General features: G+C 57.6%; 53 protein-coding genes and 1 other annotated feature (1 of these 54 running past the window's edge). Of the genes, 10 read left to right on the forward strand and 43 right to left on the reverse strand.

The window, feature by feature from the left end; genetic code table 11:
• Positions 1–180: 180 nt before the first annotated feature.
• Positions 181–1,266 (reverse strand): aspartate-semialdehyde dehydrogenase, encoded by a 1,086-nt coding sequence (asd, locus tag H4Q31_RS10925; protein ID WP_185179115.1) that lies wholly within the window; start codon positions 1,264–1,266, stop codon positions 181–183.
• 94 nt (positions 1,267–1,360) lie between these two features.
• Positions 1,361–1,639: a binding site (T-box leader), on the reverse strand.
• Positions 1,640–1,755: 116 nt separating this feature from the next.
• Between asd and H4Q31_RS10930 the strand changes: the two genes are divergently transcribed.
• Positions 1,756–3,429 carry a ribonuclease J gene (locus tag H4Q31_RS10930; protein ID WP_185179116.1) on the forward strand — a complete coding sequence of 558 codons (1,674 nt, stop codon included), beginning with the start codon at positions 1,756–1,758 and terminating at the stop codon, positions 3,427–3,429.
• Positions 3,430–3,466: 37 nt separating this feature from the next.
• On the opposite strand, the gene H4Q31_RS10935 is transcribed toward H4Q31_RS10930, so the two are convergent.
• The 5 genes from H4Q31_RS10935 to H4Q31_RS10955 all read right to left on the reverse strand — a co-directional run bounded on the left by H4Q31_RS10935 (position 3,467) and on the right by H4Q31_RS10955 (position 9,218).
• Positions 3,467–5,533 (reverse strand): MMPL family transporter, encoded by a 2,067-nt coding sequence (locus H4Q31_RS10935; protein WP_245347391.1) that lies wholly within the window; start codon positions 5,531–5,533, stop codon positions 3,467–3,469.
• A gap of 44 nt (positions 5,534–5,577) precedes the next feature.
• Positions 5,578–6,726, reverse strand: a complete 1,149-nt coding sequence (locus H4Q31_RS10940; protein ID WP_185179118.1) for an NAD(P)/FAD-dependent oxidoreductase — start codon at positions 6,724–6,726, stop codon at positions 5,578–5,580.
• A gap of 2 nt (positions 6,727–6,728) precedes the next feature.
• Positions 6,729–7,445 (reverse strand): methyltransferase domain-containing protein, encoded by a 717-nt coding sequence (locus tag H4Q31_RS10945; RefSeq protein ID WP_185179119.1) that lies wholly within the window; start codon positions 7,443–7,445, stop codon positions 6,729–6,731.
• On the reverse strand, positions 7,442–8,551 hold the full coding sequence (locus H4Q31_RS10950; RefSeq protein ID WP_245347384.1) for a type III polyketide synthase: 1,110 nt from the start codon (positions 8,549–8,551) through the stop codon (positions 7,442–7,444). Before H4Q31_RS10950 ends, H4Q31_RS10945 begins: the two co-directional genes overlap by 4 nt.
• 148 nt (positions 8,552–8,699) lie before the next feature.
• Positions 8,700–9,218, reverse strand: a complete 519-nt coding sequence (locus H4Q31_RS10955) for a DUF3231 family protein (RefSeq protein WP_185179121.1) — start codon at positions 9,216–9,218, stop codon at positions 8,700–8,702.
• 216 nt (positions 9,219–9,434) lie between these two features.
• Here H4Q31_RS10955 and H4Q31_RS10960 point away from each other — a divergent pair, with 216 nt between their 5' ends.
• Positions 9,435–10,718, forward strand: a complete 1,284-nt coding sequence (locus H4Q31_RS10960; protein ID WP_185179122.1) for an MFS transporter — start codon at positions 9,435–9,437, stop codon at positions 10,716–10,718.
• Here H4Q31_RS10960 and cyoE read toward each other — a convergent pair.
• From cyoE to modA, 5 genes are all read right to left on the reverse strand, one after another.
• Positions 10,702–11,622 carry a heme o synthase gene (gene cyoE / locus H4Q31_RS10965; RefSeq protein WP_311771719.1) on the reverse strand — a complete coding sequence of 307 codons (921 nt, stop codon included), beginning with the start codon at positions 11,620–11,622 and terminating at the stop codon, positions 10,702–10,704. The genes H4Q31_RS10960 and cyoE overlap by 17 nt on opposite strands.
• 91 nt (positions 11,623–11,713) lie before the next feature.
• On the reverse strand, positions 11,714–12,271 hold the full coding sequence (locus tag H4Q31_RS10970) for a hypothetical protein (RefSeq protein WP_185179123.1): 558 nt from the start codon (positions 12,269–12,271) through the stop codon (positions 11,714–11,716).
• 51 nt (positions 12,272–12,322) lie between these two features.
• The gene (locus tag H4Q31_RS10975) at positions 12,323–13,870 is read right to left on the reverse strand and encodes a tetratricopeptide repeat protein (protein ID WP_185179124.1); all 1,548 of its coding nucleotides are present in this window, start codon (positions 13,868–13,870) and stop codon (positions 12,323–12,325) included.
• A gap of 117 nt (positions 13,871–13,987) precedes the next feature.
• Entirely contained in the window at positions 13,988–14,650 is a 663-nt protein-coding gene (gene modB / locus H4Q31_RS10980) for a molybdate ABC transporter permease subunit (protein ID WP_185179125.1), read from the reverse strand.
• 9 nt (positions 14,651–14,659) lie between these two features.
• Positions 14,660–15,541: a molybdate ABC transporter substrate-binding protein gene (gene modA, locus H4Q31_RS10985; protein WP_245347385.1), complete on the reverse strand. Its 882-nt coding sequence runs from the start codon at positions 15,539–15,541 to the stop codon at positions 14,660–14,662.
• A gap of 248 nt (positions 15,542–15,789) precedes the next feature.
• Here modA and H4Q31_RS10990 point away from each other — a divergent pair, with 248 nt between their 5' ends.
• The gene (locus H4Q31_RS10990; RefSeq protein ID WP_185179126.1) at positions 15,790–16,641 is read left to right on the forward strand and encodes a sugar phosphate isomerase/epimerase family protein; all 852 of its coding nucleotides are present in this window, start codon (positions 15,790–15,792) and stop codon (positions 16,639–16,641) included.
• Positions 16,642–16,666: 25 nt separating this feature from the next.
• On the opposite strand, the gene H4Q31_RS10995 is transcribed toward H4Q31_RS10990, so the two are convergent.
• Positions 16,667–16,846, reverse strand: coding sequence for a hypothetical protein (locus H4Q31_RS10995; protein WP_185179127.1), 180 nt, complete (start codon positions 16,844–16,846; stop codon positions 16,667–16,669).
• Positions 16,834–17,829, reverse strand: coding sequence for an acrylyl-CoA reductase family protein (locus H4Q31_RS11000; protein WP_185179128.1), 996 nt, complete (start codon positions 17,827–17,829; stop codon positions 16,834–16,836). Before H4Q31_RS11000 ends, H4Q31_RS10995 begins: the two co-directional genes overlap by 13 nt.
• 221 nt (positions 17,830–18,050) lie before the next feature.
• Between H4Q31_RS11000 and H4Q31_RS11005 the strand changes: the two genes are divergently transcribed.
• The 4 genes from H4Q31_RS11005 to H4Q31_RS11020 are packed head-to-tail and all read left to right on the forward strand — an operon-like array spanning position 18,051 to position 22,194.
• Positions 18,051–19,604 carry a spore germination protein gene (locus H4Q31_RS11005; protein ID WP_185179129.1) on the forward strand — a complete coding sequence of 518 codons (1,554 nt, stop codon included), beginning with the start codon at positions 18,051–18,053 and terminating at the stop codon, positions 19,602–19,604.
• 5 nt (positions 19,605–19,609) lie between these two features.
• Positions 19,610–20,722 (forward strand): GerAB/ArcD/ProY family transporter, encoded by a 1,113-nt coding sequence (locus tag H4Q31_RS11010; RefSeq protein ID WP_185179130.1) that lies wholly within the window; start codon positions 19,610–19,612, stop codon positions 20,720–20,722.
• Positions 20,700–21,944 carry a Ger(x)C family spore germination protein gene (locus H4Q31_RS11015; protein WP_245347386.1) on the forward strand — a complete coding sequence of 415 codons (1,245 nt, stop codon included), beginning with the start codon at positions 20,700–20,702 and terminating at the stop codon, positions 21,942–21,944. The genes H4Q31_RS11010 and H4Q31_RS11015 overlap by 23 nt, the downstream gene beginning before the upstream one ends.
• A 40-nt stretch (positions 21,945–21,984) precedes the next feature.
• Positions 21,985–22,194, forward strand: a complete 210-nt coding sequence (locus H4Q31_RS11020) for a CLC_0170 family protein (protein ID WP_185179131.1) — start codon at positions 21,985–21,987, stop codon at positions 22,192–22,194.
• Here the strand turns inward: H4Q31_RS11020 and H4Q31_RS11025 are convergent.
• Positions 22,191–23,036 (reverse strand): MBL fold metallo-hydrolase, encoded by an 846-nt coding sequence (locus tag H4Q31_RS11025; RefSeq protein WP_185179132.1) that lies wholly within the window; start codon positions 23,034–23,036, stop codon positions 22,191–22,193. The genes H4Q31_RS11020 and H4Q31_RS11025 overlap by 4 nt on opposite strands.
• An 80-nt stretch (positions 23,037–23,116) precedes the next feature.
• Positions 23,117–24,031 carry a hypothetical protein gene (locus H4Q31_RS11030; protein ID WP_185179133.1) on the reverse strand — a complete coding sequence of 305 codons (915 nt, stop codon included), beginning with the start codon at positions 24,029–24,031 and terminating at the stop codon, positions 23,117–23,119.
• A gap of 194 nt (positions 24,032–24,225) precedes the next feature.
• Here H4Q31_RS11030 and H4Q31_RS11035 point away from each other — a divergent pair, with 194 nt between their 5' ends.
• A complete protein-coding gene (locus H4Q31_RS11035; RefSeq protein ID WP_185179134.1) occupies positions 24,226–25,545 on the forward strand; it encodes an amino acid permease in 1,320 nt (439 codons plus the stop codon).
• Here H4Q31_RS11035 and H4Q31_RS11040 read toward each other — a convergent pair.
• The 3 genes from H4Q31_RS11040 to H4Q31_RS11050 form a co-directional block, all read right to left on the reverse strand.
• Complete coding sequence (locus H4Q31_RS11040) at positions 25,538–26,167, reverse strand: LysE family transporter (RefSeq protein WP_185179135.1); 630 nt, start codon at positions 26,165–26,167, stop codon at positions 25,538–25,540. The two genes, H4Q31_RS11035 and H4Q31_RS11040, sit on opposite strands and share 8 nt — an antisense overlap.
• Before the next feature lie 69 nt (positions 26,168–26,236).
• Positions 26,237–27,154 (reverse strand): ribonuclease Z, encoded by a 918-nt coding sequence (rnz, locus tag H4Q31_RS11045; protein ID WP_185179136.1) that lies wholly within the window; start codon positions 27,152–27,154, stop codon positions 26,237–26,239.
• 88 nt (positions 27,155–27,242) lie between these two features.
• Complete coding sequence (locus H4Q31_RS11050) at positions 27,243–28,031, reverse strand: helix-turn-helix domain-containing protein (RefSeq protein ID WP_209703598.1); 789 nt, start codon at positions 28,029–28,031, stop codon at positions 27,243–27,245.
• A 186-nt stretch (positions 28,032–28,217) separates the two neighbouring features.
• Here H4Q31_RS11050 and H4Q31_RS11055 point away from each other — a divergent pair, with 186 nt between their 5' ends.
• Together H4Q31_RS11055 and H4Q31_RS11060 are read left to right on the forward strand one after the other, a co-directional pair.
• The gene (locus tag H4Q31_RS11055) at positions 28,218–29,384 is read left to right on the forward strand and encodes a Gfo/Idh/MocA family protein (protein ID WP_185179137.1); all 1,167 of its coding nucleotides are present in this window, start codon (positions 28,218–28,220) and stop codon (positions 29,382–29,384) included.
• Positions 29,385–29,405: 21 nt separating this feature from the next.
• Positions 29,406–30,479 (forward strand): Gfo/Idh/MocA family protein, encoded by a 1,074-nt coding sequence (locus H4Q31_RS11060; RefSeq protein ID WP_185179138.1) that lies wholly within the window; start codon positions 29,406–29,408, stop codon positions 30,477–30,479.
• Positions 30,480–31,011: 532 nt separating this feature from the next.
• On the opposite strand, the gene crcB (H4Q31_RS11065) is transcribed toward H4Q31_RS11060, so the two are convergent.
• The 25 genes from crcB (H4Q31_RS11065) to H4Q31_RS11185 all read right to left on the reverse strand — a co-directional run.
• Positions 31,012–31,374, reverse strand: coding sequence for a fluoride efflux transporter CrcB (gene crcB, locus H4Q31_RS11065; protein WP_185179139.1), 363 nt, complete (start codon positions 31,372–31,374; stop codon positions 31,012–31,014).
• The gene (crcB, locus tag H4Q31_RS11070; RefSeq protein WP_185179140.1) at positions 31,371–31,781 is read right to left on the reverse strand and encodes a fluoride efflux transporter CrcB; all 411 of its coding nucleotides are present in this window, start codon (positions 31,779–31,781) and stop codon (positions 31,371–31,373) included. The genes crcB (H4Q31_RS11065) and crcB (H4Q31_RS11070) overlap by 4 nt, the downstream gene beginning before the upstream one ends.
• A 792-nt stretch (positions 31,782–32,573) precedes the next feature.
• Positions 32,574–33,326 (reverse strand): cupin domain-containing protein, encoded by a 753-nt coding sequence (locus H4Q31_RS11075; protein ID WP_311771722.1) that lies wholly within the window; start codon positions 33,324–33,326, stop codon positions 32,574–32,576.
• Positions 33,327–33,515: 189 nt separating this feature from the next.
• Positions 33,516–33,632, reverse strand: coding sequence for a sporulation protein YjcZ (locus H4Q31_RS11080; RefSeq protein ID WP_185179141.1), 117 nt, complete (start codon positions 33,630–33,632; stop codon positions 33,516–33,518).
• A 150-nt stretch (positions 33,633–33,782) separates the two neighbouring features.
• Complete coding sequence (locus tag H4Q31_RS11085) at positions 33,783–35,735, reverse strand: TOMM precursor leader peptide-binding protein (protein WP_185179142.1); 1,953 nt, start codon at positions 35,733–35,735, stop codon at positions 33,783–33,785.
• 391 nt (positions 35,736–36,126) lie between these two features.
• Complete coding sequence (locus tag H4Q31_RS21785) at positions 36,127–36,963, reverse strand: type II CAAX endopeptidase family protein (protein WP_185179143.1); 837 nt, start codon at positions 36,961–36,963, stop codon at positions 36,127–36,129.
• A 93-nt stretch (positions 36,964–37,056) separates the two neighbouring features.
• The gene (locus H4Q31_RS11095) at positions 37,057–37,698 is read right to left on the reverse strand and encodes a response regulator (RefSeq protein ID WP_185179144.1); all 642 of its coding nucleotides are present in this window, start codon (positions 37,696–37,698) and stop codon (positions 37,057–37,059) included.
• Positions 37,699–37,740: 42 nt separating this feature from the next.
• On the reverse strand, positions 37,741–38,961 hold the full coding sequence (locus H4Q31_RS11100) for a sensor histidine kinase (protein WP_185179145.1): 1,221 nt from the start codon (positions 38,959–38,961) through the stop codon (positions 37,741–37,743).
• Positions 38,962–39,104: 143 nt separating this feature from the next.
• A complete protein-coding gene (gene helD, locus H4Q31_RS11105) occupies positions 39,105–41,525 on the reverse strand; it encodes an RNA polymerase recycling motor HelD (protein WP_221626810.1) in 2,421 nt (806 codons plus the stop codon).
• Between the two features lie 247 nt (positions 41,526–41,772).
• On the reverse strand, positions 41,773–42,420 hold the full coding sequence (locus H4Q31_RS11110) for a DUF2306 domain-containing protein (protein WP_185179146.1): 648 nt from the start codon (positions 42,418–42,420) through the stop codon (positions 41,773–41,775).
• 13 nt (positions 42,421–42,433) lie between these two features.
• The gene (locus H4Q31_RS11115) at positions 42,434–43,015 is read right to left on the reverse strand and encodes a TetR/AcrR family transcriptional regulator (protein ID WP_185179147.1); all 582 of its coding nucleotides are present in this window, start codon (positions 43,013–43,015) and stop codon (positions 42,434–42,436) included.
• A 48-nt stretch (positions 43,016–43,063) separates the two neighbouring features.
• Entirely contained in the window at positions 43,064–43,627 is a 564-nt protein-coding gene (locus H4Q31_RS11120) for a CcdC protein domain-containing protein (RefSeq protein WP_185179148.1), read from the reverse strand.
• A gap of 124 nt (positions 43,628–43,751) precedes the next feature.
• Entirely contained in the window at positions 43,752–44,414 is a 663-nt protein-coding gene (locus H4Q31_RS11125; protein WP_185179149.1) for a VC0807 family protein, read from the reverse strand.
• 86 nt (positions 44,415–44,500) lie between these two features.
• Positions 44,501–46,780, reverse strand: coding sequence for a 5-methyltetrahydropteroyltriglutamate--homocysteine S-methyltransferase (metE, locus tag H4Q31_RS11130; protein ID WP_185179150.1), 2,280 nt, complete (start codon positions 46,778–46,780; stop codon positions 44,501–44,503).
• 234 nt (positions 46,781–47,014) lie between these two features.
• A complete protein-coding gene (gene mnmH / locus H4Q31_RS11135) occupies positions 47,015–48,043 on the reverse strand; it encodes a tRNA 2-selenouridine(34) synthase MnmH (RefSeq protein ID WP_185179151.1) in 1,029 nt (342 codons plus the stop codon).
• Between the two features lie 31 nt (positions 48,044–48,074).
• Positions 48,075–49,124, reverse strand: a complete 1,050-nt coding sequence (selD, locus tag H4Q31_RS11140; protein WP_185179152.1) for a selenide, water dikinase SelD — start codon at positions 49,122–49,124, stop codon at positions 48,075–48,077.
• 170 nt (positions 49,125–49,294) lie between these two features.
• Positions 49,295–50,014, reverse strand: a complete 720-nt coding sequence (locus H4Q31_RS11145) for a YebC/PmpR family DNA-binding transcriptional regulator (RefSeq protein ID WP_185179153.1) — start codon at positions 50,012–50,014, stop codon at positions 49,295–49,297.
• A gap of 123 nt (positions 50,015–50,137) precedes the next feature.
• A complete protein-coding gene (locus H4Q31_RS11150) occupies positions 50,138–50,677 on the reverse strand; it encodes a histidine phosphatase family protein (protein ID WP_185179154.1) in 540 nt (179 codons plus the stop codon).
• Positions 50,678–50,724: 47 nt separating this feature from the next.
• Positions 50,725–51,693: an NAD(P)H-quinone oxidoreductase gene (locus H4Q31_RS11155; protein WP_185179155.1), complete on the reverse strand. Its 969-nt coding sequence runs from the start codon at positions 51,691–51,693 to the stop codon at positions 50,725–50,727.
• 76 nt (positions 51,694–51,769) lie between these two features.
• On the reverse strand, positions 51,770–52,330 hold the full coding sequence (locus H4Q31_RS11160) for a hypothetical protein (RefSeq protein ID WP_185179156.1): 561 nt from the start codon (positions 52,328–52,330) through the stop codon (positions 51,770–51,772).
• Positions 52,309–54,714, reverse strand: coding sequence for an alpha-L-rhamnosidase-related protein (locus H4Q31_RS11165; RefSeq protein ID WP_185179157.1), 2,406 nt, complete (start codon positions 54,712–54,714; stop codon positions 52,309–52,311). Before H4Q31_RS11165 ends, H4Q31_RS11160 begins: the two co-directional genes overlap by 22 nt.
• Before the next feature lie 183 nt (positions 54,715–54,897).
• Positions 54,898–55,815: a DMT family transporter gene (locus H4Q31_RS11170; RefSeq protein WP_185179158.1), complete on the reverse strand. Its 918-nt coding sequence runs from the start codon at positions 55,813–55,815 to the stop codon at positions 54,898–54,900.
• 148 nt (positions 55,816–55,963) lie between these two features.
• Positions 55,964–56,353, reverse strand: coding sequence for a GIY-YIG nuclease family protein (locus H4Q31_RS11175; RefSeq protein ID WP_185179159.1), 390 nt, complete (start codon positions 56,351–56,353; stop codon positions 55,964–55,966).
• 15 nt (positions 56,354–56,368) lie between these two features.
• A complete protein-coding gene (locus tag H4Q31_RS11180; RefSeq protein WP_185179160.1) occupies positions 56,369–57,130 on the reverse strand; it encodes a DUF2087 domain-containing protein in 762 nt (253 codons plus the stop codon).
• Positions 57,131–57,264: 134 nt separating this feature from the next.
• Positions 57,265–57,671 carry the end of a hypothetical protein gene (locus H4Q31_RS11185; protein ID WP_185179161.1) on the reverse strand. 544 nt of this gene lie beyond the right edge of the window, so 407 of the gene's 951 nt are visible here — the last part of the coding sequence; the start codon falls outside the window, past its right edge — the gene reads right to left on this strand; it ends in the stop codon at positions 57,265–57,267.

Genomic DNA, 57,671 nt, shown 5'->3' on the forward strand with positions numbered 1-57,671 from the left:
GCCTTGTTCGCGCCATCGCCCCGCGGCTGCTCCCAACAAGGCACTTATTGTGCCTTGTTCGCGCCATCGCCTCGCGGCTGCTCCTTGTTCGGCGCCATCACCTGCGGCTGCCTCCCAACAAAAAACAGCAAGCCTCCGGAAGACGCTCTCCGGACAGCTTGCCGCTCTTCACTAACCCTGTCACTTCGCCTGAATATACCCTTCCGCCTTCAGCAGCTCGGCGATCAGCACGGCGCCGCCGGCCGCGCCGCGAAGCGTGTTGTGCGACAGCCCGACGAACTTGTAGTCGTAGAGCGAATCCTCGCGCAAGCGTCCCGCCGATACGCCCATGCCGCGCTCGATATCCCGGTCGAGTCCCGTCTGCGGACGGTTGTCTTCTTCGAAGTACGTAATGAATTGCTTCGGCGCGCTCGGCAGCTCCAGCTCCTGCGGTCTGCCGCGGAATGACTGCCAACGGGCCAGAATCTCTTCCTTCGAAGGCTTCTTCTCGAACGAGACGAACACCGTCGCGAGGTGGCCGTCCGTCACCGGTACGCGGATGCACTGCGTCGTGATAAGCGGCGAGCCCGCCTTCACGATCTCCCCGCCGTTGACGCTTCCCCAGATGCGCAGCGGCTCCTGCTCGCTCTTCTCTTCTTCGCCGCCGATGTACGGGATGACGTTGTCCAGCATCTCCGGCCAGTCTGCGAAGCTCTTGCCGGCGCCTGAGATCGCCTGGTATGTCGACGCCACGACGGTCGTCGGCTTATATTCCAGCAGCGCATGAAGCTGCGGCACATAGCTCTGAATCGAGCAGTTCGGCTTCACCGCGATGAAGCCGCTCGAAGTGCCGAGCCGCTTCCGCTGCGCCGCGATCACGTCGAGATGCCCCGGATTAATCTCCGGAATGACCATCGGCACATCCGGCGTCCAGCGATGCGCGGAGTTGTTGGAGATGACCGGCGTGCCCGTCTTGGCATACGCTTCCTCCAGCGCCTTAATCTCGTTCTTGCCCATATCAACCGCGCAGAAGATGAAGTCGACGTCCGCCGCGACCTGCTCCACCTTGGATGCGTCCTGTACGACGATGTTCTTCACGTTCTCCGGCATCGGCGTCGCCAGCTTCCAGCGGCCGCGCACGGATTCCTCATATGTCTTGCCCGCCGAATTGGCGCTGGCCGCGATGGCCGTTACTTCAAACCACGGATGCTCCTCCAGCAGCTGCACGAAGCGCTGGCCGACCATGCCTGTACCGCCGACGATGGCCGCTCTCAATTTGTTTGGCATTCGTTCTCCCAACCCTTTCCTCTCATGATGGCATGCGATTGGCTCCGGAACATTTCATGTCGTTAATAAAAAATCCCACCCCCAAGACCGAAGTCTCAGGGACGAGATTGTATTCTCGTGGTACCACCCTTATTCGCCGATCCGTCGCCAGATCGGCCTCTTCGAGTACGGCATCCCTACCCTTCCTACCGATCGGATGCATATACTCTAGCTCTGTAACAGGAGCGCCTGTCGCGCCACCCCCGCCGCTTCACGACGGTTCCGGCGCGCTGCTCGGAGTTTTTTTTCGACCAACGATTCTTTACTCCTTCTCAGCTTCCGGAGCTCTCTGCGAAAGAATGCCGTTGACTACTCTTCTCTTCACCGCATTTATTACTGCGATTATAAACAAAAACCAAGCCGAGGTAAACCTATTTTTCGCGTGAAATGGGGAATAAGCCGCCTGCGCCTGTCGAATAATACGCACGACTATGGCCATGGAGGATCGCTATGCATCGGCTCGCCAATAAAGGTTATGTATTCGCGCTCGGAGGCGTGAATGAGATCGGCAAGAACATGTACGTCATCGAATACGGAGAAGACATCTTCATCATCGACTGCGGCTCCAAGTTCCCGGACGAGAGCCTGCTCGGCATCGACCTGATCATTCCGGACATCTCCTATCTGCTCTCGAAGCGCGAGAACGTTCGGGCGATGATCGTCACCCACGGGCATGAGGATCACATCGGCGGCATTCCGTACATATTGAAGCAGCTTAACGTTCCGATCTATGCGACCCGGCTGACGCTGGGGCTGATCGAGTCGAAGCTGAAGGAGCACGGCCTGCTAGCCGATTCCAGCTTAAACGCCATCGATGCCGACTCGGTGCTGGAGATTGGGCAGCTTCAAGTGTCCTTCTTCCGTACGAATCACAGCATTCCCGACTGCGTGGGGGTCGTGTTCGACACGCCCCAAGGGGCCATCGTGCATACAGGAGACTTCAAGTTCGATCTAACGCCGGAAAATAAGCAGTATCCCGACCTCCATCGGATGGCTTCGATCGGCTCGAACGGCGTCTTGCTCCTCCTGTCGGAGAGCACGAACGCGGAACGGCCCGGCTTCACGCCATCGGAGAGGCTGGTCGGCGAGCAGATCGAGAAGGCGTTCAAGCATGCGGATCAGCGAATCTTCTTGTCCACGTTCGCTTCCAACGTCAACCGGCTGCAGCAAGTCGTTAACGCCGCCGCGAAAGTGAGCCGCAAGATCGTCTTGCTTGGCCGCAGCATGGTGAACGTCGTTGAAGTCGCGCAAGCGCTCGGCTACTTGGACATCCCCGACGGTATGCTGATTGAACCCGAAGAGGCTTCCGGGCTGCCGCTTAACCAAGTCGCGGTTCTCTGCACCGGAAGCCAAGGCGAGCCGATGGCGGCGTTGTCCCGGCTCGCGAACGGCAGCTATCGCCAGATGGAGGTGCTGGCCGGCGATACGGTGATCGTCGCGGCGTCGCCGATCCCCGGCAACGAGAAGAGCGTTGCCCGCATCATCGACAACCTGTATCAGCTCGGGGCTAAGGTGATCTACGGCTCCGGCGCGTCCACCGGCATGCACGTATCCGGCCACGGAAGCCAGGAGGAATTAAAGCTGATGCTGTCGCTGATGAAGCCGAACTACTTCGTGCCGATCCACGGCGAATACCGCATGCTTCATCAGCACCGGCTGCTGGCTGAGGCCGTTGGCGTCGATCCGAAGCATATACTGATCGTTGGCAACGGCGACCTCGTCGAGCTGGAGGACGGGGATGCATCGCTCGGCGGCAAGGTGCCGTCCGGCGATGTGTTCGTCGACGGGCTCGGTATCGGCGATATCGGCAACGTCGTGCTCCGCGACCGCAAGCAGCTGTCCGGCGACGGCATTCTGATCGTCGTCGTGTCGCTCAGCAAGAAGGATGGATCCATCCTGTCCGGCCCCGACATCATCTCTCGCGGGTTCGTCTACGTGAGAGATAATGAATTGCTCATTGAGCAGATTAATGCGAAGGTGCTGGCTACTTTGCAGGAATTAAAGTCGGCGGAGATCAAGCAGTGGAACGTCATGAAGCGCACGCTGAAGGATGAGATCGGCAGCTTCTTGTTCGCGCAACTGAAGCGCCGGCCGATGATTATGCCGATTCTGATCGAGATTTAACCGCAGGCTTGTCGATCTCCTGCGCGGCCCAAGATCGTCAGCGGGGTTGCCCGCCGCGAGCGAACGGCATCCACCAATTCCATTTGCCCATCAGCTTCATCAAGGACGGCACGAGAACCATCCGGATGATCGTCGCGTCGATGAGCAGCGCGGCGGCGATGCCGAGTCCCAGCTGCTTCACGCCTGTAACGCCGGCCAGCGAGAATGGCGCGGTGACGGCGATCATGATCGCCGCGGCGGAAGTGATCATGCGGCCCGAGGCGGCGACTCCTTCGCGGATTGCGGCCTCGTTGTCGCGCGTGCGCCGGTAGCTCTCGTATATGCGAGACAGCAGGAAGATGCCGTAATCCATGCTGATCCCGAACGTCAGCCCGAAGAGGAACACCGGGATCATGATCGCCAGATCGGAGGGTTCTAGCCCCAACCGTCCCTCCCGGAACAGCCAAGACAGGATGCCTAGCGCAGCCCCGATGCTGAGCAGATTCATCGCAATCGCCTTCAAGGGAATGAACAGCGAGCGGAACGCGAACGCCAGCACGAGGAAGTTGGAGACGGCGACGAAGGCAAGCACTTCAGGCATCCGGTTGATCATCTCGTCATGGATCTCTTGCTGCTCCTTCGGTTCCCCTCCAATAAGCACGTTCAAGCTGCCATATTGCCGCTCCCGTTCGCGAACCCAGCGCATCGCCTCATCGGACGAGGCTTCTCCGATCAATCGGACTGCCAGCAGATAGTCGCCGCTAGCGCTTGAACGCTGCGTATCGATGCGGAGCACTCGGGCGTCCCGCTCCAGCTCGCTTCGGATTCGATCGGCCGTCCTGTCGGCTTCCTGCCTAGCGCCGCTCGCTCGGATAATGACGTATGCGGCCGTAGTCTTCGGAGGGAAGAAGCGGTCGGCGAACAGCCCAGCCGCCTCCCGCGATTCCGTCCCGGACGGCAGCGAATCGGGACCTGGTATGGACATTCGCATAGAAGCGATGGGCAATAAGCACATCGCGAGAGCGGCTGCGCACGCCAAGGCGGATACGCCGGGACGCTTCATCACCGCCGATAGCCACAGGCGCCAGCCTCTGCTTGGAGGGCCTTGCCGGCTTGCACGCGAATGAATGGGCGAGATTCGATTCCCGAGTGCATATAGCAGCGCGGGAACGAAGGTGAGATTGATCAGCGCCGATACGGCGAGGACAACGATCGCGCCTAACGCCACGCTGTTAAAGATCGGCATGCGGATGCAGAACGTGCCGATCAACGCCAGAATGACGCAGACGACCGATACAAGCACGGCTCTGCCGGAGGTACTCATCGCCCGATGGACGGCCTGCCGACTTGGCAATGCAGCCTTCTCCTCCCGGTAACGGCATACCATCAACAGGGCAAAATCAAGACTGACCGCCATCCCGACCATCGGAATGACATTATAGACGAAGACGGACAGCTCCACGATTCCAGAAGCGCCTATGGCGTCCAGAATCCCCATCGCGATCAGCACGGACATGCCGCCTGCCAGGATCGGAATCATCGCAGGCAGCAACCCGCCGAACGCAAGGAAGAGCAGCGCGAAGGCAACCGGCAAGCCGACAGCCTCGGCTGCCTTCAGATCGTGCCGGCTGGACTGATTCACGTCTTCCTGCACAACCGGTTTGCCGGTGAGCATCGCTTTGAATTCGGGATGGACCGGCAGCTGTTCGCGAAGCTGGGCGACGGCTTCGCGCTTCTCCTGCACCTGATCGGGCACAGACAACAGCGCGTAAGCGTACCCGCCGTTCTCCATCCCCTTCAGCCGCAACGGCGAAGCGGCGACCTCGACGCCGCGAATCTGCTCTGCCCTCCCCAATGCATTCGCGATATAGCGATGGAACTCCCCGGGAGTCTCCCCTCTCTCATTCGCGAATAGCACGACGACCGGCTCGTCCGGCAGCTTGAACTGGCTCGCCAGTATTTGCTGCGTCTCTGCGTAGGACCCTTGCACTGTCAGCCCGTGATCGCCTAGCGCGTTCGGCAGCTGCGCGGCAAACCATGCGGAGGCGCTCGCGAATAACAGCCAGCCGCATAGGATCGGCCGCCTATACCGGATCGAGACGGCGGCTAGCATCCGATAGAGCATCGCGATCAACTGCCTATCCTCTATACTTGTTCAATCCTTCTGCATCAATCAATCTGCAGCCTAGTCGCCCGAACGATTCGCTCAGCCATCCCCGGCGCGAACGAGCCGATTCGAAGCAAGAGAGAGGATAATCCCGGCCGGCTCATGACACGCTCCAGACGACGGCCCCACTGAAGCGCGCTGGAGAACTGCTCATGAAGCTGCCGGGTGTAGCTGTCTCTCCATTCCGCCATGCGGATGTCGCCTCTTAAGTAAGCATCGGCAAGCGGCGCGCATAGCTCGGCGGAGCGAAGCGCCATCGCCATGCCATCTCCGCAGAACGGCGGAATGACCGCCGCTGCGTCGCCGATTAGCGGCATGTGGCTCCAGGCGCGAGGCGCTCCGCTTATCGCGACCGGGAAGGCAGCCGCTTGCGTGCCAGGTATCGGCGCCGTTCCAGCTAATCGGGCCTCCAGCGCCGGAATTCGCCGGATCGCCTTCTCCAGGATTCGCTCGATGGTCGCTGCAGCATGGAGCTTGGGATACGCGGAGCGCAGCACAATCGCGGCAACGTTCAATCGCTCGCCCTCCACCGGAGCGATGCCGATATAGCCGCCCCGGAAGAAGTAGAGATCGACGATCGGGGAATGATCGCTTCGGGTGTAATGCGATTTAATCCCGACATACGCTCGGTCGTGCGTTGCAGAAGCGGATTGGCGAAAGCCGCCGCCGCTCATTCGCCTCCCTCCCGCGCCGATCACGATACGCGATCGGATGGTGAGTTTCTCCGAAGGCTGACACCCGTATTCGACGCGATACCCATCTTCAATCGGTTCAGCGGCGTAGACGGAACAGCCTTCGAGCAAGGCTGCCCCTTCCGCTCGGGCCGACGCCTGCAGCTGGTTATCCAGCGCGAATCGGCTCATCCCCAAAGCCAGTCCCGGCAGCGGAATCTCCAGCGTCGATCCATGTTCGGTATGAATGCGAACCTTAGTCATATCGGCTGGATGAAGCGAACGGATGGCGCTGTCCAAGCCGAGCGCGCGCAGCGTAGTCTGGGCTTCGGGCGAGAGAAATTCCCCGCATGCCTTGTGCTTCGGGAACGTCAGTTTGTCGAGTAACACGACGTCCCACCCCTTCTTCGCCATAGCATAAGCCATGGCGCTTCCCGCAAGTCCCGCTCCGATCACGACGGCGTCCGCATCGGTTGGCATCGTCATCCCTCCCGCGCTTTGGCGATCGTCACGGCATAACGGAACAGCGGGCGCCAGCGGACCGCCAGTTCCGAGTGCTCCAGCTGCCGTGCCGCTAGTTGAAAGTCGCTTCTGCGAAAGCCTTTGGCAACGGACAGAGGGCCGTCATGCCGGATATACCGATTGGCGGAGATCAGCCGCGTGACGAGCCATACCGCCGTCCACGGTATCCAGTGCCGATGAATATCGTTCAAGACGATGCCGATCCGCGACGCCTCCATTAGGCGTCTCACGATAGCGGGAAGCTCATTGGATCCGAAGTGATGAACGAATTGGGAAGCCGTTACGATATCAACCTGGCCTGGAGCGAGCTCGCATACGCTTCGTCTCACGAACGTCACGCGCGGTTCGTGGCGGAACAGCTCCTTCGCCTCAGTCTCGGCTTCCTCTGTCACATCGCATAGAATCACCTTCATCTCTATGCGCTGCTTGTCCGCCCATCTCAGCAGCCGGCGATTGATGTCGCCGCTGCCCGAACCGACATCCAGCAACGTCAGGCGGCTAGGCCGGCCAGCTTTTCTCCATAGATAGTTAACGCCATAAACTATAGGGCCGGAGGCGCCAAAGATTCGGTTCAATCGGCGCAGATGCCGCAGCGCTTGCTGCAGCTCTTCGCCTCCTTGAGCGAAATCGTCCATCAGCTCGGGGATGGCAGACCGCTGCGATAAGAGCATATTCATGCGATGTAAGCGAACTTCAAGAACTCCGCCGCGATGCCGGGACCGAAGGCCACGGCAATGCCGTCGGCCGCTCCTCCTGCCGCTGCATCGTTCGATCGCTCGCGCTGTCTCCGCCGCATCTCCTCGAGTACGAATAGAATGGTAGCTGATGACATATTGCCATAATCGCGCAATACGCCGCGGCTGGCGGCCGTCTGCTCGCCGGCAAGCTTGAAGGAATCCTCCAGCGCGTCAATGATCCCTTTGCCGCCCGGATGGATCGCCCACAGCTCCGGATCTTTGCCCTCCCCCCAGAAAGACTGGAGAGCGGTTGGCACGTAACCGGCGATAATCCGGGGGATCAGGGGAGACAGCACCAATTGAAATCCTAGATTGCCGACGGTCCAGACCATCTTGTCCGCAGTCTCGGGAAATGGTACGGCCAAGGCGCTCTCCAGGGCGAAGGTTCCGCTTCGCGGTACGTCCGTTAGTCCCACGACACAGGCAGACGCCCCATCTCCGAAGAACGACGCGGTATAGAGGTCTTCCTTCGTAATCGTCGGCTGGATGTGCAGCGTACAGAGCTCAACGGTGACGACGAGCACCCGCGCTTGCGGATCGCCGCGAACGATTCGCGCCGCTTCCCGCACCGCCGTCAATCCGGCAGCGCATCCCAAGAACGTAAGCGGCAGCCGCTCCGCATCGGCGCGCAGGCCCAGCCTCCGCGCGAGCTCGGCGTCTAGCCCGGGCAGGAACATGCCGGTGCAGCTGACGGCTAGCAGATGGCTGATCTCTCCCGGCCGCAGTCCGCTGTCAGCCAGCGCCTTCTTCGCTGCCTCCGCCGCTAACGGCACGGACTCGGTTCGGTATGTCTGCATCCGCTCCTCCGTCGTCGGGAACGCGCCGCCAGACTCGGCAGAGAGATAGCGGCACCGTCCAGCGGGCTCCAGCAGGTTCGGCTCGCAGGTATACCGAGAATCGACCCCGCAGCCCGCGAAGATTCGCTTCCCCCATCGCGCAAGCTGGGGATCGCCGCTCAATGCTTCCGCCAGCCGGGACCATACATCCCTCTGGTTCAATCGAAAGGCCGGAACAGCCGTGCCGATACCCGTAATCGCGATTGGCAAGGAGAAAACCCCCTCTTCGGACAAGAAGTATTACTTCATTGTACGAGTGAGGGGGTTCGAACATTCCGGCCTTATTCTGTTGCCGCTCATCTTAATGGCTCATTAATGGCTCATATCGTAGATTCCCGGACTTTACTAAATGGTCTGGTCAAGCTTTGACGGGTTCCGGACGCTTGATTTGCAAGGGAGGCGGAACCAGCCATCCCTTCTCTTTGCTTAACCGGAGCATGCTTAAGCCGATGGCTGCTTTGGTTGCGTGATATTTAGCGAACAAGGCGCCCACGTCTTCCCGGATGCACTTGCCCATAATCTGGCTGCAAGCAATAAGCCCCGCCGCCATATCGGCAGAGATCATCGGCGCGATCTCCATATCGGTGAACCGGGCTCCAGCTGGAATATCCTCCAGCTTGGCCTCGGGGCGAGCCGGCAGCTCCGGAGGAGGGACGAACCCGTTCCCCTCCAGCAGTCGATCGCATTCGCTTGCTTCCAATTCGGCTTGATCGATGCCTTTATCGATTATTTTCTTTAGGTCGGGGTCTCCTGCATGATAGCGAAGCGCCCTATAGCCGGAGATGCAGCCTTTGGCTGCCATGGAGAACTGCCAAATATCGTAGATCTCCCCGTAATGAAGCGGTTCTTCCTTAGGATTGCCGCTTAAGATGCCCATTCGATGAATACACTCCCTTTTAAGTTCATGTATTTACCGGCTTAAGGTTTCCGTATCAAGCGAAATTATCCCTGCAGCACGCGTAATAAGCGAAGTTCCGGTTCGCACAGAGCGGATAACGGAGGATAGAACGGATATGATAATTCTGCTTTTAGAAGAACCGGCGGTTCAAATGGCGCTGCGGTTCGTCTGGCATTAAGGAAAGGGGCTCCCTCCATGGCTGTTCAGCAGAAGAAGCGGGATCTGATTGCATTGGCTTCCATTCCCTTGATCATGACGCTTGGCAACTCGATGCTGATTCCCATCCTGCCTTCTCTGCGCAAAGAGCTGCAAGTAAGCTCGCTGCAGGTGAGCTTGATCATCACGGTCTACTCCGTCGTTGCGATTCTGCTTATTCCGCTCGCCGGCTTCCTCTCGGACCGGGTCGGACGCAAGAAGGTCATTATTCCCTGCTTGGCGATTACCGGGGCCGGAGGGCTCATCGCCGGACTTGCGCCGCTATGGAGCGACCATACCTACGGCTGGATATTAGGCGGACGCGTGCTGCAAGGAATCGGGGCAGCAGGCTCCGCCCCAGTCGTCATTCCGCTCGTCGGGGATATGTTCAAGAAGGAGTCGGACGTCAGCGCTGGACTAGGGCTGATCGAGACGGCCAACACATTCGGCAAAGTGCTGAGCCCCATTCTCGGCTCGCTGCTCGCTGTGCTGGCCTGGTACCTGCCTTTCCTGGCGATTCCGGTCATCAGCGCGATATCGCTGCTAATGGTTGCGGTACTCGTTCGAGTTCCGCGCCGTCAGGAACAACCGGAGACGCTGCGGCAGTTCTTCTCTGAGGTCAAAGCGGTGTTCAACGAGAAGGGCCGCTGGCTGTACGCGATATTTGCCGTCGGCGGCATCTGCATGTTCTTGGTGTTCAGCTTCTTGTTCTTCCTGTCACAAATTCTGGAGGATCGCTACAACGTGCACGGTGCAGCCAAAGGAGGGCTGCTTGCGATTCCGACGGCCGCGCTGTGCCTATGCTCCTTCACGGCTGGCAAGTGGATCGGAGAGAACAAGCGGCGGATGAAGTGGTTGAACTTCGCGGGAGCGGCTGTCGCGGCGGCCGCAATGTTCATCTGCGGCTTCTTCCGTATCGACTCCGTCTTCATGCTGTTTATCTTAATTGCGATTGGCGGAGCGGGCATCGGCGCGGCTCTGCCCTGTCTGGACGCCATGGTTACAGAAGGCATTGACAAAAAGCAGCGGGGAACGGTCACTTCGATCTTCAGCAGCATCCGGTTCATCGGCGTCGCGGCGGGACCGCCGGCCTCCTCCGTCCTGCTCGAGTATTCACAGCGCAGCCTGTTCTTCGTTATGGCTGCCGTCGGCACCGCCTCCGCGCTGCTGGCGCTAATCGCCATCAGACCGCATTCGTCTGAACCCAACCCCGGCGAGATCGTTCAACGGTTCCAGCCCAAACAAAAAAACCGGCGGAATCGCCGGCTTAGAACAAAGGCCTGATCAACGAATAACCGATGATCAGCAGCATTAGAATCGTCATATGGTTAAGCGAGAAGATAAACATCGACTTCGCCCACACCCGTTCTTCCTTCTTGCGGTAGCCGACCACGCTAATTATCAGCCAAGCTAGGCTGAGCACCGCGTTCGTCACCGCGATATACGGGTTGAACGGCCAGAAGAGGATGCTGCATAGCAGCAGCGCCGCCAAGTATACGTTCATCTGCACGTACGTTCTGTGCATGCCTTTGACAACGGGCAGCATCGGGATATTCGCCGCCCGGTATTCCTCCATCCGACGGATCGCAATGGCATAGAAATGCGGCATTTGCCAGATCACCATCATCAGGAACAGGGCTAGGATGCTTGAGTTGAGCATATCAGGCGATATCGCTGCCCAGCCGATCAGCGGCGGCATCGCGCCAGACAGGCTTCCGATCTCGGTATTGTATACCGTTCGGCGTTTGGTCCACATCGTGTAAGGCACGACATACAGGAAGAGGCCGAGGAAGCCGAATAACGCGGCCAGCGGCGATGCCACATACAGAGCCGCGAGGCCGACGAGCGCAATCCAGCTTCCGATGAGAAGCCCGCTGGCAACCCCGACGACGCCGGTGACGGTTGGCCGACCCTTAGTCCGTTCCATGATTCGGTCGATATCCCGGTCATACAGGTTGTTGAAGACGCCGGCTGCCCCGATCACGAGAGACGAACCGATCAAAGCCAATACAATATTGCCGATCTTATCGAAGAACGGAATATGATGGACGTACAGCGCCATGGCAAGGCCAGCGAACATTGCGATCAGGTTGGACTTGACGATGCCGATCTTAATCGTATCGAAGACGACCTTCGTGAACGAAGCCGGTACGGTATCTAGATGAATAGAGCTGCTCTGGGCACGCACGACAACCAATCCTCCTTGCTTTGCTCATTTCTATATGCTATCACAAAGAGGTTCTCTCGTAGCGTTGGAATTCAATGTCATCATGATTCTGTCAAAAAACTGTGTCGCTTGTGTGACATTCCGCCAGCCCAGCCGCAACATCCCACCTGTCGCGATAACGCTCCAGCCGCGGATGAACCTCTTCGGGCTCTGTCGCCAGGATCAGCCTAATCTTAACAATCCAATCTTCGAACGAAGCGAACGAAGCGAATGTATTCGCCATTTCCGGTGAGAGATAGAGGAAGTGCGGCGCCGGAAGTGTCTCTGTCAAGTGGCGAAGCGCAGCGTCTATCGGCGTGTACTTCTTCCGCTTGCCTTCCCAGCCGTCAATCTCGGCTTGCTCCATCCCGCGCTCCCGCTTCCACTCCAGCAGCCGCTTCTCGCGCTTATGATACGCGACGGCCGGAAGCTTGGACATACGCCTCACTGTCTCTTCGTGGATCAGATAGAGAACAATCCGCGCGAACGAACGAGCTTCGGCCGTCTCAACCGCCGCATCCAATTCCTCGTCGGACACGCGTTCGAACGAATCGTAATAGATCAGCGTACCGCGGTTGCGTTCAATAGGCGGCTCGTAGCCGTATGGCACTCGCTCCGCTGCGTGAGACATCCTTGTTCTCCTCCTTCAGTCGGGCAGGCGCGCAGCCGCTGGAGGCATTCCTCATTCCAGACAGCTTAGCAATTCCAATGCCTCTTCGTGGCCGGGCTCCAATTCAAGCGCTCTCTGCAAACATGACTTCGCTTCGCCGGCCGATCCGAGCTCCAAGTGACAGATCGCCAAGCAATACAGGATGAGGGCATCCGGCTCCTCTTCTTCGCGAAGCGCTAGCTCCAGATAATGTCTCGCAGTCTCATAGCTGTTCATCTCGAACAACACAATCCCGATATCCAACGCCAAATTATAGCCTTGCTCCATCACATAGTAGGACGACCACATCGTCTGAATGCCTAGCTGAAGATCCAGCAATTCCTCGTCATTCGCTTCCGCCAGCAGGCTGGAGATGCGCTTCGCGCTCTGGATGAAGAATTCCGCGTCATACCCGCCTAATCGCCAGAACGCCAAGATAGGCTGAAGACCCATCGTAGTGATGCGTTCGTCGACCCAGCTCTTCAAGCTGAAGAAGTCATCGGGACCGAATCGCTGGACGAAGCGCCGATGAGCTAATCGAGCGTTGGTATAGCTATTCGGATTTTCCAGCATGAATATACAGCCGACGTTCAAGTTCTTATAATGATGCGGTGTGAATAGCGCCAGCCCGCCACGCTGCTCGAACGTATATTGGAACGCGTGATAATTGGCCGTCAACGAGAAGCTTCCATGATAAATCAGCTCAGGCGGTTCCGCGAACCTCCAATTGTCCAGCCGGTGATCTCCTTTGTCCGCCGTGATCAGCAAGAAGCCGGCCTTTGACAGGCGGTTCAGCCGTTCCAGGCATCGAAGCCCCAACTCCGGGAAGAGGACATGCGAATCCTCCAGCTCCTTCTTGTAGAGGTCGATCACCTCGCGATACGGATAGGAATCTGCTTCGTATTCGGGCGCCGGGCGATTCTCATATTGCAGTGTAATGCGCTGCAGCTCTTCCGACGTTGAGAGTGAATCGGATCGTTCCGGCCGCTCAACCAGCACATCGCACTCGTAGACTTGGCCTTCACCGATATAGAGAAGCTCCTGCGGAATGCCGCAGAAGAAGTAATTCGCGACGACAAGCATCGGCTGCTTCAGGTCTCCCGGGCGAATGACGGTTTGGGATTCCGTTAAGCGAATCTCCTCATCGCCGACAGCATCGAACACGGCGAAGTCCAAGACGCCTTGCTCGATATAAGGCTGCAGTACCGCATGGCGGCGCCAGCCCTCCACATTTTTGACAGCAAGATCGGTCATTACGTAACGGTAAGGAGGCAGAACGATGGCCGCATCCTCTCGAAGCCCGTCTAAGGTATGAAGAATATGAGAAGCAAGCCGGCCCGCACCCGCACCCAGCTCCACGATCAGGACGGGGTCGCTCACCTCGCCCTTCGCGGCTCGGTCTTGCAGGAACCCGAAGATGATCTCCGCATAAGCGGTACCGATCATCGGATTGCTCGTAATATATTGCGGCACCTGGTCGTTGTTCCAAGCGTGAAGCCCTTTCTCCTCGTAATACTGCCGCTGCAGCTCCCAGATCGGCGCTTCGCTGAAACGATATTTCTGTTGCGTATGGTCTGTCATTCATAAACCTGCTTTCGATGTAGATAATCACTGGCATCGTACCATTTTTAGCGGCGAGGGGCAAAATAAGGAGAAAGACCGCTTCTTGGACGGAATGCCTCCATCGCTGAAGCAGTCTTATGCGTTCGCTCTGCGCCCCGTCAAGAGCAATAGCAGGAACGAGATCACGATAATCGTCGCTGTCCACGCCCAAGCCATCGGCATCTTGCCCGAATCGACCGCCACATAGATGGCCGTCGGCACCGTCTGCGTGCGGCCCGGGATGTTCCCGGCGATCATGAGCGTGGCGCCGAACTCGCCCAAGCTGCGCGCGAAGCCGAGAATATAGGCGCTGATCAGCGAACGGAACGTTAAGGGAAGCGTGATGTAGCGGAACACCTGCCACTCGCTCGCGCCGGCGGAGCGTCCCGCGTCCTCGAGGCTTCGGTCGACCGAGGCGAAGCCGACCTTCATCGTCTGATAGACGAGCGGGAAGGCGACGACGACAGAGGCGATGACGGCAGCCCACCAGGTGAAGATGATCGGCTGCTTGAACAGCCATTCGATCGCTTGGCCTAGTCCGCTTCTGCGTCCAAGCAGAATGAGCAGCAGGAAACCGACGACGGTCGGCGGAAGCACGAGCGGCAGCAGGAAGAACGTCTCGAGAAGCGTACGGCCTTTGAACGGCGCGCGGCTCATCCGGCGGGCGGCAAGGATGCCTAGGAGGAGAACGATGACGCTGGCGAGCAAGGAGACCTGCAGCGATAGCCGGATCGGCGGCCAATAGTCATGCCAGTTCATCGGGCGCGATCACTTCGGAACGGAGAATCCATATTGGTCGAATACATCGAGCGCCTCCTGCGATTGCAAATAATGATAGAGATCTTCCGCTTCCTTGGGGTGCTTCGTCGCCTTGACGATGCCAACCGGATATTCGATCAGCGGATAAGTCGCGGGATCGACCTCGAATGCCACTGCAACCTTCCTCGAGGATAAGGCATCTGTCCGATAGACGAAGCCGGCATCGGCGTTGCCGGTCTCGACATACTGCAGCACCTGTCTCACGTCTTTGCCCTGCACCGTCTTCGCCTGAAGCGCATCCCATAGCTTGGCGTTCGTGAGCGATTCCTTCGCGTATTGACCGGCCGGTACGCTCTCCGGTATGCCGATCGCAATGGTCCCCACGCCTGCTTGCGCCAGATCCGCTTCGGAGGCGATCGTCAGCTTGCTGTCTGCCGGGATGACGACCACGAGCTCGTTGTTCAGCAGGTTCGCAGTTTGCGCCGCGTCGATGAGATGCTTGTCCGCGAGCGCTAGCATGTTGTCGGCTGATGCGGATATGAACAGGTCAACAGGCGCCCCCTGCTCGATCTGCCGCTGAAGCGCGCCTGAGCCGCCGTAGTTGAAGCTTAATTCGATAGATGGATGCTGCAGTTCATAGGCTTGTTCAATCTCGGTTAGCGCGTCCGTTAAGCTTGCTGCGGCGGACACTGTCAGATCGACACGGGTCGCTCGTATGTCGCTAGCTGCCGGCTCCGATGGATTCGATGGATCCACGGGGACCGCGTTCTCCTGACTTCTGGCATCTGCTGCGCTGGTGAAGTTCGTATGGGAAGCGCCGCAGCCAGTAACCAGCAGCGTCAGGATGAAGAGAATGATCCAAGCCCAAAATCTATTGATCGATTCAAACAAGGGTTGCACCTTCTATTCATGGCGAGATCCGATTCTATCAGTCTATTAGCCATCATACCTGTTTAGCTTCAGAGCTGTAAACTAAATCAACAATGAGAGAAGACGTGTCACCTTCAGGTTCCTCCCATGTTCTGATTTAGTAACAATATCGCATACAAACTCGCTATATTCATGACTAGCTCCCGCCGCTGTGAATTGGTAAGTTGAACATACAACATCCCCATTCTATTACGATTGGAGCGATACGTATGTTGAAGCTAGAGAATCGGCTGTCCATCAGCAGCTGGAGCCTGCACCGCTGTCTCGGTCCGCTGCGATGGACGGTATGGGATAACGAGGCGCAGAACCAGCGTATGGAAGAGGAATCCCAGCCCGCCATGTTCGAGCTGCTGGAGCTTCCTAAGCTGGCGCGCGAGCATGGATTATCGTATTTGGAACTCTGTCATTTCCACTTCCCTTCCCGGGACGAGTCCTACTTGCGGGAGCTTCGCCAAGCGTTCGACGATACGGGGGTCAGCTTCCATACGATGCTGGTCGACTATGGCGACATCTCTTCGCCTGATCCGGTGCGACGTGCATCGGATATTCACTATTTGAAGGGATGGATCGAAGCCGCGGCTGTCGCCGGAGCGTCTGCCGTACGAATCGTGGCGGGCGAACAGTCCGGTGACGATCCGCACGCGATTGCGCGCAGCGCGGACGCTTTGCGAGAGCTGCGGCAATATGCGAGCGGCGCGGGCGTCGAAGTCGTCACCGAGAACTTCCGCGAACTGACGGGAAGCTCGGTTCACAATTGGTCTCAAGTCGTTGAACGCGCCGGCGCCGCGGACGGCTTCCGGACGATCGTCGACTTCGGCAATCTGCCGCCGCAAGAGAAGGAGCAAGGAGTCCGCTACGGCGCGCCCCGCGCTCATTCCATCCACGCGAAGCCGTCCTACGCGGCAGACGGCACGTTGCTGGCTGAGGCGTTCCTGGCACAGCTCCGCATTGCCGAGCAGTTGAAATGCGAGGCGCCGGTATCGATCATTTTCGACCGGGACGGCGATATGTGGGAAGGCATCGAGCGGATTAAGCGCGTAATTCTGCAGTCCCAGCCTTAGTCACGATTACTCTTCCCCCCACAATTCAAGAAGGCAGCTCCACAGACGAACCGCAGAAGCTGCCTTCTTGCCGATCATGGCGCTTATCGTCCAGCATCATGCCGCCGGAAGCCTCCAGCCGCTGAACGAATGCTTCGAATCCCGCGACCGCGCCAGCGTCAAGCTGCAGAGCAGCCGCAATCCGCACGCGCCTTATGCTAGGCACACGATCGTGCGGCCGCGCGCCTGGCCCTGCAGCAGCGTCGGCAGCACCTCCGGAAGCTGCTCCAGCTTCACCTCTCGCTGCACGAAGCGCTCCATCTCAGCCGGCTTAAAATCCGCCGCGAGCCGATTCCACGTGCGCACCCTCGGCTCCATCGGGCAGTACACCGAATCGATGCCGAGCAGGTTCACGCCTCTGCCGATGAAGGGGAACACCGTCAGAGGCACATTCACGCCTCCCGTCAAGCCGCTTGCGGCGACCGATCCGCCATACTGAATCTGATTGATGACCGCCGCCAGCGGCTCGCCGCCGACCGGGTCAACGGCCGCTACCCATCTCTGCTTACCCAGCGGCCGCAGCTCCACATTGCTGACCTCGTCGCGCGAGACGATCGACGCCGCGCCAAGCGCCCTCAAGTATTCGTGCTCCGACACCTTGCCCGAACTTGCTTCCACCTCGTACCCTCGCTGCGCCAGAATCGCGATCGCGAAGCTGCCGACCCCTCCGGTCGCGCCTGTGACCAGCACCTTGCCCTTGCCTGGCGCCAAGCCGTTCTCCTCCAGCCGCTGAACGGACAAGGCTGCCGTGAAGCCTGCCGTTCCGATGATCATCGACTCCCTCATCGTAAGACCTGCCGGGAGCGGAACCGCCCATTTCGCTGGTATTCTGGCATATTCGGCATAACCGCCGTAGTGAGTGATGCCGATCTCATAGCTGGTCGCGATGATCTCGTCGCCTTCCTTAAATCTCGAGTCTTCGGATGCGACTACGACGCCCGCTAGATCGATACCCGGTACGATCGGATACGACTTCACCATCGGGCTGTTCGGCATAGCGGCGAAGCTATCTTTGTAGTTCACGCCGGAATAATGAACCTTCACCAAGAGCTCGCCTGCGGGAAGGTCTTGAAGGCTCAGTTGGCGAACCTCCACCGTGAGACGTTCCTCTTGCTTGTCTACAACCAACGCTTGGAATGATTGAAGCATCACAATTCCCTCCTTGGATTACCGCGGCACATCCGCGGCTGGCCTTCTCCGGCCAAGACAAGACAAGATAAGACACCTTACATTCAGCTTTATTATAACCCAATGCAGGTGTGCCTTCCCAACAGCCGTTTAAAAGAAATCGCAGATGTCAAAGCTGAGTGTCGAACCCTATCCGCCGTTGCAGCAGATCCTTCCACGATAGATATCCGGAGTGAACGCTTATGACATCTACGAAGTCCGCTAGTCCATTCGAGGACAATATCGCGTTCATCCAACAGCAATGCGGGATGAACGATGACTTTGCGATCCGCCGATTTCACGTATTCGGACAGTACCCGGCCGTTATTTTCTGCTACGACTTCATGGTCGACCCCCAAGCGCTTAACTTTGATATTCTGAAGGCTATGATGTACTTGCCGCCCCAATTAAGAGAGGCCGACATCAAGCCCGATCAACTGTTGGATATTGTAGTTAACGATACGCTGTACTATTACAAGATCAAGTTGGAGATACGCCCGAAGCTATGGATCGATAACTTGACACGGGGCCGCACCGTCATCCTCATTGACGGCATCGACGAAGCCCTCGTCCTCGAGACGCGCCAGATTGACAAACGCGCGATTGAGCAGCCCGCCACCGAACAGGTCATACGCGGTCCGCGGGAAGGCTTCATCGAAGTGCTGTCCACGAATCTGACGCTCATCCGCTACCGGCTTCAGACGTCTGACTTGCGCGTGAAAGTGATGGAGCTCGGGCGCCGGACGAAGACAGCGGTCGCGGTCTGCTATATGGAAGACCTCACGAATCCCGATCTCGTCGAGGAAGTCCATCGCCGCTTGTCCAAGATCGACATCGATGCAGTCACCGATTCCGGCATTCTGGAGCAGTTCATCGAAGACAATCACTTCTCGCCGTTCCCGCAGGTTCAATATACCGAGAGGCCGGACAAGGTTGTCTCGAATCTGGTTGAAGGCCGCGTATGCATTCTCGTGGACGGTTCGCCTCTGGCGTTAATCGTTCCGACGGCGTTCAACCAGTTCTATCAGACGGTCGAAGACTATACGGAACGCTTCCTGCTCATGAGCGCTGTTCGGTTCGCGCGGCTCATCGCGATTATCTTCTCGCTGATCTTCCCGTCGCTCTACGTGGCGATCATCTCCTTCAATCCGGAGCTGATCCCGACGGAATTCGCCGTCGCAGTTGCAGGCGGACGAGCTGGCGTTCCGTTCCCCGCCGTCGTCGAAGTGCTCATCATGGAAGTATCGATGGAGGTGCTGCGGGAGGCAACCATCCGGCTTCCGCAACAGGTCGGCGGCGCGCTCTCCATCGTCGGCGTGCTCGTCATCGGGCAGGCGGCGGTGTCTGCCGGGTTCGCGAGCCCGATCACCGTCGTCATCATCGCGCTCACAACGATCGGTTCGTTCGCGACCCCCGCCTATAACGCCGCGCTTGCTCTGCGTCTGCTGCGTTTCCCGCTCGTCGTGCTGGCGGGCGTCTTCGGCTTATACGGGGTCATGATCGGCTTGATTCTGATCGCGAACCATATGCTGTCGCTGAAGTCGTTCGGCGTTCCTTACTTGAGTCCGCTCGCGCCGGGAATCTTCCAGGGCATGAAGGATATGTTGTTCCGTGCGCCCCTGTGGTGGATGCCCAAGAGGCCCGGCCTTCTCCAAACGCAGAATCTGCACCGTCTGAATCCCGACCAGCCCATACCGCCAAGCCGCAATGCCAAGAGCCCGCTTGACTTATCCAATATGGAAGAAGAGGAGAGATGAACGATATGGACAAGACACGTCAAATCACCATGATCCAGATCGCAGCCATCTTGGTCAGCACGATTATCGGCGTCGGCGTCCTTCCTCTTCCTCTATTTGCGGTTAACGCTCTGGATTCAGGCGCGCCTCTTATTACATTGGCAGCCGTGCTGTTCGGATTTATCAGCCTGCTGTTGCTGTCGCTGCTAGGCATGCGCTTCCCAAGACAGACGATCATTCAATATAGCGAACAAATCATCGGCAAGTGGCCGGCTAGAGCCGGCAGCTTACTGGTGATCGTTTTTTTCGCCGTACTGACCTCTCTGACCGCACGCGAGTTCGGAGAAGTCGTCGTAACTTCGGTTCTTAAGAATACGCCAGTCGAAGTGACGGTTATCGTCATGCTTCTGCTCGCCACCTTCTCCACTCGCAACGACGTAACCGTATTTGCTTATATCCACTACTTCTACTTCCCGCTGATCCTCTTTCCTGCGTTATTCATCGTGGCGTTGTCCTTGAAGAACGCAGATGCGCTTAATCTTCAACCGATATGGGGCAATGATCCGCAAGGAGTCATTCCCGGCGCGCTAACGATTGCGGCGTTATTCCAAGGGTCGTTCATCTTGACTTCAGTGATCCCCTCGATGCGCCGTCCGCAGAAAGCTTTGCTGGCCAGCGTGGTCGGGATGGTCATTGCCGGCGGTCTCTATGTCATCATCGTTGCGGCTACAGTCGGCGTCTTCGGCGCGGAGGAGACCAAGAAGCTGCTCTGGCCGACGCTGGAGCTGGCCAAGGCGACCTCTCTGCCGGCCAACGTGCTTGAGAGGCTGGATGCCGCTTTCCTAATCGTTTGGGTAACCGCCGTCTTTACGACGCTGCTCTCCAGCTATTTTCTAACCACCCAATCGCTCGGTCTTCTGTTCCGCTTGAGAGATCATAAACTGTTCGCCTTCTTCCTGCTGCCCTTCGTCTTCGTGTTAGCCATGCTGCCCCAGAACATCGTGCAAATGTACACCATCGTCCGAATGGTCGGCCGCATTGGCCTCATTCTGACGTTGGCCTATCCGGCCCTGCTGCTGCTGGTCTCCATCCTTCGCAAGAAAAGAGGCGAACCGGTTGGCGAAGTTGCACAGCGCTAAAATCATCCATTTAACCTGCGTAATGGTCCTCACCCTCCCGATCCTGACAGGCTGCTGGGATCGGCTCGAGATTGAGGATCGCGCCGTTGTACTGGGCGTATCAATTGACAAGGCGCCCCCGGAATCCGCGAATCAAGAGACCGAGGTCGCCCACGTAGAGGGAGCTAATCCGATTCCTCCCGAAGATATGATTCGCGTCGCTGTACAGATTGCTATTCCCGGCCGAATTCCGCTTGGTCCAGGCGAGAGCGGCGGAGGCGGCGGAGGCGGCGGAGGCAAGAGCAGCGCAGCGAATACAGTATGGGTATTGCACGTCGTCGGCCATTCGATTGACGACGCCTTGATGAACCTGCAGCAGCAAGTGGCCAGCAGTCTCTTCTTCGGCCACTTGCGCGTCATCGTCATATCCGAAGAAGTAGCGAAGAAAGGTCTTGAGAACATCAACGATTACTTCCGCCGCAATTCAGAAGTCCGTCGAATGGCTTGGATTCTAGTCGCCAAAGGCGAAGCGATGCAATTCTTGACCGCGGCTCCGAAGCTCGAACGGGTACCGACCCTCTACTTATTGTCCACCTTGGAAGAAGGCTTCCGGATGGGGAAATTCCCGCAGGACTTCATCGGCATGTTCTGGAGCAATTCCTCGAAGAAGGGCCAGGAAGGCTTCTTGCCCTATGTCGAGCTCAAGAAAGAGAATAACGTAGAGATCGCGTATTTCAAGGGACCGAAGATGGTGGGATCGACTTCTCCGCTGGAGATCGGCGCGTATATGGCGATCAAGGGCATCAATCCAGCCGGATACCGCGTCATTGTGCAATTGAATGGCGCGGCTGACACCGTCATTACTGCCGCAACGCATCGGAAAGCCCGTTATTCCGTCCGTATTGCCGAAGGCAGGCCGCATTTTACGATCCATATTGCTTTCGAACAGAACGTCGAAGAGAAGTATTCCGAGCATATTGGCATCGACAATCAGGAGATTTTAAGCAATATCGAGAAGAAACAAGCTCAGGTAGCCGTTGAATATTTCGAACAATTTATTCGCAAGACGCAGGAGGCCCATTCGGACATCTTCGGTTTCGGTGAATATATCCGGGCCAAGAGGCCTGCCTTCTGGAACCGCAACGTCAAGACCAAAGAGAAATGGCAGGAAATGTATAAGGATGCCGAATTCGATGTGACAGTCACGATGAAAATCCGGCGAGTCGGCATGAAGGCCCGGTGAGGCAGCCAGTCCTATCTCAATGCACAGGAGGTCGTCCCGATTGGGTACCGGCACATTCGCTTCCAGTTATGAAGGCTATGCGATACTCATAAGCTTGATCAGCGGTTTGCTGCTGTTGCGGATCGACGCGCCTTCTTACCAGGATGATGGTCATAAGACAGAGAAGAAGGCAGCTCAAGCGCTTGGATGGTTTAACGTTGTGCTGGGCGGAACGGCTTTTCTGGCGAAAGTGATCTTCTCAAGCTTCTAATGCGGGACATATCGGCCGTGTGCAGGCACAGCCTGTCGGCCGAAATTCCGGGCCAGCCGTTCAAGGCTCTCCGCGAGTTCGCTGCCCTTCATCGGCAGGCCATGGCCGGTAATAGCCGCTCTTGGCTTCAGCGCTTCCAGTTTGGCAACCGATTCATGCGCCGAAGGCCAATCGGTAGTGAAATATTTCGGCGGTCCGTTTATTTCCCGTTCCTGGGTGAACACCTTAACCAGGGATTCCTGCTTCACCGTCGTAAAAGCGTCGCCGACGATCAGCGTACGGTCGCTCTCCCTGAACAGCGATATATGACCTGGCGTGTGTCCCGGCGTGTGCAGCCATCGCCATTCCGGCAGAAAGGGTACGCTGTGATCAGCCGGAAGGCTGCCGACATGACTTCCCAAATGAATCGGCTCGTTCGGGTACCAGAAGGAGAGTTTGGCAACCATTCCGCCTTCCACAGCCGGGTCCGGCGGCAAATAGGCTTGTCTTCCCGTCAGAAAAGGAAGCTCCGCTTCGTGCGCATACACCGGCACACGCCAATGCCGAACCAATTCGATAATCGCGCCGACATGATCGAAATGGCCATGCGTCAGAAGGATCGCTTGCGGCGGACGTTCGCCGAATCGTTCTTTGGCGGCTGTGATGATGGCGTCGGCAGAATTCGGCATCCCCGCGTCGACAAGAGCCCAGCCCCCTTCGTCACGATTCTCAACGAAGCAGATGTTCACAATTTGGATCGTTTGGCTGAACACGCCGGGCGCGACCTCTTCCCCTTGCCCGCTGTGAATCGATGTCAGCGGCAAGTAGTGATAGTCGCTGCCGTATGTCATCTCTTGTTGCATAAGCAAGCCCCCTGTGTTGAAAAATGGACTGTTCCTCCTAAGAAGGAACAGTCCCTCGATCACCTGTTGAGCCGGATGGGTTAACGGGTTGCGGCAGCCGAAGTTGGAGCCGCTTGCTTCAGAATATAACTGATATCCTTCGCGAGCGTATCGGATTGGGCGCTAAGCGAAGCCGGCGAAGACAGCGCGCGGTTGACACGGTCGATCGCTTCCACCGCTTGGCTTCCAGTGACGGTTAATGTCTGTCCGTTCATAGCCGTTCCCGTAGAATACGTTCCGATGCCGCCGGTCCCGTTATAACGGCTTCCGGCCGGTCTAGTACCTGTCGTTCCGGTGATACCGCTCGTTGTGTTGGACCAATTCTGGCCGGACAAGCCTGTCGTACCGCCCGTTCCATTCATGCCATTCGTACCTAAGCCGCCCGTCTGGCCGACAATCGTCAGGCTTCCGAGCTGCAGCACATGGGATCCGGCCGCGCTCATACTATGGAATCCGCCGGAAGTGCCGCCGCCGGTTCCGCCTGCTCCGTAAGTCCCCCTGCCATTCGTTCCATTGCCGTTGGCCCCGAACAGCCCATTGCCATTGCCATTGCCATTGCCGTTCATGCCGTTGTCAAAGATGCCGTTCGTGTCGTTCCTTCCATTCCCGAAGATCCGGTTCAACCCGTTCCTGGCATTCCCGAACAATCCATCGTTATCATTCCTGTCGTTGTCGAGAATGCCATTCGTACCGTTGTCGAACGTTCGATTGGTTCCATTGCCAGTGCCGTACGTCCGGTACGTGCCGTTCACTCCGTTACGCATGCCGTTGCGCGTCCCATTCATCCCTAAGCTGTTGGATCGATAATTGCCGTTGTTGTCAGCGATTAGATTGCCTCTTCCCGTGTTCTTCGCATTCACTCCGTTATTGTTGGTGTCTGCCCCGCAGCCGCTGAACAGAACCGATGACAGCCCCAACACGCACGCAAGCGACAACGTACCGAGCTTACCCTTCAACAAGAACTCCCCCCGCAATGGTTTGTAGCCGTGAATCAGCCCGATCTTATTATCCATTCCGGGAGGCTTTATAACCGAGTGAATGGCTTCAAAACAGGCCATTTATTGGACAATGGATAGATCAGACCGAACGTCGGGATGCTAAGGAAGTTCGACTGGTCTGCAGATCAAATTCGATGGAGGCAGTAAGCCGAATGACGCAAAGCGCCAAAGACCGCAAGAAGCTTCGCTGGTGGCAGCTTTCCCTTCTAGGCGTTGCTTGTACGATTGGAACGGGGTTCTTCCTCGGTTCGCATCTGGCCATTGAGATCGGCGGCCCGGCAGTGCTCGCTGCGTACGTCATAGCCGCTATCGCAGCTTATTTGGTGTTTAACCATCTCGCGCGAATGACGGCGAAGGACCCGATGGAGGGCTCCTTCCGCTCGTACGCGAAGGCAGCCTACGGCCGCTGGGCCGGCTTTAGCAGCGGGTGGGTCTACTGGTCCTCGGAGCTGCTCATTACGGGCAGCCAGCTTACGGCGTTGTCTCTCTTCTCCCGCTTCTGGTTCCCGGCGATTCCGATGTGGTGCTTCGCCATCGGGTATGGCGCGTTAGGCCTGCTGATTGTTATCCTTGGAACGAAGTCATTCGAACGATGGGAGAATGGTTTTGCTCTCATGAAGATTGCGGCGATCGCCATCTTCATCGTTCTGGCCCTTCTGGCTCTATTCGGTGTCTTTAAGTCGGCTGCCCAAGGCCCGGCCATGCCGACCAATTGGCTGCCTTCCGGCTGGACGGGATTGTGGGCCGCGCTTATTTTTGCTTTTTACGGCTACGGCGGTTTAGAAGTGATGGGGTTGATGGCGATGCGCCTGAAGAAGCCGGACGAGGCGCCGAAGGCAGGCCGGATTATGCTCCTGTTGCTGGGGACGGTCTACGTTGTCTCCATCGGTCTGACGCTGCTCCTTGAGCCTTGGACGTCTTACCGGGCGAAGGAAAGCCCCTTCATCGTTGCGCTTGCCGACTACAAGCTCACCTTCGTTCCACACTTATTCAACGGCATTCTGATCATTGCCGGCTTCTCGACGATGACGGCGTCCCTCTTCGCAGTCACGACGATGCTCGTCACGCTGGCGAAGGACGGCGACGCGCCGCCTCTGTTCGCCAAGAATCGAGGAGATGAACGGCGGAAGCCATGGGCCGCCCTCGCCTTGACGGCGTCAGGTCTGGCGGCTTCAATTGTGTTCGCTCTGCTGCTGCCGGAACGCGTATATGAATACGTCACAACCGCGGCAGGCTTGATGCTGCTCTATAACTGGCTGTTCATACTGGCGACGGCAGGCCGTCTTCTCAAGATGTCCTTCTGGGGACAGGCGAAGCGGCTCTCCGGGATGGCTCTAATTGCGTTGGCGGTCGCCGGCACGTGCTTCCATGCCATCAGCCGGCCCGGCTTCTTCATTAGTCTGGGCTTCTCGGCCATCATCGGTTCCGTCACGTCATTACTGGAAGAAGCAGCAGCGAGCTGGGTCATCTGACGAACAGCACATGATACGCTTCCCAGCCAAAATAAAGTCCGAAGCCGACCAGCGACAGGCCGGAAACCAGCGAGATCCCCGCAAGCAGCCGGTTCGTTAAGAAGCGGCAGAACATGCTGGCGGTAACCGCCATAACGAGATCCCACAGCATAATGCCAAGCATGATAGTAGAGCTATAGAGAGCGACCTCCAGCGCTTCATATTTGGCGATCATATCGGCGAGCACCGAGCCGTATACGCCCAACCAGAACAGGATGGACATCGGATTGGAGATCGACATGAGGAAGCCGGCAAGGAATGCCTTCATGGGCGATTCTTCGCTGCGCCGATCCTGGGTGCTTGTCTTGCCCGCGCCGATCAAAGTCTCAACGCCGATATAAGTAAGCACGAAGAAGCCGAACAGCCACAAGAACGTCTGCATGAACGGACTGTCCAGAAAATGAATGACACCGAAATAGACCAGCAGCATGAAGACGCCGTCGGCCAGCATAGCCCCAAGCCCAACCAGCCAAGCATGCCAGAATCCGCTGCGGATGCCCCTGTCCATCTGCGCTGCATTAATCGGGCCGATCGGGGCGGCTAACGACAATCCGAGGATAAAATGGCTGAGGAGCACGTTCACGAACAAGCCTCCCTCCCATGTACTTGTACATGATATGAAGGATCGCGCGCTTGTACGACAGCTGACCTTCTAGAAAGGCAGCTCCAAATAATCGCGGGCCGCTACAATATTCGGAAATATGGATTGATTCTCGGCCGCGAACCGCTCTACGTCTTCCTCACTGTACCGGGCGCTGAAATGCGTCACGGCCAAACGCTTCGCCTTCGCCTGAGCGGCCGTCTCCGCCGCTTGCGCAATCGTCGAATGGCCATAAGCGACAGCCTTCTCTTCCAAGCCCGCATTGAACGTGGCTTCATGGACAAGCAGATCCGCATCCTCGGCAAGCCTTACCGCGGCTTCGCAAGGAGCTGTATCGCCCAGTATTGTGAGAATACGCCCCGGAACGGGGGCTCCGACTACGTCAACCGATCGGATCGTCTCCCCGCTCGGCAGCACGATATCCTCGCCCAGCTTGAGCTTGCCGTACAGCGGACCGGGCGGAACGCCGAGCTGTGCCAGCTTCGCCAGATCTAGCCTGCCAGGCCTCGGGCGCTCGCTGATTCGATAACCGAAGCAGCGAATCCGATGATGGAGCTCGGCCGTCTCCACTGTGAACAAGTCGTCCTCAAGCGGCAGACGTCCCTCCTCGACTTCCGTGATCTCGAGATCATAATTGAGATGCAGCTGGCTAGCTGCCATCGCGTGATCGATGAATGATCGAATTCCCGGAGGACCGAAAATCTGCAGCCGGCCCGCGCCATCGTAGTACGTTCGGCTCCCGAGCAGACCGGGCAATCCGTATGTATGATCGCCGTGCATATGGGTGATGAAGATTCGCTCCAGCCGATTGAGCTTCAGCTTCGTTCGGAGCAATTGATGCTGCGTCCCTTCCCCGACGTCGAACAGCCAGAACCGATGATGCGGATCCGGAAGCTGCAGCGCGATCGAAGTGACGTTGCGAACGAGCGTCGGCCGGCCGGCGCTTGTTCCTAAGAATAGAAGCTTCATGGCGATATCGCTCCCTTTCTGGCGCCCCGCGAACAATAGGACTTATTATGCCAACATGCGTGTACGGATAACCCTGTTCATGTGAATATCACAGCAGCCTGCGGCTTGCTGCGGGCTTGTTCCTATATGTGCCCGGAGGCATGCCCATGAGGCGCTTGAACGTGTTGCTGAAGTGATAGATGTCCTTGAATCCGGTTCGCTCCGCCGCTTCCCCTACGTTGTACTCGCCAGTCTCCAGCAGCGAAGCCGCTTGATTAACGCGCACGAGGTTGATGAACTCGGAGATCGACCGTCCCTCCGACTTCTTAAACAACGCCCCGCAATAGACGGGGTTCAGCTTGACTGCTCGCGCTACTTCCGCCACCGACAGCTTCTCGTCATAATGCTCCACGATGTATCGCTTAATGGCTTCCACATGAACATTGGCCGAATTGTGCTGCCCTTCGAACAGCAGCTTGTGCAGAATGAGGGCGAAGATCGCCTGACATTTCAACTGATACCCATCCTTCTGCTGCAGCCATTCGAAGTCCAATTCCTGGAACAGCCATTGGAAGTCGTCGAAGTCCTTCCGGGAAGAGACTACTGGCAGATCGATATGTTCTCCTTCGCGCAGCTTGAAGTCGATCGCTACGCAGGTCATGCCGGTCGTCGTGGCGTATCGCTCGCTGCCCGGCTTAATCAGCAATAGATCCCCTTCCCGCACATGATAGGCAACCCCGTCAACCCGATAATCAGCACTGCCTTCCAGCATGAACACAAGATCATAATAGGAGATGCGATGCGGTTCCAGCTTCCAGCTCGTGTTGCAGATTTTGCGAACGAAGTAGGTCATGGTCGGATGCTGCAGGCCCGCACCCGGTCCCTTTTCTTTTTCCAAAGTGATTAGCCCCCCGTACCGTTCTTATGATGAATGCGAATCCAGCTTCATATCTATTCTACCTAATAATCTCCATCTCGTAACAACTTTAATCTGCACAAATAATATTTAACCAACGCATTCTATCGGGAAAAGCTAAACTTCTATAATGAAAGCGTATCCCATTCGTAAGAGGAGGAACATCTCATGCTTCGTATCGCCATCGTCGGGACCGGGAATATATCATCTGCTCATATCAAGAGCTACCTCGCCTTTCCGGAGCGCTGCCAGATTGCGGCTTTCGTGGACACGGTTCCCGAGGCAGCCCGCAAGCGCGCAGAGCAGCTCGGCTTGAACGTTGAGCTGCTGGACTCTCACAAACAACTGTTGGGCCGGGACGACATCGACCTCGTCAGCGTCTGCACCCCGCCGTTCAGCCACGCCGAGATCGCGATCGACCTGTTGAACGACGGGAAGCATGTTCTAGTGGAGAAGCCGATGGCCCCTTCCTTGGAGGAGTGCGACCGGATGATTGAAGCCGCGAAGCGAAGCGGCAAAGTGTTGTCGATCGTCGCGCAGAACCGCTTCCTCGATCCGATCATGAACCTGAAGCGCGTGCTGGACAGCGGCTTGATTGGCCGGGTCGTTCACGCTCAGATCGATTCCCACTGGTGGCGCGGCCATTGCTATTACGACCTCTGGTGGCGCGGCCGATGGTCCACTGAAGGCGGCGGCTGCACGCTCAATCACGCCGTCCATCATATCGATATGCTCGGCTGGATGATGGGGCTGCCGACCAAGGTAGCGGCATTGCTGAGCAACGCGTCACACGACAATGCGGAGATCGAAGACATCTCCGTCGCCGCTCTCCAGTATGACGGCGGCCGGGTGGCACAGGTTACCAGCTCGGTCATCCATCATGGCGAAGAGCAGCAGGTTATTTTCCAAGGAGAGAACGCTCGTATCTCGGCACCGTGGAAGGTCTATGCCTCCACCTCCAAGGACAACGGCTTCCCGCAGCGCAACGAAGCGCTGGAGGAAGAGCTTCAGAAGTATTACGAAGGCTTGCCCCCTCTCGCGCATACCGGCCATCAAGGGCAGATCGACGATGTGCTCGCTGCAATTGAGACAGGCGGGACGCCTCTCATCACCGGAGAGAGCGGCCGCATGACCATCGAGCTGATCACTGCGATTTACAAAGCCGGCTTCGAGCAGAGAACCGTCGAGCTGCCGATCGCGAAGGACGACCTCTATTATACAGCCCAGGGACTTGTCGATAACGCGCCGCATTTCTACGAGAAGACCAATTCCGTTGCTCATCTCGGCTCCGGGCAAGAGATCAGCGTCGGCGGCAACTATCGCGATCGCAAATAACGAGGGAATGGAGCTGTACATATGAACAAGATGGACGGCATGAATTACGCCCCGAAGGGCAAACCGAATCCCGTCGTAGCTCAAGGCGACTTCGTCTTCGCGGCTATCGCGCTGGATCACGGCCATATCTACGGCATGTGCAACGGACTTGTCGAGGCTGGCGGCACGCTGAAGTACGTCTACGATCGAGATGAGACGAGAATGGACGCCTTCTGCAGGGCGTTCCCCGGCGTCAAGCGCGCGCGAAGCGAAGAGGAGATTCTGAACGATCCCGAGGTGCGCCTGGTCGCCGGAGCCGCCGTCACAAGTGAGCGATGCGCGCTGGGCCTTCGCGTCATGGACGCCGGCAAGGACTACTTCACAGACAAAGCGCCGCTTACTACACTGGAGCAGTTGGAGCAGGCTCGGGCCAAAGTGAAGCAGACCGGGCGCAAGTATGCGGTCTACTACAGCGAACGCTTGCATGAGGAAGGCTCCGTCTTCGCCGGCCAGCTTATCGAGCAAGGCGCGATCGGCCGCGTCATCCAGACGATCGGCATGGGACCGCATCGGCTGAATGCGAAGTCGCGTCCCGATTGGTTCTTCGTCAAGGAGAAGTACGGCGGCATTCTGTGCGACATCGGCAGCCATCAGATCGAGCAATTCCTCTATTACACCGGCGCGAAGGACGCTAACGTCGTGCGCAGCCAGATCGCCAACTACAACAACCCGGACTATCCCGAGCTCGACGACTTCGGCGACGCGATGCTGGCAGCCGACAACGGCGCCACCGGCTACTTCCGCGTCGACTGGTTCACGCCGAACGGTCTCGGCACTTGGGGCGACGGCCGAACGTTCATCCTCGGCACCGAAGGGTATATCGAGCTGCGCAAATATACCAATGTAGGTGCGGCTTCGCGGGGGGCGAACGTCTTCCTCGTCAACGGTGACCGGGAGACGCATTATCAAGTTGAGGGCCAAGTCGGCTACCCCTACTTCGGACAGCTGATTCTCGACTGCTTGAACCGCACGGAGAATGCGATGACGCAGGAGCATGCCTTCAAGGCGGCCGAGTTGTGCGTGCGGGCGCAATTGCAGGCGGTCAAGCTGCAGTAGCGCGGCATTGCCGCGTGCAATTGCAGGAGATGAAGCTGCAGCAGAGCGATTGTGCGGTGTGCAATTGCAGGCGGTAAAGCTGCAGCAGAGCGATTGTGCGGTGTGCAATTGCGAGCGGCCGTGCGGCGCGCGGCAGAAGAGGCTGTGCTCATCCTTCGGGGATAGGCACAGCCTCTTGCTGATGAGGGGCGCGGCAGCCTTGACAGTTTGAAAGTAGGTAACTGGATTACCCTCTTGTCCGAGAATTCAGCATTCTCGCCGAATGTAGGCAACTGAATTACTCTCTTGCTCGAGAATTCGGCATTCTAGCCGAATGTAGGTAACTGAATTACTCTCTTGTCCGAGAATTCGGCATTCTAACCGAATGTAGGTAACTGGATTACCCTCTTGTCCGAGAATTCAGCATTCTCGCCGAATGTAGGTAACTGGATTACCCTCTTGTCCGAGAATTCAGCATTCTTGCCGAATGTAGGTAACTGGATTACCCTCTTGCGCGGCATCCATGAGCCTCTATCCTCCAACTCCCACATGCTCACAAGCTCTTGCCTACCAAATACCCTGCATAGGCTAGAGCGATGCCGAAGACGTAGCTTCCTAGAAGATAAATCGCGAGCGCCTTCCATTCTCTCTTCCGGAACAGCTGCACGTTATCGACGTTAAAGGTCGAGAACGTCGTATAGGCCCCCATAAATCCGGTTCCTAACAGCAAATGAACATCGTTGCTCCAGTCGGAGCCCGCAATGATGCCAAGCAAGAACGAACCGGACAAATTAATTAACAGCGTCGCCCATGGCAACGCGGACGGGTACTTCCGGCTAGCCCACGCGCTCAGCCCGAACCTGGCGCAAGCGCCGAAGAAGCCGCCGATCGCGACGCACACCATATTTTCGATCATGACGGTTCAGCTCCCCTTGTCCTTCTGCGCGATTGAGCTTGGGATATCCAGTAGCCGATTGCGGCGAATGCCAAGCCTCCAATGAGACTGGATGCCACATACAGTGCGGCCAGTCCCGCTTGATCCTCCTTCATGAGCGATACGGTCTCGACGCTGAAGGTCGAGAAGGTCGTGAAGGACCCGACGAACCCCGTCCCGAACCCCGTCCGGAACCAAGCCGGCATGCCGGACTTGGACGCCGCCCAGTTCGCGAACCAGCCTAGCAGCAGGCATCCCGCTAAGTTAATGATGAGCGTACCTGCCGGAAACGAAGAGCTTGGACGCCAATCTTGAACCCATAGGCCAAGCTCATAGCGCGACAGCGCGCCAAAGATCCCGAACAGGCCAATCGGCCAGTAAGCCTTCATCCGTTTCTCCTCTCTTCCGCAGCTGTTTGTCTTCATCTCATTATTTCGACAGAAGTAGACACTCTTCCTCGACTATACCCTCCCACGCGCGAAAAAGAAACTCTTGACGGCAGCCCAAAGCGCTGTCGTCAAGAACCGGAGAGAGCCGCCCTTCTAAATCAATTCCTTCAGCGCACGCAGCAGCAAGTCGTTCCCTTCCCGTGTGCGCTCGCGGAATCCTACATGCTCTATCCATGGCTCTCCCCCTCAACTACTGCTATTCTATTATTATACAGTCGATATTGCGGTCGACAGCAATTGTCAGTTCATATTGCAGGAGGGATTCAGATGAAGCGCTTGATACGATTGCTTCCGTTGCTAGCGCCGGCAGTGACGATCTCTCTGTCACTAAGCCTCTTGTATCTCAATCCTTATTCCTCTCTTCCACCGGAATCATCTACTCAAGTGATCGTCTTCAGCTTACTCGTATGCCCGGCCCTGCTCGTCGTCGCAGCCTTCTTCGTCCGGCTGCCCGCGCTCAAGTACATCAGCTTTGTCTTATCCATCCCAGTTGGCTTCTATGTTGGGTTAGCGGGTTTTCCAAGCCTATGGAGCTTCTTTATTCTGAGCATTCTTTGTTATCCCTTCATCCCTGCCTATCCAAGCAAACGGCCGCCTCGCACCATCAACGATTCGCATAATTAATGCAATAAAATAAAACCGACAAACCCGGCGATTCGCCAAGTCTATCGGTCTCTTCGCAACTCTTGCCTTCTTCGCAACCCATGCCTTCTGCGTGACACTTACCTTTGTTTAGAAGCTCCAATACGGAGCCGCGCCCGGCCAGATGGATTCGGATTCCTGCGGCTCCTGTCTCATTTCATCATAAGCCCCTGCCCCGTATCCGGTCATGGCGTATGCGCCTACGCCAGCTCCCGTCCAGGGTCCAACGCCAACGCCTGTTCCAGTACCAGCTCCCGCCCCCATCCCAACGCCTGCTCCAGTACCGGCTCCCGCAACCATCCCGGCTCCCGCCGTCATCCCTCCCGGCACTCCGCACCCAATCGGCGGACCGAAGATGACGGACGCTTGAATTGGCGCCACTGCTTGCGCATAGGCAGCCTCGTTCACGCAGTATGCTCGGCTTGCGATCTCCTTCGGCAGGAATCGCAGGAAGTCGGAGCCGTACACAATATCAGGCGTCGGCTCGGAGAAGATTGTCAGCAGATGGACGTTGTCGGTCAGCGCAACGATCCAGTGGAACCAGCCCTTCGGGAGCATCGACACCTGACCTGGCTTCAGATGGTACGTCATGAGCCCCTGCGTGAACGGATTGAATACGGAAGTCAGCACTTCTCCCGACAGCAGAATAACCATCTCATCCACATTCGTATGCCAATGGGGGGTGATCATGACGCCCTGACTCATACGTACATTAAAGAATCCGTTGCTAATAGCAGGCAGTTGCTCTCCGAACAGCTGTGTAATGTAGTTGCGGGAATCCCGCATGTAATTGAGCACGGCATTAGAATCGGCGCTAAGCGTCAGATCCGGGGATTGCAGCACAACATTCAACTTGGCTCGCCTTCCTCTCCTAGGTATGCGTCTATTCACTATATGCCGCGCTGCATATGACCGCTACCCGGACAAGCCGCCATAACGCAAGTTGTCAGCCCACTATCGCCGTACTATCTATGTAAAAAAAGACAACTGGCGTATGGGCTACGCCAGCTGTCCGACAAGACGAATCCCCTATTAGATGGCCCAACCAGCTGCAAGAATGATTACCAGCAGAATGAACAGGACCAGAACAAATGCGGCTGCACCGCCGCCGCCGTACCCTCCGCACGAGCCTGCGACAGGATATCCCATAGTTGTCACCACCTTTGTAACGATTGTGTGATTCGTCATCACCCTTCTAACATATGGCGGGGGTATACGTCCTGTCTGTACGAACGCACAGATTCAGCGATATTCCGCACCAGCACAGTCAAGCGGGCGGCGATTCGGACAAAGGCGGCTTCAGGGAAAAGGATGCGGATGCGGGTTAAGCGATTCATAAGCGATCGTCTCCTGCGCATAGCCCAATTCGGCTGACACGCGTAGGACGCGGTCTAGTCCCGCAAGCCGTGTCAGCGAATGACCGAACGTCATCGGCAGCATACCCGGAACTAGCACCTTGACGCAATGCAGGCCAATGCACTCAACCTCCGGCGTCGTCTGGTTCACCGCGATAACCTCCATCCCCAGACGGTCCAACGTCCGAACAGCCCCGCGTACATCATCGGCCAGATCTAGCTGCTTGCTCGGCCGGCCGAACGCTTCACGGAACGATATCGGCGGCAAGCGCTGTTCCAGCAGGAAGGACAGCCTCTCCTCCGCTTGCGGCAATCCATATAGCAGAGCATGATCTTCCATCCGCTCCACCAGCGACGAATCATGAAGCATCGGCGCCAGCCGTTCTTGATCCCGTTCGAAAATGTTCTGCAGACCGCCCATCAGCCCGGCCGCCTCCCGGACCGCGCTTCGGGCTGCATGCAGCGGATCCAAGTGTGCTCCCGCCGCGCAGATCAGATTCATCCGGCCAGAGCGATTGGACACGGACTTAGCCACCGCCAGAACAGCCGGGATGCCATGCTCCATCGTCATGTTGTATAGGCGCACGTCATAATCGGATGCACGTTTAATGCGATTAATTAATGACGTTAAATATTGATCCCCCGATGACAAGACATCCAGCTGCCGGAGCGGCAAGCGCGCATACCATGTGATGAGGAAGGAATCCCGTTCGATAACCTCGAGGAGGCCGTGCAGGATCGCTTCCTCCAAACTCCCCCCGATCGCGCAGCCGTTCGAGCCTTCGTTCACCCAGCTCTCGCCGCTGCTAGAGCTATAATAAGCAAGGCTTCGCGGGACGAGAATCGGCTTCTGCTTCGTCAGGCTGCAGCCCCATACCCAATCGATCGGCTCCTCCGGGTCGAACGGCTCGAAGGGGAACTCCGGCATAGCGTATTGCTCATCGCGGTAGAGTCCGGCGGTGCGCGGATCGAGCGCCTCGGACGTTAGGCGATTATAGCTGTCGCAAACCGCCATTCGATTACGCTGCGGCATTCGCGCGCAGTGGCGCTCCAATGCTTCCAGCATCGCTGCCGTCATGCTTCGGCTGTAGGTGCTGCCGCGTCCGCCGGCGATCTCGATGCCGTAGGTGAACGACGGTACCGTTACGCTAGTGGAGGCGATCGGCGCTTGATAGTCGTGGAATACGCCGTTGATGATGCCTGTTCGGGGATCGTAGAATTGCTTGAGCAGCAGTCCGCTCCATTCCGCCAACGGCTTAATTCGGTAGGTGTCGGGATCCGGCTTAATCCGAGATGACAAGGAGATCATCGCCCGCTCCGGAGAATCGAATGGCAAACTGCCGCAGATCGGACAGAGCGGGTCGGGCAGGAACGAATGAAGCGAGCTTCGCAGCGTGTCCCGCTGGACGATGTAGACGCCGCATTCCGTGCTCACCGGGCGTATCTCCAGCAGTCGCATCGTCTCCTCCGCAACGAAATGGGCGATATGTTCATTCGCCATCGAAGAGCTTATCGGCTCCGCTTGACTTGATTCGATCAGTTGGCCATCTGGCAGCACCGATTCCGACGAGCCTAACTGAAGGCTGGCATTGTGCATTCGCGTACGGGCACACAGAGAACATCCCGGCACGCCAGGCCGAACCAACGGACCGATGATCGCTTCGCGGCTTGCGACGGAGACGCGAATCCATGGAACGCCTGTCCCCCGCATCGCCTCCTCTTCCGAGTACAGGTCCGTCTCCTCGGGCTTCTCGTCTATGATGACGACGAGCGACACCTCCGCCGGCATGCCGTCCATGCAGTTGTCTCTGTGAATTGGCAGGCAGAACTCCGACAGCCGATCTGCTAGCAGTGCCGATATTTCGCTCCCTCCGACAACAGCGACGATCTCCGACACGCGATGATCCCTCCCCGCAGCGCTGAATGCGCGCCGCCATGCACTGCACTACTTTATGAGGAATCGCCTAGGGAGGTGATCTTCGGACCCTTATTTGACACAGCCGTCAACCGAATGTCTACAAGGAACGTGAACCACGTCCCATCCTTATCGCTGCGCCTTGCTCATCATGCCTCTACGCAGCGCTCCTAAGATGAACAAGCTTACCGCAATTAAGACGATATTCGCGCCCATCTCAACGGAGTCAGGCAGACCGTTGTAGAACATGAAAGAGGCAGTTGACCCGTGAACGAAGCCGCTGATGGTACCGCAAAAGCCCAAGTCGAAGAAGACGATACCGAGGATCACTAGAATAGAATGGATAGGATCACCCTCTCTCTCCCTCCAAGACTCAGGATTCGAAGCGAGCCATCGGCGCTCTAGCGTCGGTCGATGCCTTGCGATTCCAAAGATAGAATGTGAATGCCGCATAGAACAGCACGACAACAATGCTCATATCGCCGGAGATGTATTGGGCCGATTCCGAGTGGTTCACCGTCAATGTGCCGAGGATTAACCACAGCCAGTTATGCATCGTATGGAAGATAGACGAGGTCCAGACGCTGCCGGTGCGAAGGCGCACCTCTCCGATTACGGGAGCAAGGAAGGTTGTGCTGGCTACAGTAAGCGGCAGCAGAATCCACAGCTGTTCACCAGCATGGTATGCGTCCGTATTGATGATCAGCGGGAAGTGCCATACCCCATGAATGACCCCATTTAGCAGCATCGCTGGCTTCTTGCCCATCGATCCCATCATGACCGGAAGAAGATAACCGCGCCATCCGAGCTCTTCGCCCAAGGAATTGGTCAGAACCGTCTTGACGAAGATGAAGATCATGACGGGAAGGAACATCGTCCAGCTAATCCCTTCGAAGTCATCGCGGACGACCAGGGACGATAAGCCCGTTAACCATACCGCCGCGAAGCTGGCGGCGAGCGGCAGCACCGGCACCAGCAGCGCCGCAGCCCAGCCCTTCAGGCCGAGCTTGTGCAGCCCAAGCCGCTTCCACCCTGCCTTCGTGTAGCCGTCTCGGGTGACGACCAGCATCATGATCAGCACGGCTAGAGTCGGCGTGAGCATATACGTGAATCCGAGCATCCCCGGAATATAGCTGAAGCCGAGAGCGAGTAACAAGACAATAACGGTGAAACAAATGGTTTTGTGAGAATCCTTCAATGATTTGAACACTTCTTATCGACACCTCTACGTTTAATTTTGCCTTCGAAACGTATGGTATCGAGAAAAAGTCACATTCGCCTAGTGACTAACGGATAGAAAGAGTCATGAGAACAGCCCTTCCTCCGATGCTTTCTTCAGCGCGGATGCGCGGTTGTGCACGTTCAGCTTGGAATAGATATTGGAAATATAATTCTTCACAGTTCCTTCCGACAGATACAGCTTGTCCGCGATGTCCCGGTTGGCCAATCCGTCGGATATGCACTTGAGCACTTGAAGCTCCCGTTCGGTCAAGCCGTATTCCGAATCCTTCGCGACGGGGCCTGACAAGGATCGCGCGAACAGCGACCTGGCCACTTCTTGGGAGATCATCGTCTCGCCTCGGCTCACCAATCGGATGGCGGCGGCCAAATCTGCCGGATCGATCGCCTTCAGAATGTATCCTTCCGCTCCCGCATGCAGAGCGCCCGCGACCATCTCGGTATCTTGGAACGTGGTGAGCATGATGACTTTCGAATCAGGGCGAATCTTCTTGATCTGCCTTGTAGCTTCGACGCCGTCCATGACGGGCATCTGGATGTCCATGAGAATAATCTTCGGCTGCAGCCGGTTCGTCATCTCAACCGCTTCCGCACCGTTAGATGCCGTTCCTACGACTTCAAGATCTGGGTGCAGATTGAGGACAATGCCCAGACTTTTGCGGATAATATCTTGGTCTTCTGCGATTAATACTGTAATTTCTTTCATTGTGTCGATCACTCCAACTTAAAGTGAACTTCCATTTGGCGCTCACGCGCCTTCACTCTGTCTTATTTCCGCGCGCCATAAGGCCGGAATATGGCATTCAATCGTCACTCCGTACCCAGGCGATGAGGCGACATGCAGCGAGCCATGCGCGTTCGAGATTCTCTCCCCCATCGCATGCAAGCCGAAGCCTTCCACGAGCTGGTTCGTGCCGGCGCCGTTATCCTTAACGATGAGCTGAAGGCGATCGGGGTGATACGTGAGCCTGATTCGAATCGCTGTCGCGAATCCATGCTTCTTTGCGTTCGTCAACGCTTCCTGGACGCATCGGACCAGCGCCGTACGTACATTTTCCGGAACGGGATACTCCTCACCCTCCGCATCATAATCGACAGCGGTATCCGTGAAGGAGGCGAACTCACGCGCTATCCCGGACAATACAAGAGTTAGGGAGCGTTCCTCTCCCTCCGGAGCGATCTGATGAATATGGCGCCGCACTTCATCTAACCCGCTGCGGGTAACGTCCAGCAGCTCGCGGAGACTCCTCTTGGCTTCCTCTCGATCCGCATCGATCAGGTAATAGACGGCATCCATGCCGGTGATCGTTGTCGTGAAGGTATGTCCGACCGTATCGTGAAGCTCTCGGGACAGCCTGCTCCTCTCCTGCGTCAGCGTTAATTGCTCGATCTGATTGGCGTAGAGCTCAAGCGTTCGATTCTGCTCTCCGATGATGCCGTTCATCCGCTTAATTTGGAAGAACGAAGACACCAGCTTGCGGAAGCTGTAGCCGATGGCGAGAAAGATCAAACCGTCAACGATAATATTGACCGCAGACTCAAGCCCAAACCCCCAGACTAGAGAGGCAAGAAGCGGCGTCGCGACGACAGAGGAGACCGCCAACCCGATGCCTAGCCGGCTGCCGCTCATATACGCCATCGCCAGCGCTGGCAGATTGTAGAACGCGAACTCGTTGGTGGAGTTCCCCTCGAAGAAGCAATTGAATGCGCCGCTCAGCGCCATCTCCGCAATTACCGGATAGACGGTCAATCGTCTCTGCCGCATATACAAGACTAGCGGGACCAGATAGATGATGAAGAAGAAGGAGAGCGCCACCCCCAGCATCCCGGCAGCGCCGAGCAGATGACTTCCGTGATTGTAATTGCCGGGATTACTAACGATGTAGTTGACTCCAGCGAGAAACCATAGCGTGCGAATGCTTAGGAATACATAATCGAACCAATGCCTATGCGGCAAAGCGGATGTCATCTCGTTAAAGCTCCTTCAACTTGTACTCCCCCCAACCATATCATATCTCTGATCATACCTCTACCTATCTCTGCCAAGTAGTGAACTTCGGCTAATTAAAGTCATATGAACCTCTTCATTCCCTCTGTTGTAAACGGCCATCCTTACTCGTCTGCCTCATACAAAGATGCATCCGCCTCTTGAAGGAACGGCGTCCATTCGCCTGTCGCATACAGCTGAAGCCGGTGCATCGCGCGCGTGCATGCCGTATAGAACAGCTTGCGTTCGCTCTCCCGATGATACGTCGTCGAAGAAGCGTCATAGATCAGCACGGCGTCGAACTCCACGCCCTTCGCCAGATACGCGGGAATGACCATCGCCCCCTTCCCGAACGTCGGCGTCTCCTTCGTGATTAGCCTCAGCGACGGGCAGCCTTGTGCGATCAATTGCTCGTAAGCTTCGCTGCTTTGGGCCGCTGTTCTCGCTATGACCGCGATAGAGTAGAAGCCCTCCGCCTGCAGCGACGAGAGATCCGATGCGATCGCCGCCGCACGCTGCTCGGCGTTCTCCGCCTTGATCAGGCGCGGTTTCTCGCCGCCCCTGTCGAACGGCACGATCTCCCGTCCTCCCGGCAGCAGCGCCTTCGTGAACTTCACGATCTCGCGCGTGGACCGATAACTGCAAACGAGGCGGTACAGCGTCGTCTCCGACTCTCCGTAGAGATGCACTAATGGCGATTCCCCGCCTCCGTCCAATTCCGTCGCCTGTGTGTAGATCGCCTGGCCGAAGTCGCCGAGCACCGTCATGCGGGCGCGGGGGAACAGCTTCTTGAGGAACTCATATTGGAACATCGAGTAGTCCTGTCCCTCATCGATGAACACATGCCGCACCTCCGAACTTGACCGAACGCCCTCCACGAGCTCCTTCAAATACAAGTAAGGCGTCGCGTCTTCATAGTTGAGTGCACGCCGGTTCATCTGCTCCTTCGTCTGTCTGCAGATCTCCGGCCACAGCTCGGGCGCTTCAGCCCCATCCGTCATCCTTCGGTATTCGTCTGCGTTGCCGAACAATTGGGCGTACAATCCGGCCATATCGATGAACGCCAGCCGCTTCACCTGTTGCCTCAGCGGTTGGAAGCGCTCCTTCACGATCATGCGGCGCAGCAGCTGTTCCTCTCGATCGGCGTAATCGAAGTCGCTCTCGTCCCGCCGGCTCTTGCCCAAGATGAACTCTCGGGCCACTTCATATTGCTCGGCGAAGTCGAACACTCCCCTCTCTTGGTGGAGTTCGCGGAACACCGCGGCATACTGCTCGTTGTCGAGATAGTTCATCTCCTCCTGCACCCAAAGCGCTTCCCGCTCCTGGCGCTCTAATACCGACAGCTGGTCCAGCAGCCATTCTTGCAGCAGAGCCACTCGATTGGATACGCGTGTGGAAGGATCATAGCTGTAGAATCGGGAGGCCATCTGCTCAGCGGAGATCAACTCCCGTTCCTGGAAGCAGAAGCCATTGAACCGCATGCCCTCGTGTCCCAACCATTGCGCATACCTCTGGAGAGCTTGAAGGAAAGCCGTCGACGCCTTATATTCGATCCCCTTCAGCCTAGCCTCATAGCCTTCCGACTCGTGTCCGGTCAGCACAAACTCGATCTGATCGAACGGATCCTCGAGCCGGTATGCCGATCCGAGCCAATGCTCCAGATATTCCTGGAACGTCGTCTGCTGCATATTCTCTTCGCCCAGCTCGGGAAGCACGGTAGAGACATAGCTGTTGAACATCGGATTCGGGGAGAATAGTACAATCTGATCCGCCCGGAGCCTGTCGCGGTGTTTGTACAGCAAATAGGCAACTCGCTGCAGCGCCGCAGACGTCTTCCCGCTTCCGGCCGCCCCTTGCACGATGAGCATTCGGCTTCGGTCGTCGCGGATGATCGCATTCTGCTCCCGCTGGATGGTCGCCACGATGCTCTTCATCTGCGAATCCGCGCCTTTACCCAGTACCTGCTGCAGCAGTTCGTCGCCAATTGTCAGACTCGTGTCGAATACATTTAGCAAGCTGCCTTCTCTAATTTGGTACTGCCGCTTGAGCGTCATCGTCCCCGCGACACTGCCGCCCGGCGTGTCGTAGGCGGCAGCTCCCGGCGAATAGTCGTAATAGATGCTGGCGATCGGCGTACGCCAATCGTATACCAGGAAGCTCATGCCGTCCTTGTCGACGAAGGACGAGACGCCGATATAGATCTGCTCGATATCCTTCAGCCCATCCTCTTGATAATCAATGCGCCCGAAGTACGGCGAAGGCAGCAGCCGCTTCATGCCTTGCCATTGCTGCATGCGGAGCCGGTGGCTTCGCTCCCGTTCGGATAACAGCGCCTCTTGCTGCTTGATGCTATGGAAGGTCTCTTCAAAGTCTTCGTCGCTGCCCGTGTTCACCGTCACTTCTTCCCAGAATCGTCTGCGAAGGTCCGTCGCTTGATCGCGCAGACCCGCTACCTCCGGCTCAATCTCGGTAATTCTCTCTTGCAGCTTCTCCGTCACCAGCGCCAGCCGCTCTTGTTCTTGCTCCCAACCCTTCTCGTCGATCATCTGGTGGAACACGCTCCCTTCAATGGATCCCGAGAGATCTCAAAAAGACGTTTGACAAACCGCAAAGCCGCATGGTATGATAATAGTGTAAGTAAGATGGTCTTACTATGACTTGTTTCAGTTTAGCGCATGGAGATTTTCTTATCATACCATGGCGGATCATCATACGCAATTGTTTATTCGTACACATAGAAGAACCCGGCAGTGGATGCCGGGTTCTTATTTTGTTTATGCTCTTGCCCCCTGCTTAGACCGCCTCGGTCCGAATCGAGGCAAGCGCGCGCTTGCCTCTTCTTATATAGAGCTCTGTGAAACCCAGATTCATGAAGATGGACAGAACGACCGACAGCGGAAATGCCGTGCCGAGCGGCAAGTCCGTCACTAGCTCTACGATGCCCAAGACAAGCCGGAAGCTGACGAAGACCAGCGTAACCGCATAGCTTCGAATCATCCATTGCCGGTGAAGAACCGTCTTTTTCTGCATAATAAGCCGTATTCCGTTCGCCGTCGTCGCCAGCCACAGAACATCCAGCACCAAGAACGCCAAGGTTGAACCTCTTCCCCCGGTCGCATACAGCGCAATGTAAGGTACGACGAGTACGTTCAGCAGGATCGAGATCCCGTAGATTCGGCCGAGTATGCGATGTCTGTTCGGGTTCAGGCGGCTTCGCCGAGTCAGTTGGTACGTTCCGATTAACAATGCGATCGTGCCAAGCACAATATGCGGGTAGAAGAACAGCTTCCACATCTCATAGGGGAAGGACGGATCGTCCATCTTGGCGGATACCATGCCCGACTGGCTTGGACTGTAGATGAAGTATTGCAGAACAATATAGAGCGTCAACAGATAAGTAGATGCATAGATGGCGGGGAAAATCAGCTTCTTGTTAAACAAGGGATATTCTCCTTTAACTTAGCGTTTTGCGCATGAAGGCAGCTAAATCTTGGGTTGTGAACCGGCTTGGCTGCTGGGCAATCGTGTTCTGGACACGCAGCCCGTACATCAGCATTACCAACATCTCGGCGGTAGCGCGGCTCTCCACTTCGGAAGGAATGGCGCCATGCATTTTCCCGATCTCGATCCATTGCGAGCAGGTCTGCAGCGTATAGTCATAAACGTGCTGAACGATCTCCGCAACCTTCGGATTGTCCATTTGGCTCAGCAGATAGACGAAGATCAAGTTAGTCACGTCCTGATGGTTGGAGGTGCGCTGCATTCCTTCGGCGATCAATTGCAAGGGGTCTTCCAGCCCCGGGGCCTGCGGGCGATTGACGACATCCGTGAACCGCGCATTCATCAGCTCCATCCGCGCCTTCAAGATGAGACCGAACAGTTCATCCTTGCTCGATACATAATGATAGATGGCGCCCTTGGACAGCCCAGTCTCCCGAATGATATCCTGAAGCGTCGTTTGACGGCAGCCCTTCTCCTGAATAAGCTTCTCCGCTGTGTTCAATATGGTCTGAAAAGTTTGGTTTGCCGTTGCCAACACATTCACGTCCTTATTCGAATTGCCATTTAATCCAGCTTCTCCACTTTAGCATACCGACTGCCGGTATGCCACCTCGATATCGGCATCGTTGGAATCGGGAGCCGAAGAGGCGGCAACCGCCTTCCGGTAAGACAGGAACATCCAGAACCGCCAAGCGAAGGTGAAGATGACCATTACCGCAATATATTCGGCCAACATTAATTCGATATCAGGCCGATACTCCGGCGTCAGAATCGGATGGCTGTGAAAAATCCAGGTTCTTGCTTCATAGCGGAGATACGGGAATGCCGCCAGAATCACCAGGAACAATCCGTTGAATTTGAACTTCGCAACACCCTTGCGAACCTGCTCGAAGCGGGAAGTCAGGATGTAAGGAATTGCCGCCGCCAATCCGAGACCGATCGTCCACGCGACTTGAACCGGCTCCGCGCGGCGAACCATGCACTCAACGATCCAGGGCACCGGCGCGAACAGCATCCAATCTCCCAACAGCAGCTTCATGCCGCTTCCGCTATACTCTTTCCGAGTCACGCGGTACTGCTTGTAAGTCATCCAGATGACCATTGCCCAAACTCCGTAACCGATCAAATCCCATTGCTGCTGTGTCATGCCAATCCACTCCTATTCATGTTAAGACCGACCGTCGGTCTGTTCTGTAATCGAGTATACATACCGACCGTCGGTCTGTCAATAATGATTTTTAGTAATCGAACAAATAAAAGAAGGGCCGAATTCAGCCCCCCTTGATGATCCGCTTTAGCTTCTTATGAGAATACCGCCGATAACAGACGGTCCAGACGATGGCGGCGCCTATAAACCCGTACATAACAAAGTTGGATACGGCCAGAAATTGCGATACCGTCAGCTCATAGACGAGAATCGTGCGCACGACGGCTTCGCCTAACAAGGCGATTCCCCATCCCGCCGTCATCAGCCGCAAGACGAAGCGAAAGTAAGGATATTGCCAATTCGCCGCAAAAGCTGCCCTGCGATCCGGATCGCTGCCTACCGTAAACCGCAATGCGAAGTAATAGATCAACGGCCGGGGGAACAGCAGCGTGGCCAGGAAGATAAGGCCTAAGACCGCGGTGACGAAGGACTCTCGGACCAAGAGCAGCTGTTCGTTGCCGCCAAGGGTGAGCACCAGCAGGCCAAGCAGAAAGCTGGTCAGCATGAATGAGGCGAATACGTCCAGCTTGCGGCTCTTCAGAAGCGTGTACGCATTATCGAGCAACGGAATGACGGTTGCAATGGACAATGCCTGAAGGCTTGTCATATGCGAACGGAGAATCTCATACACCAGATAAGGCAGAACCCCATTGATCAGCAGGGTAATCAAGATGCTGCGCAGAATGTCTTTTCTCGTTCCCAGACTGACCTGTTGCGGTTGGTTCATGTTATATCTATCCTCCAAAGTTGGTATGAGATAGATTTCGATGACAATCGACAAATTCCTGCTATTACCTGCTGAATGCCCAATGCTCAAGACTTGGCGAATCGCTCGCGAGCCCGTCGCGCCGCTTCCGCCATGTTGCGCAGAGCCGCGACTGTCTCTTCTTGTCCTCTCGTCTTCAGACCGCAATCCGGATTGATCCAGAAGAGACTTGGATCGAGTACGGTCAGTGCACGCTCAATCTGCGACGCCATCTCCTCCACGCTCGGAACGCGCGGGCTGTGGATGTCGTATACGCCAAGGCCAATGCCGAGCGGATACGCATGCGTCTCGAAGCTGCTGAGCATCTCCCCGTGGCTGCGCGAGCTCTCGATCGAGATGACGTCCGCGTCCATCGCTTCGATCGATTCGATCATATCGTGGAACTCGCAGTAGCACATATGGGTATGGATCTGCGTCCTGTCCGCCGTCGTACAGGTCGTCTGCCGGAAGGCGTCCACCGCCCGCTTCAAGTAACCTGCATGCTCCGCCGGCTTCAGCGGCAGCCCTTCCCGCACGGCGGGCTCGTCTACTTGAATCATGCCGATGCCGGCTCTCTCCAGCGCTTCGACTTCCTGCCTAAGCGCGAAGGCCAGCTGCTGCGCGACCTGCTCGCGAGAGAGATCGTCGCGGACGAACGACCAGTTCAGAATCGTGACCGGTCCCGTCAGCATCCCTTTGACCGGCCTCTTCGTGCGGGACTGCGCATACACGGTCTCCTTCACCGTCATCGCTTCCCGATATGCGACGTCTCCGTAGATAATCGGCGGCTTCACGCACCTCGAGCCATAGGATTGCACCCAGCCGAATTGCGTGAACGCGAACCCGTCCAGCTTCTCGCCGAAGAACTCAACCATGTCCGTCCGCTCGAACTCGCCGTGAACGAGAACGTCCAGCCCGATCTCCTCCTGCAGCGCCACCCAATGATCGATCTGTTCCCGGATGTAAGCATCGTACCGCTCCTGCGGCCATTCGCCATTCCGCCATAGCCGCCGCGCTCTGCGCACCTCCGCGGACTGCGGGAAGCTGCCGATCGTCGTCGTCGGCAGCAGCGGCAGCCCGAAGCGCTCCGCCTGCAGCTTCCGCCGCTCGGCGAACGGCGCGCCGCGCTTCGGCTCCTTCGCCGCCATCGCTTCCACCGCCTGCCGCACGTCGAGGCGCTGCCGCGCAGGCGATTGCCGGAGCGCTTCGAGCGCTGCCGCGCTGCTTGCCCGCGCTGCTTCGCCGCCTTCTCCGCCGCGCGCGAGATAGGCAACTTCGTCCAGCTTCTCGTCGGCGAAGGCGAGTGCCTGCTTCAGCTCCGGCGGCAGCTTCGTCTCCCGCGCGGCCGACACCGGCACGTGCAGCAGGCTGCACGACGTCTGCACGATCAAGCGATCGTCCGGCACAATCGACTTCAGCTCTTCAATCAGTGCGAGCCCCTCCTCCAGATCGGACCGCCAGATGCCGCGGCCGTTCACAATCCCGGCGCCGAGCGATTTGTCCGCCGGGAAGCCATGTTCGCGCAGCGCAGCCAGATTGCCGGCGCGTCCGAAGCCACGCGCCAGATCCAGTCCGATTCCCGCCACGGGCAGACGGGCGATCTCTTCGTACTTCTCAACCGAATCGAAGTAGGTTTGCAGCATGAGCTTCAACCCGGGCACCGCTTGGGAGAACGTTCCGAAGATTCGGCGCAGCCGTGTCAGGTCTATCTCATCGAGCTTCGTCACTAGGATCGGTTCGTCTATCTGCACCCACTTCGCGCCCGCGCCGCTTAGCTCTGTGAGCACCTGGACATATAGCGGAAGCAGCCGATCAAGCCAAAGATCCGTCTCGGCAGCCTCGTAGCCCTTGGACAGCTTCAGGAACGTGAGCGGTCCGACGATGACCGGTTTGCCTTCAATCCCAAGCTCCTCCTTCGCTTCCAGGTACGCGCGGAGCGGCCGATTGCCGGTCAGCGCCGGATTCGTGCCGCCGAGCTCGGGAACGATGTAGTGGTAATTCGTATTGAACCACTTCGTCATCTCGCACGCCGCCGCACTGTGCGTTCCGCGGGCCATCGCGTAATAGACGGACAGCGGAACGGAGCCGCCTTCATAGCCGAATCGCTCGGGCACGATCCCGAACATAGCCGCCGTGTCAAGCATATGGTCGTAATAGCTGAAGTCGCCGACCGGGATCAGATCGATCCCCTTCGCCTGAAGCTTGCGCAGATGCGCTAACCGGATCTCCCGCAGGCTGCGGTGCAGCTCCTCTTCCCCTAACTTGCCGGTCCAGTGGGCCTCGATTGCTCGCTTCCACTCTCGTTCCGCGCCGATCCGCGGGTATCCTAACACGCTGCTGTTTGCCATCTTGCCGCCTCCCCTTGTTCTATCAACGCTATGCCGCCTGCCCTTTGACAGACACGCATTGTTCGATATCGCAAAGATAACATGAGCGAGCGGTTATACGTTAACACGAATAATCTATATCTAGATATAGCGAATAGCTATAACAAAATGAGGAGGAACGGCGCTTTGGATACAAAAAAATGACGTGCAGCATCCCTTCGATGTCTGCACGTCATTCCATTGACGATCGGCTTATTACTTCCGCCACAGCTTCTCGATCTCATCCGCCGCCTGCTCCACCGATTCGGCGCGGACGACGATCCGGTTGTCCGGATTGTACTGCTCGCTCGTCCGCTCGTACAGCGGGTCGTAATAATAGACCAGCAGCAGCTCAACAGCCCTGTCGTACTTCCCTTCCTGCAGGCACTGATCGATCTCCGCCGCGACCGGGGTATGAATGCGCTGCTTCACCCGGCGGAACGCCGACAGGCAAGCATCTTGATGCTCCCACGGACGATAGTCTTCGAGAATGTGGCGGATGCGCGCGGGAATAGGCATCTCCAGCCAGATCTGCCGTCCTTCCGCCTTCTTCTGCAATAGGAAGTCGGGCAGCATCGCCTTGCCCACCCGCGCGCTCTCCGCCTCGAAGAGCACGACGCGCTCATCCTTCAGCCGCTCCAGCTCGTCCAGCAGGAGCGAATCGAACATTTTCTGATTGCGCGCCTTAAGGCCGATATGCCCGAACACCGAACCGCGGTGCCCGGCCAGATGCTCCAGATCGAGCACGGGCGCGCCGCGACGCGCCAGCTCCTGCAAGACAAGCGTCTTGCCGCTGCCGGTATAGCCGTTGAGCACGAGCGCATCGGGCTTAAACGCATAGTCCCGCAGCGTATCGACCACAAACTGGCGGTAGGCGCGATACCCTCCCTGAAGCCGGCTCACATGGATGTCCATCAGCGACAGCAGCGTGGCCGTCGTCTTGCTGCGCATGCCGCCGCGCCAGCAGAACACCGCTTTGGGCCCTTGCACCTCCGCGAAGCTGCGAATGAAGGCAGGGAGCTTAGCGGATACGATCTCGAGCCCTCTCTCCTTCGCGGCTTGCTGGTTGACCTGCGTATACAAAGTGCCGACCTCGGCCCTCTCTTCATCGTTGAAAAGCGGGATGTTCACGCTCCCCGGAATGGTCGCGTCCGCGAATTCGGATGGGGAACGGACGTCGATAATCGTTAGATCCCGGTCGTTCCGCTTCTGGATCCAATCCTCGATCGTCAAATCTTGAAACATGCTGCCGCCTCTCCTCTGCTGTTCATTCCCCTTATTCAACGGCGATCCGGCCTGGATGCGCCATCGTCACTTCCCCGATCAGGCTCGCTTCTACGCCCGCCTCAACCATCTCTTGCAGCATTTTGTCCGCTTGCTCGCTTGCGACGGCAATGAGCAGGCCGCCGGACGTGACCGCGTCGCAGAGCATCCAGCGGTCGACCTGGTCCATCTCAGCGGGGAAGTCCACATGCTCCTGCACATGCGCGAAATTGTTCTTCGTCCCGCCCGGCACGAACCCATTCTCCGCTAGCTCCCGCACGCGCGGCAGGAACGGGACGTCCGCCTTGCGGATGACGAGGCCGTTGCCGCTGCCTTGCGCCATCTCCATCGCATGGCCGATCAAGCCGAAGCCGGTTACGTCCGTGCACGCGCTGACGTCATAGGCCTCCATGACTTCAGCGGCCTTCTTGTTCAACGTCGTCATCACTTGTGTGAGGCGCTTGATCTCATCCGCGCTAAGCTGATCCTTCTTGATCGACGTCGTCAGAATGCCGACGCCGATCGGCTTCGTCAGCATGAGCTTGTCGCCCGCTCTAGCCCCGGCGTTCGTCCGGATGCGATCCGGATGAACGAGACCGGTGACGGCGAGGCCGAACTTCGGCTCCTTGTCGTCGATTGAGTGGCCGCCGACCAGCGTCACGCCGGCTTCCTTCAGCTTGTCGCCTGCGCCGCGCAGAATGTCGGCGAGAATCTGCTTGTCCAGCGTCGAGATCGGGAACGCCACAATGTTTAATGCCGTTAAAGGCTTGCCGCCCATCGCATAGATATCGCTAATCGCATTCGTCGCGGCTACCTGGCCGAAATCGTAAGGGTCGTCCACGATCGGCGTGAAGAAGTCGACCGTCTGCACGAGCGCAAGCTCGTCGGTCAGCTTGTAGACGCCGGCGTCGTCGCTCGTATCGAGGCCGACGAGCAGGTTCGGATCCGGCACCGCCGGCGGGAGCGAACGAATGACCTGCTGCAGATCGGCCGGTCCGATCTTGCAGCCGCAGCCGCCTTTGGTGGTGAGCGAAGTTAATTTTACGGAAGTTGCGTTATCCATTACGTATCACGTTCCTTTATCCACGAATTCTCTCTCTACTATCGTACAGGACGGCGATGCATCGAAGCAAATCAGCTGTCTCATTAGAAAAAAAGCCGTTCGCCTCCGCGGGCCGGCGGCCTTGCGGGTCGAACAGCTTGTCTTAGGCGGATCGAAGCCCGCCGGCGCCTCTACTCTTCATATTCGACGTTGTGGTACACCTGCTGGACGTCTTCCAGATCCTCCAGCGCGTCGATGATTTTCTCGAACGTCGGGATGGATTCCTCCGGCAGCGTGACGGTCGTCTGCGGAATCATGCTGATCTCCGCGACGGAGAAATCCGTGATGCCCGCATTCTTGAAAGCCTCCTGCACGGCATGGAACTGCTCCGGATCGGCATAGACGATAACGGCGTCGTCCTCTTCCACGACATCGCGCACGTCCACGTCGCCATCCAGCATCAGCTCCAGCACATCGTCGAGCGATTTGCCCGTGATGCCGATGACGGCTGTGGAGTCGAACATATAAGCAACCGAGCCGTTAACGCCCATGTTGCCGCCGTTCTTGTTGAACGCGGCGCGGACATCGGCGGCGGTGCGGTTCACGTTGTTGGTCAGCGCGTCGACGATAATCATCGAGCCGTTCGGGCCGAAGCCTTCGTAACGCAGCTCGACATAGTTCTCTTCGCCTGCTCCCTTCGCTTTTTCCAGCGCGCGGTCGATAATCGCCTTTGGCACGTTATACGTCTTCGCGCGTTCCAATACGACCTTGAGCGCACGGTTCGCTTCCGGATCCGGCTCGCCCTTCTTGGCGGCCACGTAGATCTCAACGCCGAATTTCGCGTAGACACGGCTTGTGTTCGCGTCCTTCGAAGCTTTCTTCTCTTTAATATTGTTCCATTTGCGTCCCATGCTCTAATCCTCTTTCTCGATTTATTTCATAAGATTGCTTTTAGAAAGTCTGACAATAGCTCTTCACATTTTAGCAGATGCTGCGAACTTTTTCTATCAATAGCCCAAACTTGCCCGCAAGGTTTAGCGCTTATAGACGTAGAGCTCACCATTGCGCGGAACGAGAAATCCTTCGCCCTTGCACCCTCGGCTCGTCAGCTCCTTCGCCAGCAGCCGCATGAACGCTCCATGGCTGACGACCAATACGTTCCGGTTCGGATAATCCCTCTCCAGAACATCGACGAACAGACGCGCTCGCTCACGGGCTTTGGCCTTCGTCTCTTCTTGGGACGGATGCGAGACCAGCCAAGCCATCCGGGCCAGCAACAGCCACAAGTTAAGGTGCAGCTTCACTCCTGACCGCATGACTGGATGAAGTTCAATCTCTCTTAAATGCGGCGTCCGAATCGCCGTTCCCGGGTAGATCACGCTAGCCGTACGAACCGCTCGCGACAAATCGCTGCACAAGCAAACGTCCCACCGGGTGCCGTCGTCCGGAAGCGGCGCGACTTCGAGCTCCGCTCGATCGTAATCCGCCGTCCACTGCCTGAATTGATCAGGCGCCAACCACTTTCTGCCGGCGGCGGGTTGAACTTTGAAATGCCGCACGAGCGCTATATTCATCTGATACCTCACCTCTTGGCTGTGAGCATCGACTTCGAGTCGATCGGTCATTGCACTCGCAGCACGATCTTGCCGATGTTGCGGTTCGCTTCCATATGGGCGTGGGCTTGCTCGACATCGGCCCAATCCCACACCGAATCGACGATCGGCTTCAGCCGGCCGCTCGCGAACCGCGGCAGCGCGAAGTCGGCGAATGCCGCCGTCAAGCTCACCTTCTTCTCCGGCGGTTGACTCCGCAGCGCCGTCCCAAGCACTTGCAAGCGGCGCGCCAATAGGCGCCCGAGATCAAGGCCGGGCACCTGGGTGCCGCCCATCGTGCCAACGATGATGAGCTTGCCGTCCACTGCGAGCGAATCGAGATTCTGCTCCCAGTAGGAAGCGCCGACGAAGTCCAGAATGACGTTGACGCCGCGCCCGCCAGTCGCCCGCTGGACCTCCGGCGCGAACGGCCCTGCCCGGTAGTCGAACGCCGCATCCGCGCCGAGCGCAAGGCATGCCTCGCGCTTCGCCTGCGAGCCTGCCGTCACGAGCGTCCGCACGCCGGCCTCGCGCGCCAGCTGGATGGCAGCCGTACCTACGCCGCTCGCGCCGGCGTGGACAAGCGCCGTCTGGCCGTCGCGCAGTCCCCCAAGCTGGAACAGATTGAGGTAAGCGGTCAGGAACACTTCGGGAATCGCCGCCGCTTCCTCGAACGACAGGGTGTCCGGAATCCGCATCGCCATGCCGGACGGGATGCGCGCCCGCTCCGCGTAGCCGCCGCCCGGGAGCAGCGCCATGACGCGGTCCCCCGGCTTCCAGGGGCCGGCGCCCTCTTCGACGACGCCTGCCATCTCGAGGCCGAGAATCGGGGACGCGCCGGGCGGCGGCGGGTAGAGCCCGCGCTTCTGCAGCAGGTCCGCGCGGTTCAGCGCCGTCGCGCGGACGCTCACCAGCAAGTCGCCGTAGGCGACATCCGGCTCCGCTGTCTCGCCGACGCCGAATCGGTTCGTGCTATCCAATGGTACGATTGCTCGCATGGGTATGATCCTCCTTCAAGGCAACGACTTAAATCACGCACGACATCTATTGCGTCCATCATACCGCCGATCGAGGCTAGATGCCACTCGCTCGTCTCTGGCTGCCCAACTTTCGATGGAGCCATATGCCGGATCCAGCGAGCGTTAATCCGACACAGATAAGCAACGTCCAGTAATTAAAGTATAGCGTATTGAGATGCTGCGGCGTCACGTGTTTGATCTCGGCAAGCTTGCGCAGCAGCGACTTGGCGAATAATATTTGGCCCCATGCCGATCCGGCGCTAAGAGCGGCGCCGACGATCGACACGACGGTCGATGCACGCCGGGTCGGCTTCGTCCACCGGATGATGGCGCGAGATATACAGGCACAAAGCACGAACGCCAATATGACCATTGGAAGCCATAGCAAGATAGCAGGATTCCCGTTGCCGCTCCGGTCATCCGGTTGCAGCGTAAGCATTCGGATAAGCTGCAAGAAGAGAACATTGCCCAGCGCCAGCAGCAACAGCCAGCTAAGAGCTAGATAGCTCGGTTGCGCCTTCGCCAGCCGCAAGATGATTAGCAGTACAGTAGAGGCGGCTAACAAGCCAAATGTAATCGCCAATTGGATATCGTTCATATGGCGTCCATTCGGCACGACAGCAGCAGCTCCCGTAGGCCGTCCGTTCTCGTCTCCGAACCGTCCGGCAGGCGCACGACGGCCGGCACGCCATCCGGTCCGTTCACGCTTAAGCGGAACTCGCCGTCATGTGCCGTCCATTCCACCCGTACCGGCCCGTGCGGCGTCATCGCCGCTCCAGCGGCTCGGCTCAGCCCGATCGTGCTCGGCTCGATCCGGATTGCCGCATAGCCCGGCTTCTCCGGCTTCACGCCAAGCAGCTCCGCCGGGAATTCATGCAGCGGCAGCGCGCCCCAAGCATGGCAGTCGCTCCGCTCCAAGACCGGGTCTTCGACCCATGCCGTCACATGCAGGTCGACTTGGCGGCGCCAGACGTCCCACAGCTTCAGCGTTCGGTCGTACAGCCCGGTCATGGCCAGCGCGCGGAACAGATAGTACGCCATCGCGATCGAGGTCTGCGCGAGCCCGCTCTCCGACAGCGTCCGCTCCATGAGCGCTCTGGCTTCCGCGTCAGCGACCGTTCCGGTCAACACCGCCCAGATTTGGGCGTGCTGGCTGTACGCCTCCGCTTCCGGGCCGTCCCGGAACATGCCGCGCGTCTCCGACCAGCAGCGGCTGCGCACCGCCCCGCGGACGCTCTCCGCCCGGCTGCGGTACTCCGCTGCCGTATCGCGCCTTCCCGCAAGCTCGCACAGCTCCGCGGACTTGACCAGCGCGTCGGCGTACATCAGGTTGTACACGGTGAGCGGCCCATCCTTCGCGGCAGACGGCGCGCCTGAACGGGAACGCCATTCCTCCGTCCAGTCGACGAACGACCAATACGCTTGCGGCATTCGCCCTGCCAGCCCCGACGCTTCCCGCTTGCGTTCGAACCAGCCGAGCACCGCATCGATCGATGGCAGATAGTACCGGACCAGCGCCTGGTCAGCGAAGTGCATGTAGTGATCGTGCACCATCATAATCCAGAAGAGCGCGAAGCCCGGGATCACCTGACGGGAGACGGCAGGATAACGGCTCTGCAGCATGCCCGTCGGCAGCAGCGAGCTGTGGAAGTCGTAAAGCGCCTTGCGCGCCAGCCGATCGTCCGCGCTGATCTGATACGTGAACAGCGCCTGCAGCCGCGTATCCATCTCGTATCCCATCTGCTCATAATAAGGCGTATCCTCATACGTCTCATGCATGCAATTGCGAAGCGTATTTACGCTGATCGGCCACAGCGGGTTCAGCGTCTCGTCCGAGCTTTCGAACGACGCCGCGACTCGCAGCGGATAGCCAGTCCGGCAGTAGCTGAAGCGTCGAAGCGTCAGCGGCTCGCCCTTCGCCTCTGCTTCAAGGCGGATGAAGCGGAATGCGCGCCTGTGAAAAGGCTGGTATCGCTCCGGCTCGTCGTTCAAGCTCCGCGAGACACCGCCAACCGTATAATCGTCGGTGAAGCCGTACAACTGCTTGCCAATCGAGTCGTCGCGCACGCCTTTGCGGCGCTTGCCGCCGGGCTCCGGCTCGTGCTCGTAGCACTCGGCGTAGAGAATCGACACCTCCGCGTCTCTGCCGCCGGACAGCTCCAATACGGGATAACCGGCCACAAGCTCCCCTGCGTCTACTTCCAGCCAGACGCGTTCCCCCGGCTGGACTACGATCGGCCCTAGTTCACCGATCGGAGCGTCTGCCGCTGCGATGGCGGAACCGAGGCTGGATCTCGAGACGCGGACGAACGCTTCGTTCGTCTCCTCCGCAAGCGGAATCGGCCTCGGCATCAGCTGCCATCGGGTCAGTTCGCCGTGCAGCGGGTCGTACGGGTCTGAGACGATGATGGCGGGCGCCCAGCCCGCCCCTTCGTCTTGCTTGCGCAGCCAGCCATGGGGAAGTCGGCGCGCGTCCACCTTTTCACCGCCTCCGATGAAGAGAGTGAGCGTCTCCGGCTTCAAGGAGAACGCTTCCACAGGCAGCCGCAGCGCTTCCCAGCCGGCGTCGGTGTTCAGACACTCGATAGGTTCGCCATCCCCTCGTTCAAGCGTTCCTTCCAGCAGATATCCGCCGCGATCTGTACGCCAGACGGAGGTCGGGCCGCGCGATACGCCTCTCCCCCAGTCGGCAGCCGGATAATGAACGACGAAGGCGGCCAGCATATTCGTTCCCGAATGAAGCCGATCGGTCACATCGACTGTCTCGTAGTAGTGCGTATTGAGGTCCCCTTTGCACGGGCCGGAAGAGACGGATTCCCCATTCAAGTAGAGGCGGTACCGGCTGTCGGCCGATACCGACACGGTCAGACGCGCGCCTGCCGCTTGCGGCAGCTCGAACGAGCGGCGCAGCAGCACCGCTTCCAGCGAAGCGCCATCTGCCCTCTTCTCGCCGGGCTCCGCCCAGATCCACTTCGCTTGCCAATTCCGATTCTCGTCCACGACTGGCACCCCGTTTCACAATATCATCCCTAACCATTTCAGCTTAGAGAAGGGAATTCCTTCCCGCAACCCGCCTATTGCGCTCAGATAACCGTTGAAACGTTCGCTATAACTAAAGAAGCCTTCCCGTCGCGGAAAGGCTTCTTGATTGGTTCTTGCCGTTCAAACCTGTGCAACTGTCATTCAAGCCTCGCGAGTCGCCGTCTCCAACGCTTGTCGCTTGAGCGACGGCGCGCTCGGCCGGTTCACGAAGCAGATGCTGAGCACAATAAGCGCCAAGCCGACGAGCAGCGAATAAGTGAACGGTTCGTTCATAAAGACCGTTCCGGCCAGCACCGCAATAAGGGGCACGAGGAACGTGAACGTCGCTACCTTGCTGGCGTCGCCTTGATTGACCAGCGTATAGTAGATCACGAACGTGATCGGAACCCCGAACGTCGCTCCGAAGCCAAGGCCGGCCCAATAGGTCCCATTCCATGCGACTTCGGCCCAGCTCTCGGTGAACGAACCGACGGCCGTCAGCGCAATCCCTCCGAGGAAGGACGGCGCCGCCACCATCCACATGGCATCGACATGCTTGCTCTCCTTCTTGACGTAGATGACGCCGAGCGCCCAGCATAACGCAGACAGCAAACCTAGCGCGATGCCGATGGCGCTAAGCTCGCCTGTGAATCCGTCGGCGCTAACCGCAACGATGCCGACGAAGCCGAGTATGAGCCCGAGCACTTTGAGGACCGTCATCTTCTCGCCGAGCCACAGCCAAGCGAACAAGCCGATCAGAATCGGTTGGAAATACACCAGCACCGAGAACAATCCGGCCGGCATGTAGGAGAGACCGAAATTCTGTAAGCCATAGAAGCCGGCCGTGTTGAGCAGCGCGGATATCGCATAACGGCGCCAATTGCGCCGCCATTGCAGGTTCCGCGCTTTCGGAAGCAAGAACAGCGCCAGAATAGCTCCTCCGAACAGCGAGCGCAGCCCCGCGAACAGAAGCGGTGGACTGTACGCCAGAGCCATTTTGTAAATAGACCAACTGATCCCCCAGGTGAGAACCAGAACGATTAGCATCAACGTTGACTTCCTGCCTGACTGGATGTTCATTGCTTGCGCCCCCTGCTTCATCTCTGAGCCTAACTATACGCCTGTCGGCGGCTCCTTTGCTAACGTCTTGACCAATCTTCTCCGAATCTTCATATTTGCGATCAGCAAGAAGAGCCGCCCTATCGGGGCAGCTCCTCCTTCTTCCAACTTACAATCGCTTCGGATGGTTATAGCCGGCATCGCCGAACGGCTGCAGCTTCTCGACCCACAGCTCGGTCAGCGCGTCTACCTCTTCTTTGTATTTCAAGCGTTCCGCTTGGTCGAACGTGCCTTCCTCCGGTGGCTTGATCCGATCCAGCACTTCGAATACGAAGGCGTCTGGGCCGTACTTGTTCCAATCCTCCCGCAGCGCGATAACCGTATTCGTGTTGGTCTGCTTCTGGAACTCGAGCCGATTGTGCGCGCCGGGCAAATCCATGCTGCCTTCGACGAGAATTTTGCCGTTCTTCACATTGCGGATCTGGTACACGCCCATCGGTCTAGCCGAAGTCGCATAGGAAGTGGATAATTGCTTCTTCTTCTGCTTATCGATTGTCATCTGATCTTGATCCTCCTATCGCTTAACCCAATAACGGCTGCCGTCCTGCTCGCGATCCAAGAAGCCGTACTCGATCAAATATCGCCGAAGCGTCACATAGTCAGAATATCGCGCTTTGAGTATGGCGTTCACTTCTTTCTCTGTATACGAACGCCCTTCCTTGAACTGGCGCGCGAGGTGGCGAAGAATGGCGATCTTCCGCTTCTCCTTGCGGGGGAATTCGCTGAGCGGCCCGTCCAACCCTTGTTTGAAGTAGCTGCGCAGAATGTCGTCGTTCTCTTGCTCGGTGATCGCATAGCGCTCATCCACCATTGTCGCCGTCCGGTGAGGCGTGATGAGCCGCTGCTGCCGGCTGGCGCGGTCGTTCGACAGCTCCATGATCGCGAGGAACACCTTCGCCTGCTTCATCCGTTCGCGAAGCGCGAAGCGATGATTGCGGATCGTGGAGGTGCTGCCGCCCTCGTGTTCAGCTACAATCTCCTGGTCCGTCAAGCCTTCATGGAACATCTGCAGCAGCTTCTTCTGCAGATCTGTCAGCCCGGTCAGCTTCTTGTCCAGTCCGAGCAAGAACTCGAACATGGAACCGTGCGCTTCTGTCACGTGGAGCTGGGCGAATTTGCCCGCTTCGTACAGCTTGCCGTTCAACGGATATACAACGCCTTGTTCGAACCGTTCCCCGCAGGCCAAGCAGATATAGCATTCTTCTTCCCCGCGATACGCGAGGCCTCTCTTCAATTCGCTTAAGGGTACTTCCCAGAACAACTCCGCCACTTGCATCGGCTAGACCTTCTTCCATATCGTTTGCTCATTCTATAGACAGTATATGGGTTTCGTTTGGAACTGTCAATAAAAAAACTAGACGAATTGCTCGCTCGTCTAGTTTATACAACCTTGGCGTTATGTTGGTCTAGTCAAGCGCCTTCTACCAGCGCTTTATGTTCGTTGCGTTTGCCCCCGATCTGCCCGTTGAGCGATGCGGATTCGCCGGATAATCGGCGCAGTTGGAGAGTCACTTCCTGCGAGCCTTGCTCTACCTTATCCAGCGCTTCATTGATCCGCCCCTGCACGATCCAATCCGTGAGGAAGCCATCGAAGAAGTAGTCGGCGAAGGAGAGGAACCCGCCGATCTCCACTTCGCCCGCGCCTGACCGCCAATTGAGGTCCGCCAGCTCCTTCTCGAACATTCGAAGCGCATGCTGCGCCTCATGCATAATCTGCCGGGCTTCCTCTATTCGGTTATGCTTGATATGGGTAGAGATCATGCCTCCTCCCAGCATGTCATAGGTTCCCCAATTGCGCGCGGAGCGCAGCTTCTCCG

The organism is Cohnella lubricantis (assembly GCF_014212015.1).
GTDB classification, from domain to species: Bacteria; Bacillota; Bacilli; order Paenibacillales; family Paenibacillaceae; genus Cohnella; species Cohnella lubricantis.

Excerpts from the sequence above, each read along its gene's own strand:
- H4Q31_RS11125 (WP_185179149.1), bottom strand. The coding sequence starts at position 44,414 with ATGAACCAACCGCAACAGGTCAGTCTGGGAACGAGAAAAGACATTCTG.
- H4Q31_RS11145 (WP_185179153.1), bottom strand. The coding sequence starts at position 50,014 with ATGGGACGCAAATGGAACAATATTAAAGAGAAGAAAGCTTCGAAGGAC.
- H4Q31_RS11155 (WP_185179155.1), bottom strand. The coding sequence starts at position 51,693 with ATGCGAGCAATCGTACCATTGGATAGCACGAACCGATTCGGCGTCGGC.
- H4Q31_RS11035 (WP_185179134.1), top strand. The coding sequence starts at position 24,226 with ATGACGCAAAGCGCCAAAGACCGCAAGAAGCTTCGCTGGTGGCAGCTT.
- helD (WP_221626810.1), bottom strand. The coding sequence starts at position 41,525 with ATGATCGACGAGAAGGGTTGGGAGCAAGAACAAGAGCGGCTGGCGCTG.
- H4Q31_RS10935 (WP_245347391.1), bottom strand. The coding sequence starts at position 5,533 with ATGCTCTATCGGATGCTAGCCGCCGTCTCGATCCGGTATAGGCGGCCG.
- H4Q31_RS11170 (WP_185179158.1), bottom strand. The coding sequence starts at position 55,815 with ATGAACATCCAGTCAGGCAGGAAGTCAACGTTGATGCTAATCGTTCTG.
- H4Q31_RS10970 (WP_185179123.1), bottom strand. The coding sequence starts at position 12,271 with ATGTCTCACGCAGCGGAGCGAGTGCCATACGGCTACGAGCCGCCTATT.
- H4Q31_RS11060 (WP_185179138.1), top strand. The coding sequence starts at position 29,406 with ATGAACAAGATGGACGGCATGAATTACGCCCCGAAGGGCAAACCGAAT.
- rnz (WP_185179136.1), bottom strand. The coding sequence starts at position 27,154 with ATGAAGCTTCTATTCTTAGGAACAAGCGCCGGCCGGCCGACGCTCGTT.
- H4Q31_RS11080 (WP_185179141.1), bottom strand. The coding sequence starts at position 33,632 with ATGGGATATCCTGTCGCAGGCTCGTGCGGAGGGTACGGCGGCGGCGGT.
- H4Q31_RS10960 (WP_185179122.1), top strand. The coding sequence starts at position 9,435 with ATGGCTGTTCAGCAGAAGAAGCGGGATCTGATTGCATTGGCTTCCATT.
- asd (WP_185179115.1), bottom strand. The coding sequence starts at position 1,266 with ATGCCAAACAAATTGAGAGCGGCCATCGTCGGCGGTACAGGCATGGTC.
- H4Q31_RS11005 (WP_185179129.1), top strand. The coding sequence starts at position 18,051 with ATGACATCTACGAAGTCCGCTAGTCCATTCGAGGACAATATCGCGTTC.
- selD (WP_185179152.1), bottom strand. The coding sequence starts at position 49,124 with ATGGATAACGCAACTTCCGTAAAATTAACTTCGCTCACCACCAAAGGC.
- crcB (WP_185179139.1), bottom strand. The coding sequence starts at position 31,374 with ATGATCGAAAATATGGTGTGCGTCGCGATCGGCGGCTTCTTCGGCGCT.
- H4Q31_RS11100 (WP_185179145.1), bottom strand. The coding sequence starts at position 38,961 with ATGACATCCGCTTTGCCGCATAGGCATTGGTTCGATTATGTATTCCTA.
- H4Q31_RS11120 (WP_185179148.1), bottom strand. The coding sequence starts at position 43,627 with ATGACACAGCAGCAATGGGATTTGATCGGTTACGGAGTTTGGGCAATG.
- H4Q31_RS10990 (WP_185179126.1), top strand. The coding sequence starts at position 15,790 with ATGTTGAAGCTAGAGAATCGGCTGTCCATCAGCAGCTGGAGCCTGCAC.
- H4Q31_RS11095 (WP_185179144.1), bottom strand. The coding sequence starts at position 37,698 with ATGAAAGAAATTACAGTATTAATCGCAGAAGACCAAGATATTATCCGC.
- crcB (WP_185179140.1), bottom strand. The coding sequence starts at position 31,781 with ATGAAGGCTTACTGGCCGATTGGCCTGTTCGGGATCTTTGGCGCGCTG.
- H4Q31_RS11025 (WP_185179132.1), bottom strand. The coding sequence starts at position 23,036 with ATGCAACAAGAGATGACATACGGCAGCGACTATCACTACTTGCCGCTG.
- H4Q31_RS10975 (WP_185179124.1), bottom strand. The coding sequence starts at position 13,870 with ATGACAGACCATACGCAACAGAAATATCGTTTCAGCGAAGCGCCGATC.
- modB (WP_185179125.1), bottom strand. The coding sequence starts at position 14,650 with ATGAACTGGCATGACTATTGGCCGCCGATCCGGCTATCGCTGCAGGTC.
- H4Q31_RS10940 (WP_185179118.1), bottom strand. The coding sequence starts at position 6,726 with ATGCCAACCGATGCGGACGCCGTCGTGATCGGAGCGGGACTTGCGGGA.
- H4Q31_RS11180 (WP_185179160.1), bottom strand. The coding sequence starts at position 57,130 with ATGCAAGTGGCGGAGTTGTTCTGGGAAGTACCCTTAAGCGAATTGAAG.
- H4Q31_RS11000 (WP_185179128.1), bottom strand. The coding sequence starts at position 17,829 with ATGCTTCAATCATTCCAAGCGTTGGTTGTAGACAAGCAAGAGGAACGT.
- H4Q31_RS11010 (WP_185179130.1), top strand. The coding sequence starts at position 19,610 with ATGGACAAGACACGTCAAATCACCATGATCCAGATCGCAGCCATCTTG.
- H4Q31_RS11175 (WP_185179159.1), bottom strand. The coding sequence starts at position 56,353 with ATGACAATCGATAAGCAGAAGAAGAAGCAATTATCCACTTCCTATGCG.
- H4Q31_RS10955 (WP_185179121.1), bottom strand. The coding sequence starts at position 9,218 with ATGGGCATCTTAAGCGGCAATCCTAAGGAAGAACCGCTTCATTACGGG.
- mnmH (WP_185179151.1), bottom strand. The coding sequence starts at position 48,043 with ATGTTTCAAGATTTGACGATCGAGGATTGGATCCAGAAGCGGAACGAC.
- H4Q31_RS10945 (WP_185179119.1), bottom strand. The coding sequence starts at position 7,445 with ATGAATATGCTCTTATCGCAGCGGTCTGCCATCCCCGAGCTGATGGAC.
- H4Q31_RS11055 (WP_185179137.1), top strand. The coding sequence starts at position 28,218 with ATGCTTCGTATCGCCATCGTCGGGACCGGGAATATATCATCTGCTCAT.
- H4Q31_RS10930 (WP_185179116.1), top strand. The coding sequence starts at position 1,756 with ATGCATCGGCTCGCCAATAAAGGTTATGTATTCGCGCTCGGAGGCGTG.
- H4Q31_RS11150 (WP_185179154.1), bottom strand. The coding sequence starts at position 50,677 with ATGAATATAGCGCTCGTGCGGCATTTCAAAGTTCAACCCGCCGCCGGC.
- metE (WP_185179150.1), bottom strand. The coding sequence starts at position 46,780 with ATGGCAAACAGCAGCGTGTTAGGATACCCGCGGATCGGCGCGGAACGA.